This is a genomic window from Enterobacter sp. HG048 (assembly GCF_024702055.1).
Classification (GTDB): Bacteria; Pseudomonadota; Gammaproteobacteria; order Enterobacterales; family Enterobacteriaceae; genus Enterobacter; species Enterobacter dykesii.
Genome location: NZ_JANLIZ010000020.1, coordinates 1 through 57,671 on the forward strand (window position 1 = coordinate 1; position 57,671 = coordinate 57,671).

Consider the following 57,671-nt stretch of genomic DNA (forward strand, 5'->3'; position numbering starts at 1 on the left):
GGCGGGTGCTGCACCTGCTGCCGCGCCAGCACAGGCCGCTGCTCCGGCTCCGGCCGCTGCACCAGCAGCTGCTGGCGGCGCGAAAGACGTTAACGTACCGGACATCGGCGGTGACGAAGTTGAAGTCACCGAAGTGATGGTGAAAGTGGGCGACAAAGTTGCCGCTGAACAGTCACTGATCACCGTTGAAGGCGACAAGGCTTCTATGGAAGTCCCTGCGCCGTTCGCGGGTACCGTTAAAGAGATCAAAATCAGCACCGGCGACAAAGTCTCTACCGGCTCTCTGATCATGGTCTTCGAAGTGGAAGGCGCTGCGCCTGCCGCCGCTCCGGCTGCCGCGGCTGCTCCAGCCCCTGCTCCTGCACCGGCTCAGGCTGCTAAACCAGCCGCTGCCCCTGCTGCTAAAGCAGAAAAATCTGAGTTCGCTGAAAACGACGCTTACGTCCACGCTACCCCGCTGATTCGTCGCCTGGCGCGCGAATTCGGTGTGAACCTGGCGAAAGTGAAAGGGACCGGCCGTAAGGGTCGTATCCTGCGCGAAGACGTTCAGACCTACGTGAAAGACGCGGTGAAACGCGCCGAAGCTGCACCTGCTGCAGCCGCTGGCGGCGGTATCCCGGGCATGCTGCCATGGCCAAAAGTGGACTTCAGCAAGTTCGGCGAAATCGAAGAAGTGGAGCTGGGCCGCATCCAGAAAATCTCTGGTGCTAACCTGAGCCGTAACTGGGTGATGATCCCGCACGTTACGCACTTCGATAAGACCGATATCACCGATCTGGAAGCGTTCCGTAAACAGCAGAACGCCGAAGCTGAGAAGCGCAAGCTGGACGTGAAATTCACCCCAGTGGTCTTCATCATGAAAGCCGTTGCCGCTGCCCTTGAGCAGATGCCACGCTTCAACAGCTCCCTGTCCGAAGACGGTCAGAAGCTGACGCTGAAGAAATACATCAACATTGGTGTTGCGGTTGATACGCCAAATGGTCTGGTTGTTCCGGTCTTCAAAGACGTGAACAAGAAGAGCATTACCGAGCTGTCCCGTGAACTGACCACCATCTCCAAAAAAGCGCGTGATGGTAAGCTGACTGCCGGCGAAATGCAGGGCGGCTGCTTCACTATCTCCAGCATCGGCGGCCTGGGTACCACCCACTTCGCGCCGATTGTTAACGCGCCGGAAGTGGCTATCCTCGGTGTGTCCAAGTCCGCGATGGAGCCGGTGTGGAACGGCAAAGAGTTCGTGCCGCGTCTGATGATGCCAATCTCTCTGTCCTTCGACCACCGCGTGATCGACGGTGCTGATGGTGCGCGCTTCATCACCATCATCAACAACATGCTGAGCGACATTCGCCGCCTGGTGATGTAATCGAAAAGCCGGCCAGTCGGCCGGCTTTTTTCTGATAATCTCATGGTGTTTATGAGGTTATTGGCGAAAGCGACAATTCGTGAGCCGTTTGTTGTTTCAAAATTGTTAACAATTTTGTAAACTGCGGGCGGATAGAACGACCCGGTGGACGACGGGTATAAATTAAGAGGTCATGATGAGCACAGAAATCAAAACTCAGGTCGTAGTACTTGGGGCAGGCCCGGCAGGTTACTCCGCAGCATTCCGTGCAGCGGATTTAGGTCTGGAAACCGTCATCGTAGAACGTTACAGCACCCTCGGCGGTGTTTGTCTGAACGTCGGCTGTATCCCTTCTAAAGCGCTGCTGCACGTAGCGAAAGTTATCGAAGAAGCCAAAGCGCTGGCTGAACACGGTATCGTCTTCGGCGAGCCAAAAACCGATATCGACAAAATTCGTACCTGGAAAGAGAAAGTTATCACTCAGCTGACCGGCGGTCTGGCGGGTATGGCCAAAGGCCGTAAAGTGAAAGTGGTAAACGGTCTGGGTAAATTCACCGGTGCGAACACCCTGGAAGTGGAAGGCGAAAACGGCAAAACCGTGATCAACTTCGACAACGCGATCATCGCGGCAGGCTCTCGCCCAATCGAACTGCCATTCATTCCGCATGAAGATCCACGCGTGTGGGATTCCACCGATGCGCTGGAGCTGAAAACCGTTCCTAAGCGTCTGCTGGTCATGGGCGGCGGTATCATCGGTCTGGAAATGGGTACCGTGTACCATGCGCTGGGTTCAGAGATCGACGTGGTTGAAATGTTCGACCAGGTTATCCCGGCAGCCGACAAAGACATCGTTAAAGTCTTCACCAAACGCATCAGCAAGAAATTCAACCTGATGCTGGAAACCAAAGTGACTGCCGTTGAAGCGAAAGAAGACGGTATTTACGTTTCCATGGAAGGCAAAAAAGCTCCATCCGAACCACAGCGTTACGACGCCGTGCTGGTGGCTATCGGTCGTGTGCCGAACGGTAAAAACCTCGACGCGGGCAAAGCTGGCGTGGAAGTGGACGACCGTGGCTTTATCCGCGTTGACAAGCAGCTGCGCACTAACGTGCCGCACATCTTTGCTATCGGCGATATCGTCGGTCAGCCAATGCTGGCGCACAAAGGTGTTCACGAAGGTCACGTTGCCGCTGAAGTTATCGCCGGCATGAAGCACTACTTCGATCCGAAAGTGATTCCATCTATCGCGTACACCGAGCCAGAAGTGGCATGGGTGGGTCTGACCGAGAAAGAAGCGAAAGAGAAAGGCATCAGCTACGAAACCGCCACCTTCCCGTGGGCTGCTTCTGGCCGTGCTATCGCTTCCGACTGCGCTGACGGTATGACCAAACTGATCTTCGACAAAGAGACTCACCGCGTCATCGGTGGTGCGATTGTCGGTACCAACGGCGGCGAGCTGCTGGGTGAAATCGGTCTGGCTATCGAAATGGGCTGTGACGCTGAAGACATCGCGCTGACCATCCACGCTCACCCGACTCTGCACGAGTCCGTGGGCCTGGCGGCAGAAGTGTTTGAAGGCAGCATCACCGACCTGCCAAACGCGAAAGCGAAGAAGAAATAAGTTTCTTCAGATAAAAAAAAGCGGCCAATGGCCGCTTTTTTTATGCGCTGCGTTTAGGGGGCCACAGGCTGCCAGGTTTTATCCGGGCTATAGGCGGCTAGCGCCCGGGCTTTCTGCTCTGAATCGCTACCGAGATCGGACTGGTACACCTTGTCGTCCTGGTTTATCACAAAGCTCATTACGCCCGTCTGACCGTAGCTGACCGGCCAGGCCACCATCGCGAAACCGTTACTCTCCGGCAGGATGCGGAAGCGATAGCCGTGATAGCCGGTACCTGGCTCTTTCGGGCTAAATGCCGGGCCGAGCGGGCTGGGCGCTTCGCCGGGCGAGGCGGGCCAGTACAAACCGTCTTTTTTCCCTTTCGAGCTGACAATCTTCTGCGCGTATTTCTGGTTCATCGCAAAATAGCTTTGCTGCGCATCAACATAGGCATGTAAGGCTTCAATGGCGGCGAGCTCGTTACGCCCGATTTCGCGGGTCAGGATCTCTTCTGCCCCTTCTTTGATGTCGAACTGCCAGCCTGCAGAGGTTTTGATCACCGGGATGGGAAGCTGCCAGCCGCTGTCTCCGACAACCAGATGCGCTGTATCTCCTTCGACAACCGTGGTATGGCGGACGTTCCAGTCGCGCAGGAAGCGATCGACGGCATCCGGATCAACCCCCTCGGGGGGCAGAAAATCGCGCCAGTTCTCTCCGAGCAGGTTGGTCATTGCGCTCTCATTTTGCTCACGGATGGCTTTGGTCAGCGCATCGGTTGCCTGAGCGGGCGTGCTAAAGGACTGCTGCGCCATCACTGGGGCCGAAAGCATGAACAACACCAATCCACTGAGTAGTTTACTTTTCATGTCGGTTCCCTTAGCGATGTCGAATTTCACGGCGTTCAGCACGTCCACCAGACGCCTGACGCGGCTGCTGCTGGCGCGCAGCGAGCTGTCTGCTTTGCGCGCCACGCTGCTGCTGCGCCTGCCAGTTCGCCGAGCGGCTGTCGTTACCGCTCAGCGCATTGGCCCGCGGCTGGCTGTTTCGCTGCTGCAGAGTGCGTTGCTGCGCGGGCTGTGAAGCCCGCTTCTCTTGTCTCTGCGCTGTGGTCTGGCGGTTTTCTCGCTGCTGCGCGGTGCTCCGCTTCGTCGTCTGCGGTTTGGTGTCGTAGCCGCGGTAGTTATTGCGCTGCGAAATCTGCTTCAGCTGTTCGCCTGAGGCCTGACGCTGCACGTCTTTCGTTCCGGTGCGCGCCGTTTGCGGGAAGGTTTTACCTGTGGACTTCTCCATCTGGCTTAGCGCTGCCTGGCGCTGGCTATCGCGGTTAACCGGTTTTTGCTGAGTTGAACTGAGCCCTGTGGCCGCGTTGGTGGCGTGGAAGCGAGTGTTGAGCTGGTTAGTCGGATAGGGCACGCCTTCCCGATAGGCCGGGTTGTGCTGCCAGGTACGGTTAGCGTCCGTCAGGCGCTGTCCGCTGATTTTATTGAAGTTCTCAACGTTGATATTGATGTTGTTATCACCGTTGCGGTTATAGCCGCCGTGATTATCCCAGTCCCCATGGTGATGATCCCAGTCATCGTCATCATCCCAGTCGATGCTGCTGAAGATGGCATAGGTTGTGGCGACGCCCAGGCTAAAGCCTAAACCGTTTACGAAGCTGCTGCCAAACTGCTCTCCGGGCGTGGGCGGGAGATAGGTCGGAGGATAGGCGGTGTTTGGCCAGGTCCCGTAAACCGTATTGGGGTTATAGGTAGGGACGTAAACAACCTGCGGATCGGCAGATTCAATTTTGATTACCGTTGGGGCGGGGGCGGAGGTCGTGGTTGTCGTTGCCTCTGTGGCGCTGGCTTTCGCTGGCGCCGGTTTTGTCACGGTGGTGACCGTCTGCTGAGGGGTGGATTGTAGAGCGCCGGTCTTCTGCGCCAGCGCGCGCAGGCGCTGAACGGAATCCATCACGTCCTTAGGCTGCGCGAGAAACGCATCACCCAGATTTTGTACCCACGGCGGGTTTTCACCCATCAGGGACATAAGCTGAGGAAACGCGACCAGCGATTTTACGCTGGGATCCCAGGGCTGGCTGGTTACGGCCTGAATCGCGGCGTCCCCTTCCATTTTAGGGTTGTCTTTGGACCACTGCGCCGCCTGGATCACGTTGGCCGGATAGGTCGACGCCATTAAAATTTGCGACAGCAGGGCATCCGGGTAGAGCGCGATGGGAGCAACCCACTGATCGATTTGCGCGGCAGTGTAGGCTGGCGCGACAACAGGTGCGGGCTGGGCTGCGGCAGGCGCAGGTGCAGGTGCAGCCGGTTGTTGTGCGACGGGGGCCGGCGCGGCGGGCTCCGTGGCGCGGCCTTTGACAAACATGACGCCCGAGGCGGCAAACAGCCCGGCACTGCACACAAGGACGAGCAGATGTGGCTTAAAGGGCAACTTCATAAAATGACTCCAACGAGACAAGCGCTGTGCCGTGAGGCGTTACGGTTGGCGTGAGTATTATTCACCCGTCTTTTACAGTTTTGACTTTTATTGGGAAGCGTCCGGGACGTGCGGATAAAGAGTGTGAGTATTTATTACACAATTATATCTGATGAAGAAAAAACTGAAGCGTCACGGTGCAGAAGATACCGCAAAAAGATGCCCTGAATCCTCGCTACACCATGCTTAACGATTCAGCAAATTTTTTAATGTTGCTTTTTTGTAAACGGATTAACACTGTGCAGAAATCCTGCTATGCTGCCCGACGCGGTATCGGGCATTTACCCTACAAACTGCTGTCTCACAGGAGCGTGAAGAGAACGCCCGCCGCATATGACAATGAGAGCGAGGAGAACCGTCGTGCTAGAAGAATACCGTAAGCACGTAGCAGAACGTGCCGCCGAGGGAATTGTACCCAAACCTTTAGATGCAACCCAAATGGCCGCGCTCGTCGAGCTGCTGAAGAACCCGCCTAAGGGCGAAGAAGAATTCCTGTTAGATCTGCTGATCAACCGCGTACCGCCTGGCGTAGATGAAGCTGCCTACGTAAAAGCCGGATTCCTTGCTGCTATCGCCAAAGGCGAAGCCACCTCCTCACTGGTTACTCCTGAAAAAGCCATTGAACTGCTCGGCACCATGCAGGGTGGTTACAACATTCATCCGCTGATTGACGCGCTGGATAACGACAAGCTGGCACCGATTGCCGCTAAAGCGCTCTCATCAACGCTGCTGATGTTCGATAACTTCTACGACGTAGAAGAAAAAGCCAAAGCAGGCAACGTCTATGCGAAGCAGGTGATGCAGTCCTGGGCCGATGCCGAATGGTTCCTGAATCGTCCTGCGCTGGCTGAAAAAATCACCGTTACCGTCTTTAAAGTGACGGGTGAAACCAACACCGATGACCTCTCTCCGGCACCGGACGCGTGGTCTCGCCCGGATATCCCTCTGCACGCTCTGGCGATGCTGAAAAACGCCCGTGAAGGCATTGAGCCGGATCAGCCGGGCAGCGTTGGCCCGATCAAACAGATCGAAGCCCTGCAGAAAAAAGGATTCCCGCTGGCCTACGTAGGTGACGTTGTGGGTACCGGTTCTTCCCGTAAGTCCGCAACCAACTCCGTACTGTGGTTCATGGGCGACGACATTCCGCACGTGCCGAACAAGCGCGGCGGCGGCCTGTGCCTCGGCGGCAAAATTGCGCCAATCTTCTTCAACACCATGGAAGATGCGGGCGCCCTGCCGATCGAAGTGGACGTTTCTAACCTGAATATGGGCGACGTGATCGACGTTTACCCGTACAAAGGCGAAGTGCGCAACCACGAGACCAACGAGCTGCTGGCAAGCTTCGAGCTGAAAACCGACGTGCTGATCGACGAAGTGCGTGCCGGTGGTCGTATCCCGCTGATCATTGGTCGTGGTCTGACTACCAAAGCGCGTGAAGCGCTGGGTCTGCCGCACTCTGACGTTTTCCGTCAGGCGAAAGACGTGGCGGAAAGCAACCGTGGTTATTCTCTGGCACAGAAAATGGTGGGCCGCGCGTGCGGCGTAGCCGGTATTCGTCCGGGCGCGTACTGCGAGCCGAAGATGACCTCCGTGGGCTCTCAGGACACCACTGGCCCAATGACCCGTGACGAACTGAAAGACCTGGCGTGCCTGGGCTTCTCTTCTGACCTGGTGATGCAGTCCTTCTGCCATACGGCGGCCTATCCGAAGCCGGTTGACGTGACCACGCACCACACGCTGCCAGACTTCATCATGAACCGCGGCGGCGTTTCCCTGCGTCCGGGCGACGGCGTCATCCACTCCTGGCTGAACCGCATGCTGCTGCCGGATACCGTGGGTACCGGCGGTGACTCCCATACCCGTTTCCCAATCGGTATCTCTTTCCCGGCGGGCTCCGGTCTGGTGGCGTTTGCTGCTGCGACTGGCGTGATGCCGCTGGATATGCCGGAATCGGTGCTGGTGCGCTTCAAAGGTAAAATGCAGCCGGGTATCACCCTGCGCGACCTGGTTCACGCGATCCCGCTGTATGCGATTAAACAGGGCCTGCTGACCGTTGAGAAGAAAGGTAAGAAAAACATCTTCTCTGGCCGTATCCTGGAAATTGAAGGGCTGCCGGATCTGAAAGTGGAGCAGGCGTTCGAGCTGACCGATGCTTCCGCCGAGCGTTCTGCGGCGGGCTGTACCATCAAGCTGAACAAAGAGCCGATTATCGAGTATCTGACCTCCAACATCGTGCTGCTGAAGTGGATGATTGCAGAAGGCTACGGCGACCGTCGTACGCTGGAGCGTCGTATCCAGGGCATGGAAAAATGGCTGGCCGATCCGCAGCTGCTGGAAGCCGATGCTGACGCAGAGTACGCGGCGGTGATCGACATCGATCTGGCGGATATCAAAGAGCCAATCCTCTGTGCACCGAACGATCCGGACGATGCGCGTCCGCTGTCTGAGGTTCAGGGCGAGAAGATCGACGAAGTGTTTATCGGATCCTGTATGACCAACATCGGTCACTTCCGTGCTGCCGGTAAGCTGCTGGATACCCACAAAGGCCAGCTGCCAACCCGTCTGTGGGTGGCGCCGCCAACCCGTATGGACGCGGCTCAGCTGACCGAAGAGGGCTACTACAGCGTGTTTGGTAAGAGCGGTGCGCGTATCGAAATCCCTGGCTGTTCCCTGTGTATGGGCAACCAGGCGCGCGTAGCCGACGGTGCGACGGTGGTTTCCACCTCTACCCGTAACTTCCCGAACCGTTTAGGTACCGGTGCGAACGTCTTCCTGGCCTCTGCGGAGCTGGCGGCGGTTGCGGCGCTGATTGGCAAACTGCCAACGCCGGAAGAGTACCAGACCTTCGTGGCTCAGGTGGATAAGACCGCGGTGGATACCTATCGCTATCTGAACTTCGACCAGCTCTCTCAGTACACCGAGAAGGCCGACGGGGTGATCTTCCAGACGGCAGTATAAACAGCAAAACCGTCTCTACGAGACGGTTTTGAGTGTTTGCACTCTCCCACGGGAGAGGGGCGGGGTGAGGGCATCAGGCCGCAGGGTCTTGCTCTCACCTTTTTATTTTCATTCCTCCCACCTCTCCCGCTTTTTTTCTTCCTCGCTGCTGCGATAATTACCTTAATGGCTTTGCAGAGGAAAACACTATGGATTACGAATTTCTGCGCGACATCACCGGAGTGGTGAAAGTGCGTATGTCGATGGGCCACGAAGCCGTTGGACACTGGTTTAACGAAGAGGTGAAAGAAAATCTCGCCCTTCTTGATGAGGTTGAACAGGCGGCAAATACGGTGAAAGGCAGTGAACGATCCTGGCAGCGCGCCGGGCATGAATATACGCTGTGGATGGACGGTGAAGAGGTCATGGTGCGTGCCAACCAGCTCGAGTTTTCAGGTGACGAGATGGAAGAGGGGATGAGCTACTACGACGAAGAAAGCCTGTCGATGTGCGGCGTAGAGGATTTCCTTCAGGTCGTGAACGCCTACCGTGACTTCATGAAGCAGAAATAACAGCCCGGAGCATCCCTGCTCCGGCTTGCTCTTACACGGCCGGAATATTGCGGCCGTAGTAAATCTCTCGCATCTCTTTCCAGAGCAGGTCAGTAATCGCCTTACGCTCTTCTTCGCTCAAATCTTCCGGCTTCGTGTGGAACATATAGTGCTTAAGGTCAAATTCCTTAAGTAACATCTTGGTGTGGAAGATATTTTCTTGATACACGTTCACGTCCATCATGTCGTAAAGCGATTTCATGTCCTCGGACATGAAGTTCTGAATAGAGTTGATCTCGTGGTCGATGAAATGCTTCATGCCGTTGATATCGCGGGTAAAACCACGCACGCGATAATCAATGGTGACGATGTCCGATTCCAGCTGGTGGATTAAATAGTTCAGCGCGTTCAGCGGGGAAATCACGCCGCAGGTCGACACTTCAATATCGGCGCGGAACGTACACAGCCCGCCTTCCGGGTGACTCTCCGGGTAGGTGTGCACGCAGATATGGCTTTTATCCAGGTGGGCAACCACCACTTCCGGCAGCGGGCCCGGATGTTCAGTTTTGTCGATAAGCTTCGGGTCGACCGGCTCTTCGCTGACCAGAATGGTCACGCTGGCGCCCTGAGGTTCATAATCCTGTCTGGCGATGTTCAGGATGTTTGCGCCGATAATGGAACAGGTTTCTGACAGGATCTCGGTCAGACGGTTGGCGTTGTAGAGTTCGTCGATATAGGCGATGTACCCATCGCGTTCTTCCGCTGTTTTGGCATAGCAGATATCGTAAATACAAAAACTCAGGCTTTTCGTCAGGTTGTTAAAGCCATGCAGTTTAAGCTTTTTCAATTAGCTCACCCCCTTAGTGGATAATGCATCTTGCAGGTACTGCGGCAGAGCAAACGCTGCGGTATGGATAGCCGGATTGTAGTATCGGCACTGAAGACCGGCCTGATGGAAGCGGGCCTGAATAATTTCGGTGGAGAGATGGCGTAATACGTCGTTATCCGTCGCCCATGCAAAGGTCATGATCCCACCGTAATACGTCGGAATAGCGGCCTGATAGAAGCTGACATCCTTGAAATAGGTGCTGAGCTTACGATGGCTATCCAGCGCTTCATCCTGCTGCAGGAAGCAGACGCCATTTTGTGCGACAAAAATCCCGCCCGGGTTCAGGCAGCGCTTGCAGCCTTCGTAGAAGGAGGAGGTAAACAGCGACGCGCCGGGGCCGATTGGGTCGGTGCAGTCGGAGATGATCACGTCAAAGGTCTGCGAGGTCTGGTTAACAAAGTTAACGCCGTCGTCAATCACCAGGCTAAAGCGGGGATCGTCATAGCTACCGGCATTGTGGTTGGGCAGATACTGGCGGCAGAAAGAGACGACGCCCGCATCGATTTCCACCATGGTGATGGTTTCGATGGAACGATGGCGGGAAACTTCACGCAGCATTGCACCGTCGCCACCGCCGATAATCAGGACATGCTTCGCGTGACCGTGCGCCAGCAGCGGGACGTGGGTCATCATCTCATGATAGATAAACTCGTCGCGCTCGGTGGTTTGCACAACACCGTCCAGCGCCATGACGCGGCCAAAGGCGGCATTCTCGAAGATGATCAGATCCTGGTGATCGGTTTTCTCGTGATAGAGCACGTTATCAACGGCAAAGTACTGACCAAACTGGTCATGCAGTGTTTCATGCCACAACGTGTGGTCGGCCATAGCGAACTCCTCCTGTGTAAACATCCGTTACGCTCGCAAAAAATGAGCGAAACATGATAGCTAACTCTAACCGTGGTTGCACGGTCAGAGGTTCAACAGGGGCGTCGGGAAGGTTATTTCACGTAGGCGAGCAGGCTGAGCGAATCGCGAGCCAGCGCTTTGCATTTTTTGGCAGTGGGAATACCAATACCGCTTAAGTCACGGTAGCTGTCTTCACCGAGCGCCTTCATGTCGAAGCTGTCGTAGTTGCTGAGATCCCACTGGTTCTGCTGGGCAAAAAAGACCAGCGCGCGGCGAATTTGCCCGTTGGGTAAATTCTGGTAGCCACAATCATTTTTCAGGAATACAAAAACCGCCGTTAAATCGGCCATATCTTCCGCTTCATTTTCACTTAGCGCATAGCTGTTCGCACACATTGCCATCAGGCTACCGAACAAAATTGTCCTGAAAAACGTCTTCATTGCTTCTACCACTTCTTCACGGAAAATTAACGTTAGCATACTTGATGCCAGTGCGACGATCTTTATTATTGCCGCTTGACTTGACCTTCCGGTAAGGGGAGGGTTTATGCTCAAAAGATCGCCTGCTGGAAATAAGGAAATGAACATGCAACGTCGTGATTTTTTAAAATATTCCGCTGTGCTGGGGGCTGCCAGCGCATTACCACTCTGGAGCCGCGCGGTTTTTGCGGCCGACAGGCCTGCCTTACCCATCCCTGACTTACTGACCGCTGACGCCCGCAGCCGTATCCAGCTTGTGGTTCAGGCCGGTAAAACAACATTCGGTGCGCACAACGCCACGACGTGGGGCTATAACGGTAATTTGCTCGGTCCGGCGCTTCAGCTACGTAAAGGGAAAGCGGTGACGGTGGATATCCACAACACGCTCGCCGAAGAGACGACGCTGCACTGGCACGGGCTGGAAGTACCGGGCGAGGTGGACGGCGGGCCGCAGGGCATCATCAAAGCGGGCGGTACGCGCAGCGTCACCTTTACGCCCGAGCAGCGCGCGGCGACCTGCTGGTTCCATCCGCATCAGCATGGCAAAACGGGCCATCAGGTGGCGATGGGGCTGGCAGGGCTGGTGCTGATTGAAGACGACGAGAGCCGCCTGCTGCGCCTGCCGAAACAGTGGGGCATCGACGACGTACCGGTGATTGTGCAGGACAAGAAATTCAACGCTGACGGGCAAATTGACTACCAGCTGGACGTGATGAGCGCGGCGGTAGGCTGGTTTGGCGACACGCTGCTGACCAACGGCGCCATTTACCCTCAGCATGCCGCGCCGAAAGGCTGGCTGCGCCTGCGCCTGCTCAACGGCTGTAACGCTCGCTCGCTCAATTTCGCCACTAGCGATAAGCGTCCGCTGTACGTGGTCGCCAGCGATGGCGGCCTGCTGCCGGAGCCGGTGAAGGTAAGCGAGCTGCCGATGCTGATGGGCGAACGCTTTGAGGTGCTTGTGGATATCAGCGACGGCAAGCCGTTTGACCTCGTGACGCTGCCGGTGAGCCAGATGGGGATGGCGGTCGCACCGTTTGATAAGCCGCATCCGGTGCTTCGTATTCAGCCGCTGTTAGTGACCGCATCCGGCACGCTGCCTGATACGTTAACCACTCTGCCAGCCCTCCCGTCGCTTGAGGGGCTTACGCAGCGCAAGCTGCAGCTCGCCATGAACCCGATGCTCGATATGATGGGGATGCAGGCGCTGATGGCGAAATATGGCGATCAGGCGATGGCGGGGATGCACCACGGGCAGATGATGGGCCACATGAATATGGACCACGGCAAAATGGGCGGCATGGGGAACATGAATCACGGCGACCATGGCTTTGATTTCCACAACGCCAACATGATCAACGGCAAAGCGTTCGACATGAATACGCCGATGTTTGCTGCGACAAAAGGTCAGCTTGAGCGCTGGGTGATTTCTGGCGAAGGGGACATGATGCTGCACCCGTTCCATATCCACGGCACCCAGTTCCGTATTCTCACAGAGAACGGCAAAGCGCCGGATGCGCATCGCGCGGGCTGGAAAGATACGGTGAGAGTGGAAGGCGGCGTCAGCGAGGTGCTGGTGAAGTTTGACCACGAGGCGCCGAAGGAGTTTGCCTATATGGCGCACTGTCATCTGCTGGAGCATGAAGATACGGGGATGATGCTCGGCTTTACCGTATAAAAAAGCCGGGTGGCGTAGCCGCCACCCGGATTTTCAGTTACTTACTTTCATCCGGCAGTGCATACGCGACAATATAGTCGCCCATCTTCGTGCCAAACGAACCGTGACCACCCGCAGAGATGACAACGTACTGCTTGCCATTCACTTCATAGGTCATCGGGGTGGCCTGTCCACCCGCTGGCAGACGGCCCTGCCACAGTTTTTCACCGTTGGTCATGTTGTACGCGCGCAGGTAGTTATCTGCGGTTGCCGCGATGAACAGCACGTTACCGGCGGTGGAGATTGGGCCACCAAGCATCGGCATACCCATATTGAACGGCACCGGAACCGGCATCGGGAACGGCATGCTGTCCTGTGGCGTACCAATACGTTTTTTCCATACGATCTGGTTAGTCTTCAGATCCAGACCGGAGATATAACCCCAGGCAGGCTGTTTACACGGTAGACCAAACGGAGACAGGAACGGGTTCAGCGTTACGCCAAACGGTACGCCGTACTGTGGCTGAATGCCGGCTTCGGTACCGCTGCCTTTCGCGTCTTTCGGCTGCTCCATTGGGTTGCCCGGACCGCGTGGGATCAGGCGGGAAACGAACGGCAGCGCCATCGGGTTGGCAATCGCCACCTGACGGTTAGGGTCAACGGAGATCCCGCCCCACTCGAACATCCCCAGGTTACCCGGGAAGACCAGCGTGCCCTGCTCTGACGGCGGCGTGAAGATGCCTTCATAGCGCAGCTGGTGGAACATCACGCGGCACACCAGCTGGTCAAACATGGTGGCACCCCACATGTCTGCACCGCTGAGGTCTTTCTTCGGACGGAAGCTCAGGTCAGAGAACGGCTGGGTTTTGCTGACGTAATCGCCTTTCGCCGCGCCCTGCGGAACCGGTTTTTCCGGTGCAGGCACAACCAGCTTGCCGTTGCTGCGATCCAGCACGAAGATGTTGCCCGTCTTGGCCGGAGCGTAAATCACCGGAACGGTTTTGCCATCTACGGTAATGTCCGCCAGCGTCGGCTGGGACGGCATATCCATATCCCACAGATCGTGGTGAACGGTCTGGTAGCTCCATGCCAGCTTGCCGGTGGTCGCGTTCAGCGCCACGATAGCGCTCGCATAACGCTCCTGCTCTGGCGTGCGGTTACCGCCCCAGATATCTGGCGTGGTCACCCCCATTGGCAGATAGACCAGGTCCAGCTTCGCGTCATACGCCGCTGGTGCCCAGGAGTTTGGCGAGTTAAAGGTAAAGGTGTGCTCGTCCGACGGGATCGCGTTTGGATCTTTCGCGCCCGGGTCGAAGGCCCACAGCAGTTTACCGGTGTTCACGTCGAAACCACGGATAACGCCGGAGGTTTCACGCGTGGAGAAGTTATCCGTTACCGAACCGGCAATCACGATAGTTTTATCGGTGATGATTGGCGGTGAGGTTGGCTCATACAGACCCGGCGTGGTGTCCGGCATGTTGGTCTGCAGGTTCAGGATACCTTTGTTGGCAAAGGTTTCACACAGCTTGCCCGTTTCGGCGTTGATGGCGAACAGACGGCCATCGTTTACCGGCAGCATGATGCGGCGAGGACAGTCGGCAATGACTTCCGGGCTCGCATTATCGGCGCGCGCTTCGTGGTAAGAGACGCCACGGCAGGTGACATGCTGGAAGGACGGGTTAGAGTTCAGCTGCGGATCGAAGTGCCATTTTTCTTTACCGGTGGCCGCGTCGAGCGCGAACAGACGCTGGTGCGCCGTACACAGGTAGAGCATATTGCCGACTTTAATCGGCGTCACTTCGTTGGTCAGCTCGCCCGGATCGTTCGGCATCTTCAGGTCACCGGTACGGAATACCCAGGCTTCCTTCAGGTTTTTAACGTTGTCCGCGTTGATCTGCTTCAGCGGGGAGTAACGTTGACCTTCCTGGTTACGACCATATGCAGGCCAGTCGCCGTCAGCGACCTGGGAGATAGCTGCCGCAGGCGTGGATTCTGCGTTCAGCGTACCGTTGATCTCCTGCGGGTCATTAAAACCGGCCCAGGTCAGAATACCGCCGGTAATCAGCAGGGCAACAACCAGGCCCGCCACAGCACCGCTGGACGGCACAATCAGGCGACGCCACACGAACGGCAGGATCAGCCAGATGCCGAAGAAGACCAGGATGTCGCTGCGCGGCGTCAGCGCCCAGAAGTCGAACCCGACTTCCCAGACGCCCCAGATCATGGTGGCAAGAAGGAGGGCGGCATACAGCCACAGTGCAGATTGTTTTCTACGCAACAGCAGGACGGTTACGGCAACCATAACCAGACCCGCAATCGGGTAGTACCAGGAGCCGCCTAACGCGACCAGCCAGACGCCACCGATTAACAGATACAGCGCGCAGAAGGCTGCGAATGCGGCTGTTAATGTCACCAGTAGACGCGGCTGTTTAGAGTTTGTTTCAGCCATAGAAAGTGTACTCGTCAGTTTTTGTTAATAATTTGCTAGCAACTAATTATAGGTATTAACAAGTGTGATCGGAATCACAATATTTGCTTTTTATAACTCATACGCCAGGCTTATCCATTTGCTGATATAATGAGTGGCTTGCGTATCAGTGCTGGATATTAACTCATCCGTATTGAGAGATTTTCATTAAAATCATTTGGTTAGTAATATGAAACATACTGTTGAAGTGATGATCCCGGAAGCCGAGATCAAAGCGCGTATCGCCGAACTGGGTCGTCAAATCACCGAACATTACAAGGACAGCGGCAGCGAAATGGTGCTGGTCGGTCTGTTGCGCGGCTCTTTCATGTTCATGGCAGACCTGTGCCGTGAAGTGCATGTGCCCCATGAGGTCGATTTTATGACCGCCTCCAGCTACGGCAGCGGCATGTCCACTACCCGTGATGTGAAAATCCTGAAAGATCTGGATGAAGATATTCGTGGCAAAGATGTGTTGATCGTTGAGGACATCATCGACTCCGGCAACACGCTGTCAAAAGTGCGCGAGATCCTGAGCCTGCGCGAGCCAAAATCTCTGGCGATTTGTACGCTGCTGGACAAACCTGACCGTCGTGAAGTGCAGGTGCCGGTAGAGTTCGTGGGCTTCTCGATTCCTGACGAATTCGTCGTCGGTTACGGCATTGACTACGCGCAGCGCTATCGTCATCTGCCGTATGTTGGGAAAGTGGTACTGCTGGACGAGTAATGGCGGGCTAATGCCTCATCCCGGCCCTCTCCCACAGGGAGAGGGAGAACATCCCCGGCTTTATTTATGGTTTACATGCTTAAGCTGAAGGTTGGCAATCCCCGAACGGTAACGCTGCTCCAGCGTTTCGCGGTTGGTGGCGGTCACTTCCAGATTGCGCAGCAGGCCATCGTGAATACCATACGCCCAGCCGTGGATAGAGACCTTCTGCCCGCGTTTCCACGCTGATTGCATGATCGTTGAGTGGCCCAGGTTATACACCTGCTCCATCACGTTGAGTTCGCAAAGGGTATCCATACGACGCTCCTGCGGCATTTCGCCCAGCAGTGAGCTATGTTTGAACCAGATATCGCGGATGTGCAGTAGCCAGTTATCAATGAGCCCCAGTTCCGTGTTTTCCACCGCCGCCTGCACGCCGCCGCAGCCATAATGGCCGCAAATGATGATGTGCTCGACTTGCAGAACGTCCACGGCATACTGAACAACAGAAAGACAGTTGAGATCGGTGTGAATCACGAGATTGGCGACATTACGGTGAACAAACAGTTCGCCGGGTTCAAGGCCGGTCAGGCGCTCCGCCGGTACGCGGCTGTCGGAACATCCAATCCAGAGAAAGCGTGGGTTCTGAGCCTGCGCGAGTTTTCCAAAAAATCCGGGGTCTTCCTCCACCAGCATTTTTGACCATAGTGCATTGTTGCTGATGAGTGTATCTATGTTGTTCATGGAGGTTAGCGACCTGTAACCGAGTAATTGCGTTGCGCTACTATAGGGTAACCCGACTTTTAATGAAACCACACAACGTGTGTCAGAACTGAAGGTAAGTGAATTTCATGGCAATTGCACTGGAGCTTGAACAGCTTAAAAAAACCTATCCGGGCGGCATTCAGGCGCTACGCGGAATAGATCTTAAAGTAGAGGCCGGTGATTTTTACGCGCTTCTGGGGCCGAACGGGGCGGGGAAATCGACCACCATTGGGATTATCAGCTCGCTGGTCAATAAAACGTCCGGCCGGGTGAGCGTCTTTGGGTACGACCTGCAAAAAGATGTGGTGAACGCCAAGCGCCAGCTGGGGCTGGTACCGCAGGAGTTCAACTTCAACCCGTTCGAGACGGTGCAGCAAATTGTTGTTAACCAGGCGGGCTATTACGGCGTTGAGCGTAAAGAGGCCCTGGAGCGTAGCGAAAAATACCTTAAGCAGCTCGATCTGTGGGAAAAGCGTAACGAACGCGCGCGCATGTTGTCCGGCGGGATGAAGCGCCGCCTGATGATTGCCCGTGCGCTGATGCACGAGCCAAAACTGCTGATCCTCGATGAGCCGACAGCGGGTGTCGATATCGAACTTCGTCGCTCCATGTGGGGCTTCCTGAAAGATCTCAACGACAAAGGCACCACCATTATTCTTACCACCCACTACCTTGAAGAGGCTGAAATGCTGTGCCGCAACATCGGCATCATTCAGAACGGCGAGCTGGTGGAAAACACCTCGATGAAGAATCTGCTCTCCAAGCTGAAATCAGAAACCTTCATTCTCGATCTGGCGGCGAAAAGCGCGCTGCCAAAACTTGAAGGTTACAACTATCGTCTGGTGGATACCTCGACGCTGGAAGTGGAAGTGCTGCGCGAGCAGGGGATTAACAGCGTGTTCTCACAGCTGAGCGCGCAGGGGATTCAGGTTTTAAGCATGCGTAACAAAGCGAACCGACTGGAAGAGCTGTTTGTCTCTCTGGTACATGACAAACAAGGAGACAAGGCATGACGCATCTTTACTGGGTCGCGCTGAAAAGTATCTGGGCGAAAGAGATCAACCGCTTTATGCGTATCTGGGTGCAAACCCTGGTGCCGCCGGTCATCACGATGACGCTCTATTTCATCATCTTCGGTAACCTGATTGGTTCCCGGATTGGTGAGATGCACGGCTTTACCTATATGCAGTTTATTGTGCCCGGCCTGATCATGATGGCGGTGATTACTAACGCCTACGCCAACGTAGCGTCGTCGTTCTTCAGCGCCAAGTTCCAGCGCAATATTGAAGAGCTTCTGGTCGCGCCTGTGCCGACGCACGTCATCATCGCGGGCTACGTCGGCGGCGGCGTGGCGCGCGGGCTGTGCGTGGGGATCCTGGTCACGGCGATTTCGCTGTTCTTCGTGCCGTTCCAGGTCCACTCGTGGCTGTTTGTTGCGCTGACGCTGCTCCTGACGGCGATCCTGTTCTCGCTGGCCGGTCTGCTGAACGCCGTGTTCGCCAAAACGTTTGACGATATCAGCCTGATCCCGACCTTCGTGCTGACGCCGCTGACCTATCTCGGCGGGGTGTTCTACTCCCTGACGCTGCTGCCACCGTTCTGGCAGGCGCTGTCGCACCTGAACCCGATTGTCTACATGATCAGCGGCTTCCGCTTTGGTTTCCTCGGCATCACCGATGTGCCGCTGTTTACCACGGTGGCGGTGCTGGTGGTGTTTATCATCGCCTTCTACCTGCTCTGCTGGTCGCTGATCCAGCGTGGACGCGGGCTGCGCAGCTAATCTTTTGCCCGGCGACGTTCTGTTTGCCGGGCACTTTCTTTGACAGTTATCACCGTAAGCAAACCTTCACTTCGCTAAACTACTTGCCTGCTAAGGAGGGAGTTATGCTGGGATGGGTTATCACCTGCCACGATGAACAGGCGCAGGACATGCTGGATAAGCTTGAAGCCAGATTTGGCCCGCTGGTGCAATGCCGGGCGGTAAACTACTGGCGCGGGTTGAGCACCAACATGCTTAGCCGCATGATGTGCGATGCCCTGCATGAAACGGACACCGGTGATGGCGTGATTTTTCTTACCGATAAATCGGGCGCAGCGCCTTACCGCGCAGCCGCGTTGCTGAGCCATAAGCACGCGTGCTGCGAAGTGATCTCGGGTATTAACCTCTCTCTGCTGGCGTTAATGTATCCGCAGCGTGAAGCCTTAAGCAGCGCTGAGTTTCGCCAGGCCATCGTGGCGCAGGGCGTTCCGGGCGTCAGCAGCTTGTGGCATCAGCAGCAAAAAAATCCTCCTTTCGTCCTGCTCCACGATTTGTATAAGAATTAAACGTGGGTATTGATGTCTCATTTGTTACAATGGCGGCAGTTTTCCGCACCGATTAAGACACCATGCTACCGCGCATTCTTTTCCTGCTATTGATGCTCATTTCCGGCGTCAGCTCAGCCAGTTTACTCAGTCAGCAAACGCTGCCTGCCCAGTACATGCAAACCACCGAAGACGCGGCGATCTGGGCGCAGGTGGGGAACAGCGTGATCAACGTCGGTAACGTGCGCGCCGGGCAGATCCTGGCCGTTGTGCCCGCGGCGGCGGACTACTACGAATTTCGCTTCGGTTTTGGCACGGGGTTTATCGACAAGGGGCACCTCGAGCCGGTTCAGGGGAAACAGCGCGTCGAGGACAGCCTCGGGGATCTCAATAAGCCCCTGAGCAATCAGAACCTCATTACCTGGAAAGACACGCCGGTGTATAACGCGCCGTCGAGCGGCAGCGCGCCTTTCGGCACATTAAGCGCCAATCTGCGCTATCCGATACTGAATAAACTGAAAGACCGTCTGAATCAGACCTGGTTCCAGATCCGCATCGGCAATCGTCTGGCGTGGATCAGCAGCCTGGATGCGCAGGAAGATAACGGACTTCCGGTTCTGACCTACCATCATATTTTGCGTGATGAAGAAAACACGCGCTTTCGACATACGTCCACAACGACCAGCGTACGTGCGTTCAACAACCAGATGGCATGGCTACGCGATCAGGGCTATACCACCCTGACGATGTACCAGCTTGAAGGGTACGTGCGTAACAAAATGAACCTGCCTGCAAAATCGGTGGTGATTACCTTTGACGACGGCCTGAAATCGGTCAGCCGCTATGCCTATCCTGTGCTGAAAGAGTACGGCTTCAAGGCTACCGCGTTTATTATCTCTTCCCGCATAAAAGGCCATCCGCAGAAGTGGGATCCTAAATCGCTGCAGTTTATGAGCGTGCAGGAGATTAAGGGAATTCAGGATGTGTTCGATATTCAGTCTCACACCCACTTCCTGCACCGCGTGGATGGGTATAAGCACCCGATTTTACTGAGCCGCAGCTATCACGTGATTTTGTTTGATTTTGAACGCTCGCGTCGCGCGCTGGCGCAGTTTAATCCACGCGTGCTCTATCTTTCCTATCCGTTTGGCGGCTACGACAATAAAGCGATAAAGGCGGCGAATGATGCCGGTTTCCATCTGGCGGTGACGACGGTGAAAGGGAAGGTGAAGCCGGGGGATAATCCGTTCTTACTGAAACGCCTGTACATCTTAAGAACGGATTCGCTGGAGACCATGTCGCGGCTGATCAGCAATCAGCCGCAGGGATAGTGCTTAAGCAACCTGAACCGGAATCGCCTTCGCGGTACGTTTCATGTCGTTGTCGCCTTCAAAGTAGGCAACTTTCGGCTGCCAGCGGCGTGCTTCTTCATCAGACATCATCACGAAGCTGGCGATAATCACAATATCGCCCACGTCCGCGCAGTGCGCTGCCGCGCCGTTAACGGAGATGATTTTAGACCCGCGCTCGGCGGCGATGGCGTAGGTTGAGAAACGTTTGCCGTTGTTAACGTTCCAGATATCAATCGCTTCGTTTTCAAGGATGCCCGCAGCATCAAGGAAATCCTGGTCGATGGCGCAGGAGCCTTCATAGTGCAGGTCGGCCTGGGTGACTTTCACACGGTGAAGCTTACCTTGCAGCATTTTGCGAATCATTACGTTTACCTTTCATCTTCCGGGTAGAGAAACCTACGCCAGTTCAACCACTTTGTTGTCGATTAGGCGGGCCTGACCAAGCCATGCCGCCACCAGAATGACCGCACGTTTGCTGGTCTGTGTAAGCTCCAGAAGCGTGTCGGCATCGCGAATTTGAATATCATCAGCGCGGAAGCCTTTATCGTTCAGCGCCTGTTCAGCCAGAGCAATAATCTCTTCGGCAGTTAACTCTTTCGCCAGCAGCTGTTCTGCCATGGTGTTCATGACCTTGCTTAAGCCCGGCGCGATTTTACGCTGGTCCGCGGTCAGGTAGCCATTTCGCGAGCTGAGCGCCAGACCGTCTTTGGCGCGTACAATCGGTACGCCGACAATCTCGATATCGTAGCCCATATCCGCAACCATCTTGCGGATCAGCGCCAGCTGCTGGAAATCTTTCTCACCGAAGCAGGCTACGTCCGGCTGCACCAGGTTGAACAGCTTGCTGACGATGGTCGATACGCCGCGGAAATGACCCGGGCGGCTTGCGCCTTCCAGCATGGTAGAAATGCCCGGTACGTCAACGTAAGTGGCCTCATCGGTACCCTGAGGATAGACATCCGCCGGTGCCGGAGAGAAGACAATATCCGCATGGCGTTTTTTGAGCTTCTCGCAATCTTCCTGCAGGGTGCGCGGATAGCGTGCCAGATCGTCGGCGCGGTCAAACTGCATTGGGTTAACGAAGATACTGACCACCACGATATCTGCACGGGCTCTTGCTTCGTCAACCAGCTTCATATGGCCGTCATGCAGGTTGCCCATGGTCGGGACCAGTGCGATACGTTTACCTTCCTGACGCGCGCGACGGATATGCTGGCGCAGCAGCGGCAGGGTTTCAATGATTAGCACAACGAGACTCCTTAATGGAAACTGTGTTCTTCACCCGGGTAAACACCGGATTCAACGTCGGCAATATACTGCCTGACCGCAGCGCGCATGTCGCCCGCTTCGGTGAGGAAATTTTTGGCAAACTTAGGAATATGCCCGCCGGTGATGCCAAAGGCGTCGTGCATCACCAGGATCTGACCGTCGGTCACGTTGCCTGCGCCAATACCAATCACCGGAATCGACAGGGCTTCAGTAATACGCTTCGCCAGCTCAACCGGCACGCACTCCAGCACCAGCAGCTGAGCGCCTGCGGCTTCCAGCGCCAGGGCATCATCAAACAGCGTCTGGGCGGCGTCACCGCGGCCCTGCACTTTATATCCACCAAAGATGTTGACGGACTGCGGCGTCAGGCCCAAATGGCCGCACACCGGCACGGCGCGCTCGGTGAGCATCTTCACCGTATCCACCAGCCAGGCACCGCCTTCAATTTTGACCATGTTAGCGCCAGCACGCATGACCGCTGCCGCGTTTTCGAATGCCTGCTCCGGCGTGGCGTAGGCCATAAACGGAAGATCGGAAAGCAGCAGGCAGGCTGGAGCCCCGCGGCGCACCGCACGCGTGTGGTAAGCGATATCCTCAACCGTGACCGGCAGGGTGGAATCATGTCCTTGTACCGTCATCCCTAACGAATCTCCGACCAGCATGACGTTGATACCCTCTTCGGCAAAGAGTTTGGCGAAGCTGTAGTCATACGCGGTGATGGTGGCGAAGCGTTTTTTTTCCTGTTTGCATTTCTGCAGTAAGGAGATGGTGGTTGGTTTCATACTGTTTCCTGATAGCCCAAAAGCGAATCTTTGCGCATTCTAACAGTAACATTCGGGGGAACAATGATTTTAGGTAACCGATTAGCCATAATTATTTTGAGGTTAATCGGCAGGGGAACCCGATCACCAGCGGGCGGGTCTTTCCGCGTTGAGGCTGTACAGAGTGGACTTAAGTGGGGTGCCATCCGGGAAGATGAGATCGGGGGCGACTTCAAACAGCGGCCAGAGCATAAACCCGCGATTTTTCATGTCGTAATGCGGAACGGTGAGACGTTCAGTGTGAATGGTCTCGTGACCAAACAGCATAATGTCGAGGTCCAGCGTGCGCGGTCCCCAGCGCTCGGCTTTGCGTACGCGGCCCTGCTGCAGTTCGATGCGCTGGGTGTTATCCAGCAGCGTTTCGGCATCAAGGGCAGTTTCCAGCACCACGGCGGCATTGAGATAATCAGGCTGATCCTGCGGGCCCAGCGGCGGCGTGCGGTAGAAAGAGGAGACCGCCACGATCTTGCTTTGCGGGATCTCCCCCAGCGCCTGTACGGCAGCGTTCACCTGCTCCAGCGGAGAGGCTAAATTGCTGCCGATGGCGATATACGCGAGGGTCATGCTGTCCCTTCACGACGCGGCGCGCGTTTGCGCGGGCGACGATGGCGGCGACGCGGTTCCGGCTCTTCATCCAGCCCGGTGAGCATATCTTTTTGCTCCGGCGGGGCGGAAACCTGGAATTCGGCCCACCACTGCGCCAGGCGCTGCAGCTCCTGGTTGCGTTCAATTTCAGCACGCAGCGACAGCAGATCGAAAGCGGCGCGGAATTTTGGATGCTCCATCAGCTTCCAGGCGCGTTTGCCCTGACGACGGGACATGCGCAGCTGAAGCTGCCAGATATCGCGCACCAGCGTGGTAATGCGTTTTGGAATAGCGAGCGTACGGCACCCTTCGTCCAGCACGTCGTTTGCGGCGAGCGCGAAGGCGTCATAGTAGGCAAGCCCGCTCTCCTGGGTAATTCGCTGGGCCGTTTCCAGCAGCGGATACCAGAACATCGCCGCAAACAGGAACGCCGGATTGACGCGCATGTCGTTGCGAATACGGGTATCGGTATTTTTCAGCACCTGCGCAATCATCCGCTCCATTGGGCTGTCACCGCTTTCGGTGAAGTAGCGGGTAATGGTCGGGAACAGGGGCTGGAACAGATTGTATTCGCGCAGCAGGTTGTAGGTTTCAAAGCCGTGGCCGGCCTGCAGCAGCTTCAGCGCCTCTTCGAACAGGCGGGCAGGCGGCACGTCGTTAATCAGCGTCGCCAGGCGCGGAATCGGCTCAGCCGTTTCCGGGCTGATGCGCATATTGAGCTTGGCGGCGAAACGCACGGCGCGCAGCATACGGACAGGATCTTCGCGATAGCGCGTTTCCGGCGTGCCGATCAGACGGATCAGACCTTCTTTCAGGTCCTGCATGCCGCCGACGTAATCGCGCACGGTGAAATCCGCCACGCTGTAATAAAGGCTGTTAATGGTGAAGTCGCGACGCTGGGCATCTTCTTCGATAGAGCCGAAGATATTGTCACGCAGCAGCATGCCGTTCTGGCCGCGCTGTGACGTGGTGCGATCGGATGCGCCCGCTTCGTGGTGGCCGCGGAAGGTCGCCACTTCGATAATTTCCGGCCCAAACATCACGTGAGCCAGACGGAAACGGCGGCCAACGAGACGGCAGTTGCGGAATAATTTGCGCACCTGTTCAGGCGTGGCGCTGGTCGTCACGTCGAAATCTTTTGGTTTTTTGCCCAGCAGTAAATCACGCACTCCACCGCCCACGAGATAGGCCTCGTAGCCCGCTTTATTCAGACGATAGAGCACCTTGAGGGCATTTTCACTGATATCTTTGCGGGAAATAGTGTGCTGCTCACGCGGAATAACCGACATGTGTGGCTGTGCAATAGCATCGTTCGCCATGCTCTCTTCGCGGCTTAGCACTTTACGGCAAAAATTAGCGACTCGGGTAAAAATGGTACACCTCGTAGTGTGTTTTGTTATGAAAAAAGCGGCTAATCATAGCTCAGCGCAACGCATTTGAGAATGCTGGATTTTTGGCACTGCCGCGAGCGTCCAGTTGGCAACGGCCATTTTCAGCAGTTCGTCAATACGCAGATCCTGCCATTCGTTGGTTACATTCTGGTTGAGAAACCGCAGCGCGTCGATCAAAACAGGACGCGGATCGCCGTCTGGCAGGGCCGGGGCGTGGTTCTGCTTTGACAATTTAAAGCCCTGCGCATTGACCGCCAGCGGCAGATGAATGTAGTCCGGCGCCGTCCAGCCAAACTGGTGATATAGCGATATTTGTCGCACGGTCGGTTCGACCAGATCCGCCCCGCGCACAATTTCCGTCACGCCCTGAAAACGATCGTCGACGACCACGGCCAGGTTGTAGGCGAAAAGGCCGTCACGACGGTGAATAATAAAATCCTCACGCGCCAGACGTTCATCGGCATGAATCTCACCGGAGAGGAGATCGTTAAAGCGCGTCACCGGGGAGCGCAGCTTGATGCGCACGGCGGCATTTTCCGGGGGAAGGTTGAGCGTACGACAGTGGCCGTCATAAACCCCTCCTACGCTCTGGATACGGGCGCGGGTGCAGGTGCAGTTATAGGAAAGCCCCAGATCGCGAAGCCAGGCCAGACGCTCCCGATAGGCATCGTGACGTTTTGACTGCCAGAGAACCTCGTCATCCCAGTGAAGACCGTAATGTTCCAGCTGACGCAGAATAGTGTCTGCAGCACCGGGAACTTCACGCGGAGGGTCGATATCTTCAATGCGGACAAGCCATTTGCCCTGACGGGCGCGAGCCTGCAGGTAGCTGCCGAGCGCGGCAATTAATGAGCCGAAGTGTAATTCACCGGAAGGAGATGGCGCGAAGCGCCCAATATAGTGTGATTCAGACATATCAACAGTAACAAGGCGGGAGAGACTCCCGCCTTTAGAGTGTGTAAACAGCGCTGGTATTAACCGGCCATCTGTTTTTCGCGGATTTCGGCCAGCGTTTTACAGTCGATGCACAGATCGGCGGTTGGACGCGCTTCCAGGCGACGAATACCAATTTCAACACCGCAGGATTCGCAGTAGCCAAAATCTTCGTCTTCGACTTTTTTCAGCGTTTTCTCGATCTTTTTGATCAGTTTGCGTTCGCGGTCACGGTTACGCAGTTCGAGGCTGAACTCTTCTTCCTGAGCGGCACGGTCTACCGGATCCGGGAAGTTGGCAGCTTCATCCTGCATATGAGTAACGGTGCGATCGACTTCATCCCTGAGTTGATTACGCCATGCTTCAAGAATACGCTTGAAGTGCGACAGCTGGGCTTCGTTCATATACTCTTCGCCCGGCTTCTCTTGATACGGCTCCACCCCAGCGATGGCGAGAATACTCAGGGACGATGTTTTACGGTTTTGCCCTTCTTGCATGTTGCTTCTCCTTAACACGCACTATCGATCCCCGTGTTGGGGGAAAAATCAGGTCGCTATAAATAGCAGATGCTTTTCCGTATGGCAATTATCTAAACGTAACACTTGACAAGCCTGTGAGGAAAAGCGTATTTGCGCACGCGGCCAGAACACTTATTCGACAATCGTCTAATCCCTTATAAGACAATGGGAAGAGAGGATCTCAGAGTCATATTATCGGCAGAAAGTTCCGCTTTATAAGCGAAAACCTCTACCCCCTGCTTTTGTGCCTCATTCAACAATTGCGCGTATTTAGGATCAATATGGCGGGCAGGGGAGAAACGTTCAATGGCTGAATGCAACACCGCAAAAAGCAATACGGCGCGTTTGCCCGCCGCCGCAACACTCATTAGCTCTCGCAGATGCTTCTGGCCACGTAGCGTTACCGCATCCGGGAAGTAGCCATTTTCCTGTTCCGCTAACGTCACTGATTTCACTTCAATATAGCACTCAGGCCTGTCTTCCGCCTGTAACATGAAGTCAATTCTGCTGCCTTCATCGCCATATTTCACTTCACTTTTATGCGTGCCATATCCCACCAGTTCGGGAATGGCGCCAAGGGTCAGCGCTTCCTTAACAAGCTGATTTGCACGCAGGGTGTTAACGCAAATAAATGCCCCGTTTTGGGTTTCGGTCATTTCCCAGGTATGGGCATATTTGCGTTTACTATTTTCTGATGTGGAATACCAGACCCTGTCACCTGGCGTCGCACACCCCGTCATGGCGCCGGTATTGGGGCAGTGCAGGGTGAGCTGAACCCCTTCGGGGGTAATCACGTCGGCGAGGAAGCGTTTGTAGCGTTGGATAAGCGTGGCGTGCTGCAGGGGAGGACTAAACTTCATCGGAATTCCTTTCGGTGTTGCCCAGCGTCCAGCGCTGTAGCGGCGTATAGCGGGTGCGTCCCTGTGCAAAGACGGATTCATAAAGCGCGAATGCGTTGACCGGAAAGGCCCAGTGAAAACCCGGCGGCGGGATGGCAACGGCCTGACCGGCATCGCGCAGCAGCGTGATGTGCGGATGAAACGGCTGCGGGCTCTGATAACAGCCGCTGCGCGCCGCCTGGGCACGCAGCATATTTGCCAGCTGCAATAATCCGCGCGGCGGCTGGCGCGTTCCCAGCCAGACCACGCGCGAACGCAGCCACTGACCCGCGTCGTCGAGTTGCAGCGTAAATTCCGGCTGGGCAATACGCCCGGCCATGGCGGCTAACGCCCGCTGTTTTTCGGTGCTGACGTCGCCCAAAAAGGCCAGCGTCAGGTGCAGGTTGGCCGCCGCGACAGGGCGGCCTGCTTCCGGCGGGAAGTTGTCGGCACGCCAGCGAACAATTTGACGCTGTATCGCGGTGGGCAATTCAATGGCAAAAAACAGCCGTTTCGACTCAGGCATACGGAGGACTCGGTAATGATATGCGCCGATGCTACAATGTACGCCGACTAATGTTAACCCTCTGGAGCTGTTAGTGTCCTCATTGCCGGTCGCCGTCATTCTTCCTGAGCTTCTCGCTGCCTTACGCCATTCCCCGCAGGTTTTGCTGAATGCCCCTACGGGCGCGGGCAAGTCCACCTGGCTGCCGCTGCAGATTCTGAAAGACGGAAATATCAGCGGGAAAATTATCCTGCTGGAGCCGCGCAGGCTGGCCGCGCGCAACGTGGCGCAGCGTCTGGCGGAACTGCTGAATGAAAAACCGGGCGAAACGGTAGGTTACAGGATGCGTGCCGAGACCTGCGTTGGCCCAACCACGCGTCTTGAAGTGGTCACCGAGGGTATTCTCACCCGCATGCTGCAAAACGATCCGGAGCTGACCGGCGTCGGGCTGGTGATCCTCGATGAATTCCACGAGCGCAGCCTGCAGGCGGATCTGGCCCTCGCGCTGTTGCTGGACGTGCAGCAGGGGCTACGCGACGATCTCCGGCTGCTTATTATGTCGGCCACGCTGGACAACGAGCGGCTACGACAGGCATTACCCGATGCGCCAGTCATCAGCTCAGAAGGGCGGGCGTTTCCGGTTGAACGCCGCTATCAGCCGCTTCCCCCCCATCAGCGTTTTGACGAGGCCGTCGCCATTGCCACGGCTGAGCTGCTGCGCCAGGAAGCCGGTTCCCTGCTGCTGTTTTTGCCCGGCGTGGGCGAAATTCAGCGCGTGCAGGAGCAGCTTTCTACCCGCTTAGGCGGCGACGTGCTGCTTTGCCCGCTCTACGGCGCGTTGTCGCTACAGGATCAGCGTAAAGCGATTGTTCCTGCGCCGGCGGGGCAGCGCAAGGTGGTGCTGGCAACCAACATTGCTGAGACCAGTTTGACCATTGAAGGGATTCGCCTGGTGGTGGATAGCGCGCAGGAGAGGGTGGCAAGCTTTGACCCGCGCACCGGGCTGACTAAACTCCTGACGCAGCGCATCAGCCAGGCGTCGATGGTGCAGCGCGCGGGCCGCGCGGGGCGTCTTGAGTCGGGCATATGCCTGCATTTGACCAGCGCGGAGCAGGCTGAACGCGCCGTACAGCAAAGCACGCCGGAAATTTTACAAAGCGATTTGTCTGGTCTGGTGATGGATCTGCTGCAGTGGGGCTGTCCGAACCCTGAGCAGCTCACCTGGCTTAATCCTCCTCCTGTCGTAAACCTCACCGCTGCGCGCACGTTGCTGACGCAGCTTGGCGCGCTGGAAGGCGAGCGTCTGACGGCGCGCGGCCAGAAAATGGCGGCGCTGGGCAACGATCCGCGTCTGGCCGCGATGCTGGTGGCCGCGCAAGGGGATGATGAAATTGCCACGGCGGCAAAACTGGCGGCTATTCTTGAGGAGCCGCCTCGCGGTGGCAGCAGCGATCTGGGGCAGGCGTTTTCGCGCAGCCAGGGGAACTGGCAGCAGCGGGCGCAGCAGTTGTGTAAACGCCTGAATAGCCGGGGAGGTGCGCCTGACAGCGATAAGATTGCCTTCCTGCTGGCACAGGCCTTCCCGGACAGGATCGCGCGTCGGCGCGGGCTGGACGGTCGCTACCAGCTGGCAAACGGCATGGGGGCGATGCTGGACAGCGATGATGCGCTGACGCGTCACGAGTGGCTGATCGCCCCGCTGTTGCTGCAGGGCAGCCATTCTCCGGATGCGCGTATCCTGCAGGCGATTGCCGTAGAGATTGACGCTCTGACGCGAGCCTGTCCGCAGCTGCTTCAGCAATCTGATACCGTGGAATGGGATGACGCCCAGGGCACGCTGAAGGCCTTTCGTCGCAGCCAGATTGGCAAGTTGACGCTTGGGACGAAGCCGCTGGCGAAGCCGTCGGAAGACGAGCTTCATCAGGCCATGCTGAACGGAATTCGGGAAAAAGGGCTGAGCGCCCTGAACTGGACGCCGGAAGCGGAGCAGTACCGCATTCGTCTGCACTGCGCCGCGAAGTGGCTACCGGAATACGGTTGGCCTGCGGTGGATGACGAGACGCTGCTCGCTACGCTTGAGCGCTGGCTACTGCCGCAAATGAGCGGTGTACACTCTCTGCGAGCCCTTAAGGCGCTTGATGTTAAGACCGCGTTACAGAATTTACTGGACTGGTCATTACGTCAACGTCTGGATAGTGAACTGCCAGGGCATTACACTGTGCCGACCGGAAGCCGGATTGCCATCCGTTATCATGAGGATAATCCGCCGGCGCTGGCGGTTCGGATGCAGGAGATGTTTGGTGAAGCCACCACGCCGTCCATTGCGGAAGGGCGTGTGCCGTTAGTGCTTGAGCTGCTGTCGCCTGCGCATCGTCCATTACAAATCACCCGAGATTTGGGGACGTTCTGGGCGGGAAGCTACCGTGAAGTACAGAAAGAGATGAAGGGGCGATATCCCAAACATGTCTGGCCGGACGATCCGGCGAATACGGCGCCGACGCGGCGAACGAAGAAATATTCGTGAGTTAGGTGGAAGACGGGAGTGCGGCCTGATGCCCTCACCCCGACCCTCTCCCATGGGGAGAGGGAGAAAACAAATTTTGAGAGATTTCTTCTTTCACAGACCTGGGAAAGAAAAGAAAATCTGGCCTTTGCGCCTGAAAGTTGCGGAGAAAAAGCATGGCGGGGAATGACCGCGAGCCAATAGGACGTAAGGGAAAACCAACGCGTCCGGCGAAAGAAAAGGTAAGCCGTCGTCGCCTCAGAGATGAGGACTATGACGATGACTATGAAGACGATTATGAGGATGAAGAACCGATGCCGCGTAATGGAAAAGGCAAAGGGCGTAAGCCTCGGGGCAAACGCGGCTGGTTCTGGCTGCTGCTGAAGCTGTTTATTGTTTTTGTTGTCCTGATGGCGATTTACGGCGTGTATCTGGATCAGAAGATCCGCAGCCGTATCGACGGTAAAGTCTGGCAGTTACCTGCGGCAGTGTATGGCCGTATGGTGAACCTTGAGCCAGATATGTCCATCACCAAAAACGAGATGGTCAAACTGCTGGAAGCCACCCAGTATCGTCAGGTGTCTAAAATGACCCGTCCTGGCGAATTTACCGTGCAGTCCAACAGCATTGAGATGATCCGCCGTCCGTTTGATTTCCCGGACAGCAAAGAGGGGCAGGTGCGCGCGCGTCTGACCTTTGACGGCGATCGTCTGGACACCATCGAGAACATGGATAACAACCGTCAGTTCGGTTTCTTCCGCCTCGATCCGCGTCTGATCACCATGCTTTCGTCAGCAAACGGCGAGCAGCGCCTGTTCGTGGCGCGTAACGGCTTCCCGGATCTGCTGGTTGATACCCTGCTGGCAACCGAAGACCGTCACTTCTACGAGCACGATGGCATCAGCCTCTACTCGATTGGTCGTGCGGTGCTGGCTAACCTGACTGCCGGTCGTACCGTGCAGGGAGCGAGTACGCTGACCCAGCAGCTGGTGAAGAACCTGTTCCTCTCCAGCGAACGTTCTTACTGGCGTAAAGCGAACGAAGCCTACATGGCCGTGCTGATGGATGCGCGCTACAGCAAGGATCGTATCCTTGAGCTGTACATGAACGAGGTGTACCTCGGTCAGAGCGGCGATAACGAAATCCGCGGCTTCCCGCTGGCGAGTCTGTACTACTTTGGCCGTCCGGTGGAAGAGCTGAGCCTGGACCAGCAGGCGCTGCTGGTGGGCATGGTGAAAGGGGCGTCCATTTATAACCCGTGGCGCAACCCGAAACTGGCGCTGGAGCGTCGTAACCTCGTTCTGCGTCTGCTGCAACAGCAGCAGGTGATTGACCAGGAGCTGTACGACATGCTGAGCGCGCGTCCGCTCGGCGTTCAGCCGCGCGGCGGCGTGATCTCCCCGCAGCCAGCGTTTATGCAGCTGGTGCGTCAGGAGCTGCAGAGCAAGCTCGGTGATAAGGTCAAAGATCTCTCCGGCGTGAAGATCTTCACCACCTTTGACTCCGTGGCGCAGGATGCGGCCGAAAAAGCGGCTGTGGAAGGCATTCCGGCGCTGAAGAAACAGCGTAAGCTCTCCGATCTTGAAACCGCGATGGTGGTGGTTGACCGTAACACCGGCGAAGTGCGTGCGATGGTGGGCGGTGCCGAGCCGCAGTTTGCAGGCTACAACCGCGCCATGCAGGCGCGTCGCTCAATCGGCTCTCTGGCAAAACCGGCAACCTACCTCACAGCCCTGAGCCAGCCAAATCAGTATCGCCTGAATACCTGGATTGCGGATGCGCCGATCTCCCTGCGCCAGCCTAACGGCCAGGTCTGGTCACCGCAGAACGATGATAAACAGTTCAGCGGCCAGGTCATGCTGGTGGATGCGTTGACCCGTTCCATGAACGTGCCAACGGTGAACCTGGGCATGTCGCTGGGACTGCCGGCGATTGTCGACACCTGGCAAAAACTGGGCGTGGCGAAAGATCAGCTGCACCCGGTGCCGGCGATGATCCTCGGCGCGCTTAACCTGACGCCGATTGAAGTGGCGCAGGCGTTCCAGACCATTGCCAGCGGGGGCAACCGCGCGCCGCTGTCTGCCCTGCGTTCGGTGATTGCCGAAGATGGCTCCGTGCTGTATCAGAGCTTCCCGCAGGCGGAGCGTGCCGTTCCTGCTCAGGCCGCCTATATGACGCTGTGGACGATGCAGCAGGTCGTGCAGCGCGGTACCGGCCGTCAGCTGGGGGCGAAGTATCCGGGTCTGCATCTGGCGGGTAAAACCGGGACCACCAACAACAACGTCGATACCTGGTTCGCCGGTATTGATGGCCGCGAAGTGGTGATCACCTGGGTAGGCCGCGACAACAACCAGCCGACCAAGCTGTACGGCGCGAGCGGGGCGATGTCGATTTACCAGCGCTATCTGGCAAATCAGTCTCCTGTGCCGCTGAATCTGGTGGCGCCGGAAGATATCGTCGATATGGGCGTGGACAGCTCCGGTAACTTCGTCTGCGGCGGCGGGATGCGTACGCTGCCTGTCTGGACCGCAAACCCTGACTCGCTGTGTCAGCAAAGCCAGCCAGAACAGCCAACCGGTAACCCGTTTGACCAGTCTTCTCAACCACAGCAGCCGCAGCAGCAACAGCCGCAGCAGCAGAATGAGAAGAAAGATAGCGACGGTGTCGCGGGCTGGATTAAAGACATGTTCGGCGGTAACTAACCTTTTAAAGCCCTCTTCCCCGGAAGGGGGCTTTTTTTACCCGTAGACCTCATTTCGTTAACCCTCGCTTTAACACTGATTAACCCTTCGTTTTCTCTTGATGATTTCTTAAACCCTTAATTCTCATAGGGCCGCTTACTGCTTGCTATGCAACCAGCGTTTCGCATATTATTCTGGCGCTCATAATAATAATTCTCGTTTACGTTATCATTCACTTTCACATCAGAGATTCAACATGGCGCTTTCCAATACTGCTCAGCCAATGAACACGTCGCTGCGTAAGCTCGCGGTCGTCGTCGCCACAGCGGTTGCCGGCATGTCTGCTTATGCTCATGCGGCCGAAACCCCGAAAAAAGAAGAAACCATTACGGTAAACGCAGCTCCTGCGGCACAGGAAAGTGCCTGGGGGCCAGCTGCGACCATCGCCGCACGGCAATCCGCGACCGGAACCAAAACGGATACCCCTATTCAAAAGGTTCCGCAGTCTATTTCTGTCGTCACTGCCGAAGAGATGGCGCTGCATCAGCCGCGCTCGGTGAAAGAAGCCCTGAGCTATACGCCGGGCGTTGCGGTAGGCACGCGCGGCGCGTCTAACACCTATGACTATTTGATCATTCGCGGCTTCGCGGCCGATGGCCAGACGCAGAATAACTACCTCGACGGCATGAAAATGCAGGGGAACTTCTATAACGACGCGGTGATTGATCCTTACATGCTGGAGCGCGCCGAAATCATGCGCGGTCCGGTTTCCGTTCTGTACGGCAAAAGCAGCCCGGGCGGTTTGCTGAACATGGTCAGTAAGCGCCCAACAACCGAGCCGCTGAAAGAGATCCAGTTCAAAGTCGGCACGGATAGCCTGTTCCAGACCGGGTTTGACTTTAGCGATGCGATCGACGACGACGGCGTTTACTCTTATCGCTTAACGGGCGTTGCGCGTTCTAATAACGCTCAGCAGGAGCGTGCGGAAGAGCAGCGTTACGCCATCGCGCCCTCGTTCTCCTGGCGTCCGGATGATAAAACTACCTTCACGTTCCTCTCCTACTTCCAGAACGAGCCTGAAACGGGCTACTACGGCTGGCTGCCAAAAGAGGGAACGGTTGAGCCGCTGCCGAACGGCGATCGTCTGCCGACGAACTTCAACGAAGGCGCGAAGAACAATACCTATTCCCGTAACCAGAAAATGGTGGGATACAGCTTCGACCACGAGTTCAACGATACCTTTACCGTGCGTCAGAACCTGCGCTTTGCCGAGAACAAAACCTCGCAAAACAGCGTATACGGTTATGGCGTTTGTACCGACCCGGCAAACAGCGGCAACAAACAGTGTGCCGCGTTAGCGCCATCGGACAAAGGCCACTATCTGGCGCGTAAATACGTTGTCGATAACGAAAAGCTGCAGAACTTTACCGTTGATACCCAGCTGCAGAGCAAATTCGCAACCGGCGAGGTGGACCACGTCCTGCTGACCGGCGTTGACTTTATGCGCATGCGAAATGACATCAATTCCTGGTTCGGTTACGACGACTCTGTTCCGCTGCTGGATCTCTACAATCCGGTGAACAGCGATTTTGATTTCGGCTCAAAAGATCCCGCGACCTCCGGTCCATATCAGATCCTCAACCGTCAGAAACAGACGGGGCTGTACGTTCAGGATCAGGCGCAGTGGGATAAAGTGCTGGTAACCCTGGGCGGCCGTTATGACTGGGCCGATCAGGAATCCTACAACCGCGTGACGAACACCACCTCCAAACGTGATGATACCCAGTTCACCTGGCGCGGTGGCGTTAACTATCTGTTTGATAACGGCGTAACCCCGTACTTTAGCTACAGCGAATCGTTTGAACCGGCATCGCAGACCGATGCTCAGGGCAAACTGTTCTCGCCGTCTAAAGGCAAACAGTACGAAGCGGGCGTGAAATACGTGCCGAACGATCGTCCGATCGTCGTCACCGGTGCGTTGTACCAGCTGACCAAAACCAACAACCTGATGGCGGACCCGGCGGGCTCCTTCTTCTCGGTTCAGGGCGGTGAAATCCGCGCGCGTGGCGTAGAACTGGAAGCGAAAGCGGCCCTGTCTGCAAGCGTCAACCTGGTGGGTTCTTATACCTATACCGATGCGGAATACACCACGGACACCAACTACAAAGGCAACACGCCTGCTCAGGTGCCAAAACACATGGCGTCGTTGTGGGGCGATTACACCCTGTTTGACGGTGCGCTGTCTGGTCTGACGCTGGGCACTGGGGTGCGTTACACCGGCTCAAGCTATGGCGATCCTGCGAACTCCTTCAAGGTGGGCAGCTATACCGTTGTCGATGCGCTGGTCAGATACGATCTGGCACGCGTTGGCATGGCTGGCTCAAACGTGGCGCTGCACGTGAACAACCTGTTCGATCGTGAGTACGTTGCCAGCTGCTTCAATACCTACGGCTGCTTCTGGGGTGCTGAACGTCAGGTTGTTGCCACCGCGACCTTCCGCTTCTAATCTCTCTTCGGGCACGGTTCGCCGTGCCCTTTTTATTTAAGTTGGCTGATATGCAGGATATTCAAACGCAACCCGACACCACCTTTACGCTCAACCATCTCTCCTTTCGCGTACCCGGGCGCACGCTGCTGCATCCGCTCTCTCTGACGTTCCCTGCCGGTAAAGTGACGGGCCTGATTGGTCACAACGGTTCCGGTAAATCCACCCTGCTCAAGATGCTGGGGCGCCATCAGCCGCCTTCAGAAGGCGATATTCTGCTGGATGACCAACCGCTGGAGAGCTGGAGCAGTAAAGCCTTTGCCCGCAAAGTGGCCTATCTGCCGCAGCAGCTGCCGCAGGCGGAAGGGATGACGGTGCGTGAGCTGGTGGCAATTGGGCGGTATCCGTGGCACGGTGCGCTTGGGCGCTTCGGCGTCGCCGACAGAGAGAAAGTGGAAGAGGCGATTGCGCTGGTCGGGCTAAAACCGCTGGCGCACCGTCTGGTGGATAGCCTGTCCGGCGGCGAACGTCAGCGCGCGTGGATCGCGATGCTGGTGGCGCAGGACAGCCGCTGCCTGCTGCTGGATGAACCGACCTCTGCGCTGGATATCGCGCATCAGGTCGACGTCCTGGCGCTGGTGCATCGCTTGAGCCAGCAGCGTGGCCTGACGGTCATTGCGGTCCTGCACGACATCAACATGGCCGCGCGCTATTGTGACTACCTCGTCGCGCTGCGCGGCGGCGAGATGATTGCCCAGGGGACACCGGCAGAGCTGATGCGCAGCGAAACGCTGGAACATATTTACGGTATTCCGATGGGTATTCTGCCTCACCCGGCCGGGGCTGCACCGGTGAGCTTTGTCTACTGATGCTGAATAACACACGCATTAGCCGCCGTCGTCTGCTGACGGCGATGGCGCTCTCACCGCTGCTGTTCAAAATGAATACGGCGCGTGCCGCCGCCGTCGATCCGCACCGTATTGTGGCTCTGGAGTGGCTGCCGGTCGAACTGATGATGGCGCTCGGCGTCACGCCCTATGGCGTGGCGGACATTCCTAACTATAACCTCTGGGTGAACGAGCCAAAGCTGCCGGACTCGGTAATCGACGTCGGCCTGCGAACGGAGCCAAACCTCGAATTGCTCACCCAGATGAAACCCTCGTTCCTGTTCTGGTCTGCGGGCTATGGCCCGTCAGAGGAGATCATGGCGCGCATTGCGCCCGGGCGCGGATTCGCTTTCAGCGACGGTAAAAAACCGCTGGTCGTGGCGAAAAACTCGATTAACGAGATGGCGCATTTCCTCAACCGCGAAGCGGAGGCCAAAAGACATCTCGACGAATTTGATGCCCTGATCGACTCTCTGACGCCGCGCTTTGCTCTCCGGGGCGATCGTCCGCTGCTCATGGTGACGCTGCTGGATGCCCGCCATATGCTGGTCTTCGGTAAAAACTGTCTGTTCCAGGAGGTGCTGGACAGCTTCGGCATTCGCAATGCCTGGGAAGGGGAGATGACCTTCTGGGGCAGTACCGCCGTGGGTATCGACCGCCTGGCGGCGTTTCGCGATGTGGACGTGCTCTGTTTCGACCACGGTAACGAACGCGACATGCAAACCCTGATGGAGACCCCGCTCTGGCAGGCGATGCCGTTTGTGCGCGAGAGGCGCTTCCAGCGCGTTCCGGCAGTCTGGTTCTACGGCGCGACGCTCTCGGCCATGCATTTTGCCCGCGTGCTGGATAACGCCCTGGGAGGTAAAGCATGAGTACGCGTATCGCCCGCTTCCCGGCGCTGCTGTTATCCCTGCTTTTTCTTGTTGCGCTGGTATTAACCGGATTCAACCTCTCCACGGCGTTACCGCGCGAGCAGTGGGGGGCCGCTCTGGCCTCGCCGGATATCGACAATATTCAGCAGATGCTGTTCCACTACAGCCTGCTGCCGCGTCTGGCGATCTCCCTTTTGGTCGGGGCCGGCTTAGGGCTGGTGGGCGTGCTGTTCCAGCAGGTGTTGCGTAACCCGCTGGCAGAGCCAACCACCCTCGGCGTCGCGACAGGCGCGCAGCTTGGGATCACCATCACCACGCTGTGGGCGCTGCCGGGAGCGTTAACCTCGCAGTTTGCGGCACTCGCGGGAGCGTGCGTGGTGGGCGCGCTGGTCTTTGGCGTGGCCTGGGGCAAGCGCCTTTCCCCGGTGACGCTTATTCTGGCCGGGCTGGTGGTGAGCCTGTACTGCGGGGCGATTAACCAGCTGCTGGTGCTGTTCCATCACGATCGGCTGCAAAGCATGTTCTTGTGGAGTACCGGCACGCTCACCCAGACCGACTGGAGCGTTGTAGAGCACTTGTGGCCGCAGCTGGCTGGCGGCGTCGTGCTGACGCTGCTGCTCCTGCGCCCTCTGACGCTCATGGGGCTGGATGATGGCGTGGCGCGTAACCTGGGGCTGGCGCTGGCGCTGGCGCGTCTGGCGGCGCTGACGCTGGCGATTGTATTGAGTGCCCTGCTGGTCAACGCGGTTGGCATCATCGGGTTTATCGGCCTGTTTGCGCCGCTGCTTGCGAAAATGCTCGGGGCGCGTCGCCTGCTGGCGCGTCTGATGCTGGCGCCGCTGATTGGGGCGCTGATCCTCTGGCTTTCCGATCAGCTTATTCTCTGGCTGGCGCAGGTCTGGAGGGAAGTCTCCACCGGCTCTGTTACCGCGCTTATCGGGGCGCCGCTGCTGCTGTGGCTGCTCCCGCGCCTGCGCAGCATGAGCGCACCGGCGATGGACGCGGGCGATAAAGTTTACGCTGAACGTCAGTCGGTGCTGTGGTTTAGCCTTGCCGGCCTGGCGGTGCTGATGATCGCCTCGTTCGCGGCGCTCTCTTTCGGACGCGATGCGTCGGGCTGGCACTGGGCGACGGGTGATTTACTCAATGAACTGGTGCAGTGGCGCTGGCCGCGTATCTTCGCTGCGCTGATCGCAGGGGTGATGCTGGCGGTGGCGGGGTGCATTATTCAGCGTCTGACCGGCAACCCGATGGCAAGCCCTGAAGTGCTCGGGATCAGCTCTGGCGCCGCCTTTGGCGTGGTGCTGATGCTGTTCTTTGTGCCGGGCAATGCGTTTGGCTGGCTGATGCCTGCCGGCAGTATCGGCGCGGCAGTCACGCTGATGATTATCCTGATAGCCGCCGGCCGCGGTGGATTTTCACCGCACCGCATGCTGCTGGCCGGGATGGCGCTCAGCACGGCATTTACCATGCTGCTGATGATGCTGCAGGCAAGCGGCGATCCGCGTATGGCGAAGATCCTGACCTGGATTTCCGGCTCGACGTACAACGCCACCGGCAGCCAGGTGGTTTGGTCCGGGATCGCAATGCTCGTGCTGCTGGCGATGGTGCCGCTGTGCCGCCGCTGGATGACCATTCTGCCGCTTGGCGGCGAAACCGCGCGCGCGGTGGGAATGGCGCTGACGCCAGCGCGTGTGGCCCTGCTGCTGCTGGCGGCGTGCCTGACGGCTGTGGCAACCCTGACGATTGGACCGCTGAGTTTTGTCGGATTAATGGCGCCGCACATTGCCAGAATGATGGGATTCCGCCGGACGATGCCGCATATCGTCATGTCGGCCCTGACGGGCGGGGTGATGCTGGTGTTTGCGGACTGGTGCGGAAGAATGGTGCTGTTCCCGTATCAGATCCCGGCGGGTCTGCTGTCGACCTTTATCGGTGCGCCGTACTTTATTTATCTGTTGAGAAAGCAGAGTCGGTAATAAAAGTAAACGGCAATCTTTAGATTGCCGTTTTAGTGTTTGCTCCCTCTCCTCATGGGAGAGGGTTGGGGTGAGGGCATCAAGCCGCACATCTTAGAGCTTCGTAAACACCTTACGCGCGGCGTCGATGGTGTTGTTGATATCATCTTCGCTGTGCGCCACCGACATAAAGCCCGCTTCGAACGCTGACGGTGCAAGGTACACGCCTTCTTCCAGCATCAGGTGGAAGAAGCGCTTGAAGCGCTCAACGTCGCACTTCACCACGTCCTGATAGCAGGTCACGGTTTTCGCATCGGTGAAGAAAATCCCGAACATGCCGCCCACGTGGTTGACCACCAGCGGAATACCGGCTTCTTCTGCGGCTTCCAGCAGACCGTTTGCCAGCTGCGTGGTCAGGCCGGTCAGGGTTTCGTGTATGCCCGGCTGAGCCACTTCGGTCAGGCAGGCAAAGCCCGCCGCCATGGCGATGGGGTTACCGGAGAGCGTACCCGCCTGGTAAACCGGGCCGGTTGGCGCCAGGGCTTCCATGACGTCCTTACGACCACCGAATGCGCCGACGGGCATGCCGCCGCCGATGATTTTACCCAGACAGGTGAGATCCGGCTCAACGCCGTAATATGACTGGGCACCCGCCAGCGCCACGCGGAAGCCGGTCATGACTTCATCGATAATCAGCAGCGCACCGAACTCATCGCACAGGGCGCGCAGGCCCGGCAGGAAGTCAGGCTGCGGTGGGATACAGTTCATGTTGCCGGCGACCGGCTCAACGATGATGCAGGCGATCTCCTGCGGATACTGCTCGAACGCCGCGCGAACGGTAGCAAGATCGTTGTAGGTGCAGGTCAGGGTATGCTTCGCGAAATCTGCCGGTACGCCCGGGGAGTTCGGCTGGCCGAGCGTCAGCGCGCCGGAACCGGCTTTCACCAGCAGGCAGTCCGCATGACCGTGGTAACAGCCTTCAAACTTGATGATTTTATCGCGACCGGTAAAACCGCGCGCCAGGCGGATGGCGCTCATGGTCGCTTCGGTACCTGAGTTCACCATGCGCACCATGTCCATGGTAGGCACCAGTTCAGTCACCAGCTCCGCCATTTTCACTTCCATTTCGGTTGGCGCACCGAAGCTCAGGCCGCGCTGGGCGGCTTCAATCACCGCGTTACGAATGGCCGGGTGGTTGTGTCCCAGCACCATCGGTCCCCAGGAACCCACATAATCGATATAGGCCTTGCCATCGACATCATACAGATACGCGCCGTCAGCACGTTCGATAAACAGCGGCGTACCGCCCACGCCGGTGAAGGCGCGCACAGGTGAGTTCACGCCACCCGGAATAAGCTCGCGGGCTGCACTGTAGAGGTTTTCAGACTTGCTCATGGCGTCGTTCCTGGTTCGAATAAAATGGTTAAGCCCACTATTCTAAGTGATTCGGGGAAGGTTATGAAATTTTTAGCCGGGCAATGCTTTAAGATTTGTTAAGTAATTTTCAGGAGACGGTAGGGTCGTCTCTGGTAAAATCCTTACGGGTTTTTGTATGACGAATAAGAACAGAACATGAAATCAGATTCTCCATCTTTTGAAGAACAACAGTTTACGCGGGCCCAGCACCGAATCAGCATTCGGCGGCTGCTCAATCGCGATAAAACGCCGCTGGCGATCCTGCTGGCCGCTGCCGTGGTGGGCACTCTCGCGGGCCTGGTTGGCGTAGCGTTTGAAAAAGCGGTTAATGCCGTACTCAACTGGCGAGTGGGCACCGTGGCCGGTTTTGCCGACAGCGAATGGCTGGTCTGGGTGTGGGCATTCGGGCTGTCCGCGCTGTTTGCCATGGTGGGGTATTTTCTGGTGCGTAAATTTGCGCCGGAGGCGGGCGGGTCCGGCATTCCGGAAATTGAAGGCGCGCTGGAGGAGCTGCGTCCGGTGCGCTGGTGGCGCGTCATCCCGGTGAAATTTATCGGCGGCATGGGTACGCTGGGCGCAGGGATGGTTCTTGGCCGGGAAGGGCCTACGGTTCAGCTGGGCGGGAACGTCGGCCGCATGGTGGGCGATCTGTTTCGGATGCGCAGCGCCGAAGCGCGCCATACGCTGCTGGCAACCGGTGCGGCGGCGGGGCTTTCCGCCGCGTTTAACGCGCCGCTGGCGGGCATTTTGTTTATCATCGAAGAGATGCGCGCGCAGTTTCGCTACAACCTGATCTCGATTAAAGCGGTGTTTACCGGCGTCATTATGTCGAGCATCGTGTTTCGCATCTTTAATGGCGAAGGGGCGGTCATTGAGGTGGGTAAACTGACCAACGCGCCGGTTAACACCCTGTGGCTTTACCTGATCCTCGGCATGATTTTTGGCGTGGTGGGGCCGCTGTTTAACACCTTTATCCTGCGCGCCCAGGATATGTTCCAGCGCATTCACGGCGGGAATACGACCAAATGGGTGCTGATGGGCGGCCTGCTGGGTGGCATGTGTGGCGTACTCGGGTTTATCGAGCCGAATGCCGCAGGCGGCGGGTTCGGGCTGATTCCCATTGCGGCGGCGGGGAATTTCAGCGTGGGTCTGCTGCTGTTTATGTTTATTTCACGCGTCATCACAACGGTGTTGTGTTTCTCCTCCGGTGCACCCGGCGGGATTTTTGCCCCGATGCTGGCGCTGGGCACGCTGCTGGGGACTGCGTTTGGTATGGCGGCTGAAGTGGGCTTTCCCGCCTATAACCTTGAAGCCGGGACGTTTGCGGTGGCCGGAATGGGCGCGCTGCTGGCCGCGTCCCTGCGTGCGCCGTTGACTGGCATCGTGCTGGTGCTGGAGATGACGGATAATTACCAGCTCATTTTGCCAATGATCATTACCTGTCTCGGCGCGACACTATTAGCCCAGTTCCTGGGTGGAAAACCGCTATACTCCACCATCCTTGCGCGTACCCTGGCAAAACAAGAGGCGGAGCGGGCCGCCGCGCAGAATACTTGAATGAATTACCAGGGTATTAGATAATGACATAAAGAATTGGGTGAATTTTGCCCAATAGCAGTATTCATGGGAGCATAAGATGAGTGATGACGTAGTAGCTGTACCGCTCGAATTTACCGAAGCAGCAGCCAACAAAGTGAAAAACCTGATTGCCGACGAAGACAATCCGGATCTGAAACTGCGTGTTTATATTACCGGTGGCGGCTGCAGCGGCTTCCAGTATGGTTTTACCTTTGACGATCAGGTTAACGATGGCGATATGACTATCGAGAAACAGGGCGTCGCGCTGGTGGTTGACCCGATGAGCCTGCAATATCTGGTAGGCGGTTCGGTGGATTACACTGAAGGTCTGGAAGGTTCACGCTTTGTTGTGACTAACCCGAACGCAACCAGCACCTGCGGATGTGGTTCGTCGTTCAGCATCTGATGACCAAAAAACGGTAACCTGGCGGTTACCGTTTTGCTTTTACTTGCCATTATCATCCAGCGCAAACGTCGGTAGCTTCAGATGCCAGCGTATCGCCGCTAAACGTATCACCAGCGTGACCACCATCCCCAGCATCGCGGCATTTTCCAGCGGGAGGGCAAAGGTGTAGTACGCGGTAGCGTGAACAATCCCGCCCACAATGCAGGCCGTTGCGTAAATTTCAGTACGCAGGATCATCGGCACTTCACGCGCCAGAATGTCGCGTATGATCCCACCGCCCACGCCGGTTAATACGCCCATGCAGATTGCCACCATCGGACCGGTACCGGCATTAAACGCCTTATTGACGCCAATACCAACAAACACGGCCAGACCGACGGCATCCAGTACCGGCAATATCCACTTGGGTAAGCGGCGAGGCTGGCGAACCAGTACAATGGTTAACAGGCAGGTGACCATCGCGACCACCAGATCGGTAGGATCTTTCACCCAAAACACCGGGCCATTCGCCAGCGCCATATCGCGGATAGTTCCGCCGCCAACGGCGGTCACGACGCCCAGCACCAGCACGCCAAACGGATCCATGCGTAGTTTTCCGGCGAGCAGAACGCCGGAGATAGCAAAAACGGCTGTGCCAAGAATATCCAGCCAATAAACGAGCATCGTTAAATCCTCGAAAAGGGTCTTATGTTAGTGACTCTCTGCCAGGGCGGCACAGAGCTGTTTTGCGGCGAGGATAATACGCGGGCTGGCGCGTTCAAACCAGTCGCTGTTGAGTGGGATCACCGGAATTTTTAGCTGCCTTTGCCAGAATTGTTCAATTTTAGGAATCTCGCTCGCATTTCCGACCACGACGATGGCCTGCGGCCGGCGCGCCAGGACCTGCTCGCGGCTCACCTGAGGCCACGGCACCCGGCTGGCGGCAAAGATGTTTTCACCGCCGCAGACTTCCAGCACCTGGTTCTGAATCGACCCTTTTCCGGTGGTGAACAGCGGCTGGCTGCCAAACTGCAGGAAGATGCGCTTTTTAACAGGGGTATCGTATCGGGATTTCAGCGCAGCATAGTCACTGAGCATCTGTTTCGCTGCGCTCTCGGCTTTTTTGGGGGTTGGGCTATAAGGGGCGAGAGAGCGTAGCGCCTGAGCGACTTGTTCAATGCTGACGGCATCAATCCACATCACTTTTATGCCAAGCGAGGTGAGCTGGTTGACCTGCCGCTCGGCATTGCCGCCACGCCAGGCCAGCACGAGGTCAGGCTTAAGCGCCACAATGCGCTCGAGATTCATACCTTGCCAGGTCGCGACCTGCTCAATGCTGGCCGCCTGGGGGGGATAATTCGAAAAGCTACTCACGCCAACGGGCGTGATCCCGGCGGCAAACGCCAGTTCCGTGTTTGCGGGAGAGAGGGTAATCACGCGCGGTAACGCATAGAGCCACAGCGGTGCGAGAAGAAGCAGGGCGGCAAGCGCCCTGAAGGTATGTTTAGCCACGTGCCAGATTCTGCACCAGGCGCTCCACCATCACGGTGGACTGTTTTGCCGCAACGGTCAGGAACTCGTCGAAGCTGATGTGGGACTGCTGGTCTGCCACGTCAGAGATGGCGCGAACCACCACGAAGGGTACGCTGAAGTTATGGCAAACATGAGCGATCGCTGTCGCTTCCATCTCAACGGCAACCGCCTGAGGGAAGTTATGACGGATTTTCGCCAGCCCAACGGAGCCGTTGATGAAGGCATCACCGCTGACAATCAGACCGCGTACCGCGTTGAGGTTGAGTTCTGCGATGCAGGTCTCTGCCGCCGCAATCAGTTTGTCGTCAGCTTTAAAACCAGCAGGACAGCCCGGTAGCTGACCGTACTCGTAGCCAAACGCGGTGACGTCGGCATCGTGGTAACGCGCTTCGTCGGAGACAACGATATCGCCCACTTTCAGCGTCGGCGCCAGGCCGCCCGCAGAGCCGGTATTCACGATCACGTCCGGCTTGCAGCGCTCAAGCAGCAGGGTTGCACCCAGCGCAGCAGCCACTTTACCGATGCCTGATTTCAGCAGAGCCACGTCAACACCGTTCAGCTGGCCGGTGTAGATCTCACAACCCCCCAGAGAGAGGGTCTGACGGTTCTCAATTTTGTCACGCAGCAGCGTAACTTCTTCTTCCATTGCACCAATAATGCCGATTTTCATAGATTTACTCGCGATGTGCCTTGTTAAGATGCATAGTCTATCATGCGGTTAAGGGGAAACGCATTCTCACGCGGGGGAGCACATGTCACCAATCGATTTTCGCACCAAAATTAACTGGCACCGACGTTTCCGTTCGCCGCAGGGCGACAAGAGCGAACATGAGATCCTGCGTATCTTCGAAAGCGATCGCGGGCGGATCATTAACTCGCCAGCCATCCGACGTCTGCAGCAAAAAACTCAGGTGTTCCCGCTGGAGCGTAACGCCGCGGTGCGCACGCGCTTAACCCACTCCATGGAAGTGCAGCAGGTCGGGCGCTATATTGCCAAAGAGATTTTGAGCCGTCTCAAAGAGCAGCGTTTACTGGAAACCTATGGTCTGGACGAGCTGACGGGGCCCTTCGAGAGCATCGTTGAGATGGCCTGCCTGATGCATGACATCGGCAACCCGCCTTTTGGTCACTTTGGTGAGGCGGCTATCAATGACTGGTTTAAGCAGCGGCTTTTCCCTTCGGATGCGGTAAGCCAGCCCCTCAGCGACGACCGCTGTATCGTACGCGATTTACGCCTGCGTGAAGGTGAAGAGGGGCTGAACGATTTGCGCCGCAAGGTGCGCCAGGATTTATGTCACTTCGAGGGCAACGCGCAGGGGATCCGGCTGGTTCATTCCCTGATGCGCATGAACCTGACCTGGGCCCAGGTCGGCTGCATTCTGAAATACACGCGCCCCGCGTGGTGGATGGGGGATACGCCCACGTCCCACAGTTATCTCATGAAAAAACCGGGCTATTACCTTTCTGAAGAGGCCTATATTGAGCGGTTACGTAAAGAACTTTCATTGACTGCAAATGGCCGCTTTCCATTGACCTGGATTATGGAAGCCGCCGATGATATTTCCTATTGCGTTGCCGATCTGGAAGATGCCGTGGAGAAAAGAATCTTCAGCGTCGAGGAGCTTTATCAGCATCTTTATACGGCCTGGGGCACCCATGAAAAAGGCTCGCTGTTTGCGCAGGTTGTCGAAAATGCCTGGGAAAAATCGCGCTCAAATACATTAAGCCGCAGTACGGAAGACCAGTTCTTTATGTATTTGCGGGTCAATACATTAAATAAACTGGTGCCGTATGCGGCGTCGCGTTTTATTGATAATTTGCCGCTTATTTTCAGCGGGGAATTCAACCACGCGCTGCTGGAAGATGACAGCAGTTTCAGCCAGCTCCTTGAGCTTTATAAACATGTGGCGATGCGGCATGTATTCAGCCACCCGGATGTTGAACAGCTAGAGCTGCAGGGCTATCGGGTAATCAGTGGGTTACTGGAAATTTATTCCCCGCTGCTCCAGCTGTCCGTCGACGAATTCAGCGAACTGGTGGAACACGAGCGCGTGCGCAGAATACCTATCGAATCGCGGCTTTATCAAAAACTCTCTACCCGGCATCGTCTGGCGTATGTCGAAGCGATTGGCAAGCTGGAACGCCACTCTCCCCAATGGCCGGTAATGGAATATTATTATCGCTGCCGTCTTATCCAGGACTATATCAGCGGCATGACGGATTTGTATGCCTGGGATGAATACCGCAAGCTGATGGCGGTGGAATAACGCCGGAGTTTTGTAAAGACGGCCAATAAATTTTTACCTTTTCCATAAACTTATCGCCGGAACTAAGCGGTATAAAATGAATCTGAGTTACACAGCAATTTTGCGTTACCTGTAAATCGAGATTGAGAAACATGAAAAAAACCACATTAGCAATGAGTGCACTGGCTCTGAGTTTAGGTTTAGCGCTGTCCCCTCTGACTGCTACTGCAGCTGAGACCGCGTCGTCGGCAGCAACCGCGCAGCAGATGCCAAGCCTGGCACCGATGCTCGAAAAAGTGATGCCATCGGTGGTGAGTATTAACGTTGAGGGCAGCACGACCGTCAATACGCCGCGTATGCCGCGTAACTTCCAGCAGTTCTTCGGCGACAACTCGCCGTTCTGCCAGGACGGTTCGCCATTCCAGAGCTCTCCGTTCTGTCAGGGCGGCGGTGCCGGGGATGACAGCCAGGGCGGCGGCCAGCAGCAGAAATTCATGGCGCTTGGCTCGGGGGTAATTATTGATGCGGCAAAAGGCTATGTCGTCACCAACAACCACGTTGTCGATAACGCGAACAGCATTAAGGTTCAGCTGAGCGATGGCCGTAAGTTTGACGCCAAAGTGGTGGGTAAAGACCCGCGCTCCGACATCGCGCTGATCCAGATTCAGGATCCGAAAAACCTGACGGCGATTAAAATTGCCGACTCCGACGCGCTGCGCGTGGGCGACTATACCGTGGCGATCGGTAACCCGTTCGGTCTGGGTGAAACCGTGACCTCGGGTATCGTCTCTGCGTTGGGCCGTAGCGGCCTCAATGCCGAGAACTACGAAAACTTCATCCAGACGGATGCGGCGATCAACCGCGGTAACTCCGGCGGTGCGCTGGTGAACCTGAACGGTGAGCTGATCGGTATCAACACCGCGATCCTGGCTCCGGACGGCGGCAACATCGGTATCGGTTTTGCTATCCCGAGTAACATGGTGAAAAACCTGACCGCGCAGATGGTGCAGTATGGCCAGGTGAAACGCGGCGAGCTGGGTATCCTCGGTACGGAGCTGAACTCCGAACTGGCTAAGGCGATGAAGGTTGACGCCCAGCGCGGGGCATTCGTCAGCCAGGTGATGCCGAATTCATCTGCGGCGAAAGCGGGCATTAAAGCGGGGGATGTAATCACCTCCCTGAACGGTAAGCCGATCAGCAGCTTTGCCGCCCTGCGTGCCGAAGTGGGCTCGATGCCGATTGGCAGTAAAGTCACCCTCGGCCTGCTGCGCGACGGTAAGCCGGTTAACGTGAGCCTGGAGCTGCAGCAGAGCAGCCAGAATCAGGTGGATTCCAGCACTATCTTCAGCGGGATTGAAGGTGCCGAGATGAGCAATAAAGGCGCAGACAAAGGCGTGGTGGTGAACAATGTGAAAGCGAATTCACCGGCAGCCCGTATCGGTCTGAAAAAAGGCGATGTGATCATGGGCGCTAACCAGCAGCCGGTGAAAAACATCGCTGAACTGCGCAAAATTCTCGACAGCAAGCCTTCCGTGCTGGCGCTGAATATCCAGCGTGGTGATACCTCTCTTTATCTGCTGATGCAGTAATTCTCTTAAGCCCCTGTTCGCAGGGGCTTTATCGTTTCTGTGATTCTTGCCACAACTCCATACTTCTCCCTCTCTCTTTGTGCATTCGCACAATGCAGCCGTCGCTGAACTTCCCTATGCTTGAGCTCTGCTCACGGGAGGGTTACATGGCTGGCTGGCATCTTGATACCAAAATGGCGCAGGATATCGTGGCGCGCACCATGCGCATCATTGATACCAATATCAACGTAATGGATGCCCGCGGGCGCATTATTGGCAGCGGCGATCGCGAGCGTATTGGGGAATTGCACGAAGGCGCGCTGCTGGTGCTGTCTCAGGGGCGGGTCGTGGATATCGACGATGCGGTAGCGAAACACCTGCACGGCGTACGTCAGGGCATCAATTTACCGCTGCGCCTTGAAGGCGAAATTGTGGGGGTAATCGGCCTCACCGGCGAGCCTGAGTCACTGCGAAAATACGGCGAGCTGGTCTGTATGACGGCGGAGATGATGCTGGAGCAGTCGCGCCTGATGCACCTGCTTGCCCAGGACAGCCGCCTGCGTGAAGAGCTGGTGATGAACCTTATTCAGGCGGAAGAGCATACGCCTGCGCTCAGCGAATGGGCGCAGCGTCTGGGGATCGATTTAAATCAGCCGCGCGTGGTGGCGGTCATTGAGGTGGATAGCGGCCAGCTTGGCGTGGACAGCGCGATGGCCGAGCTGCAGCAGCTGCAAAATGCGCTGGCGACGCCGGAGCGCGATAACCTGGTGGCGATAGTCTCCCTGACGGAAATGGTGGTCCTCAAGCCGGCGCTCAATGCGTTCGGCCGCTGGGATGCCGACGATCATCGTCGTCGCGTGGAGCAGCTGATCTCCCGGATGGAGGAGAACGGTCAGCTGCGTTTTCGCGTTGCGCTGGGCAACTACTTTACCGGGCCGGGCAGTATCGCCCGCTCCTGGCGTACCGCGCGCACCACCATGATGGTGGGCAAGCAGCGGATGCCGGAGAGCCGCAGCTATTTCTATCAGGATCTGATGCTGCCGGTGCTGCTCGACAGCCTGCGCGGGGGCTGGCAGGCCAATGAGCTGGCGCGGCCATTAGCGCGTCTGAAAGCCATGGACAACAACGGCCTGCTGCGCCGGACGCTGCAGGCGTGGTTCCGCCATAACGTGCAGCCGCTGGCGACCTCAAAGGCGCTGTTTATTCACCGCAATACGCTTGAGTATCGGTTAAACCGGATTTCGGAGCTGACGGGGCTGGATCTGGGAAACTTTGACGACAGGCTGCTGCTGTATGTGGCGCTGCAACTTGACGAGCAAAGATGACTGAGTGCGGTCTGGTGCCCTCACCCCATCCCTCTCCCACGGGGAGAGGGCGCAAACACTAAAAACGGCAATCAAGGATTGCCGCTTTGCTTTTATTTCCGCGTTAATTTCTCAAGATCCGCTTCAATTTCGCTGATCTTATTAGTTACAACGCTTTCAAGGTGACGCAGATCGTCAAGGATCTTACGCTTGAGATCGACTTCGGTGCGGTCGCGCTGGCAGATCTGATCGAGTTCATCGATCACATAGCGCAGGTTAGGGCTGATTTCCTGTACTTCTTTGTAGCCCTGTCCTACACCGTCAGCCACAACGGTCTTACGCTGGCGTGGATATTTAAACTTCACGCTTTTGGCGAAAAACTCTCCTTTGTCCTTGTGAAAATAGATTTTCAGAATATCGTTATTGGCTTCCTGACGGAGGCTGTAACGATCAATTTCATCAGGATTGGTAATGCCCAGACTTTTCAGATTATCGTACATAGCGGTACCCTTGATCTCAACATAACCTTTGAATAATTAACGAAAAAATCTATTTTCGCCACCCTCAGATATAAAAAAAGCGGGGTTGCCCCCGCTTTTTGTTATACCCGATTAATCGATGGTGCGCAGCAATTCGTTGATGCCCACTTTACCGCGCGTTTTCGCATCCACTTTCTTCACGATAACCGCACAGTACAGGCTGTATTTGCCATCTTTTGACGGCAGGTTGCCGGAAACCACCACGGAGCCCGCCGGAACGCGACCGTAGTGAACTTCACCGGTTTCACGGTCGTAAATACGGGTGCTCTGACCGATGTAAACGCCCATGGAGATCACGGAGCCTTCTTCCACGATCACGCCTTCAACCACTTCAGAGCGCGCGCCGATGAAGCAGTTGTCTTCGATGATGGTCGGGTTAGCCTGCAGTGGCTCCAGAACACCACCGATGCCCACGCCGCCGGACAGGTGAACGTTTTTACCGATCTGCGCGCATGAACCGACGGTCGCCCAGGTATCAACCATGGTGCCTTCGTCAACGTAGGCACCGATGTTCACGTAGGATGGCATCAGCACGGTGTTGCGTGCGATGAACGCACCCTGACGAACCGCCGCAGGCGGTACCACGCGGAAGCCTTCTTTCTGGAAACGCGCTTCGTCGTAGTCAGCGAATTTCATTGGCACTTTATCGAAGTAGCGGCTTTCTGCTCCGTCGATAACCTGGTTATCGTTGATACGGAAAGAGAGCAGCACGGCTTTCTTCAGCCATTGATGAGTGACCCACTGACCGTCGATTTTTTCTGCCACGCGCAGCGCGCCGGAATCCAGAAGGGAAATCACCTGGTTTACCGCTTCACGGGTCACGGTATCCACATTTGCCGGGGTAATCTCGGCGCGACGCTCAAAAGCGGACTCAATAACGTTCTGTAACTGCTGCATTGTTTACTCTTTCCATTTCACTAAAAAACATATCACCCTTTATCGTTTGGATTGAGGGCTGCTGTCAACCGTTGTTGCACTTCAAGCTGCAGGTCATTATTAAGGGCACGCCGGTCCGCTGTGGCGATTATAAATAAATCTTCTACTCGCTCGCCAATCGTTGTAATTCGGGCCCCATGGAGCGAAATTCCCAGATCGGCAAAAACCTGGCCGACGCGGGCAAGCAGCCCTGGCTGGTCGAGCGCGATCAGCTCCAGGAACGATTTACGGTCGGTGTGGGTCGGCAGGAAGTTGACCTCGGTATCGACGGTAAAGTGGCGCAATTTCGCCGGCTGGCGACGCGGCTGCGGGGGCTGCCAGCTGCGCTGGGTAATCGCCTGTTCCAGACCAAAACGTATCCCTTCATGCCTGTCCGACGAGAGCGGGCTGCCGTCCGGCTCAAGCACGATAAAGGTATCCATCGCCATGCCGTCGCGGGTGGTGAAAATCTGCGCGTCGTGAACGCTCAGGTTACGCCTGTCCAGCTCGGCGCAGACCGCAGCAAACAGATAAGGTCGGTCCGGGCTCCAGATGAAAATCTCCGTCCCGCCGCGGGTGGCCTGCGGGCTCAGCAGGATCATCGGCTGGGATAGATCGTGCTTGAGCAGATGCCGCGCGTGCCACGCAAGCTGGTTTGGGCTATGGCGGACAAAATAGTTGGCGCGGCAGCGGGCCCAAATCTGATGCAGTGCCTCTTCATCAATGTTATCCATCCGCAGCAGCGCTAGCGCCTGGAGCTGGTGATGACGCACGCGCTCGCGCATGTCCGGGGTGTTTTGCATCCCGCGACGCAGCTGTTTTTCGGTGGCGAAGTACAGCTCGCGCAGCAGGCTCTGCTTCCAGCTGTTCCACAGGGTCTCGTTGGTGGCGCAGATATCGGCCACCGTCAGGCAGACCAGATAGCGCAGACGGTTTTCCGTCTGAACCTCTTCCGCGAACTGCTTGATCACTTCCGGATCCTGAATGTCACGACGCTGGGCTGTGACCGACATCAGCAGGTGATGGCGCACCAGCCAGGCCACCAGCTGCGTTTCACGCGAGTTCAGGCCGTGCAGTTCGGCAAATTTCAGTACGTCCTGCGCGCCCAGCACCGAATGGTCACCGCCGCGACCTTTGGCGATATCGTGGAACAGGGCGGCAATCAGGATCAGTTCCGGATGGGTCAGGCGCGGCCACAGCTCCACGCAGAGCGGATGGCGGGAGCGCGTCTCTTCTTTCGCAAAGCTTTCCAGCTTGAGCATCACGCGGATCGTATGTTCATCCACCGTGTAGGCGTGGAACAGATCGAACTGCATTTGCCCGACAATGTGGGACCACTGTGGCATATAGGCCCACAGCACGCTGTGGCGGTGCATCGGCAGCAGCCCGCGGCTGACGGCGCCCGGATGGCGGAGCATGCTCAGGAACAGCGAGCGCGCTTCCGGGATATAGCACAGCGGCTGCGTCAGATGACGGCGCGCATGGCGCAGATGACGCAGGGTGGTGGAGTAGATCCCGGTGATGGTGCTGTTGCGCACCATGGTATAGAACATCCGCAGAATCGCTTCCGGCTCGCGGATGAACAGCGTTTCGTCGCGCAGGTCGATAAGCGTGCCGCGCAGCTGGAATTCGTCATCAATCGGGCGCGGTTTTTCGTCCGCCGTTAGGGCCAGAATGGCCTCGTCGAACAGCTGCAACAGCATCTGGTTCAGCTCGGTCACCCGGCGGGTGACGCGGAAGAAATCCTTCATCATGTGCTCAACCGGCTCGTTGCCTTCGCCCTGATAATTCAGGCGCTGAGCCACGCTGAGCTGGCGGTCAAACAGCAGGCGGTTATCGTAGCGGGTGACTTCCAGATGCAGAGCAAACCGGATGCGCCACAGCAGGTGCAGGCACTCGTTCAGCTCGTTACGCTCGGCCTCGGTTAAAAAGCCGAAGCCGACCATCTCGTCCATCGAGGTGGCGCCAAAATGGCGGCGGGCGACCCACTGCAGGGTGTGGATGTCGCGCAGGCCGCCGGGGCTGCTTTTAATATCGGGTTCAAGATTATAGCTGGTGCCGTGGTAGCGCTGGTGGCGCTGATTTTGCTCCTCGACCTTCGCGGCGAAGAACTTTTCTGACGGCCAGAAGCCATCGCTGAAGATGTGTTTTTGCAGCTCCAGGAACAGAGCGACGTCACCGATCAGCAGGCGCGTTTCAATCAGGTTGGTGGCGACGGTCAGGTCCGATAACCCTTCCAGCAGACACTCTTCCAGGGTACGCACGCTGTGGCCGACTTCCAGCTTTACGTCCCAGAGCAGCGTCAGCAGTTCGCCAATTTTTTGCGCCTGTTCGTCCGGCAGCTTTTTGCGGCTTAGGATCAGGAGATCGATATCGGAAAGAGGATGCAGCTCACCGCGGCCATAGCCCCCGACGGCAACCAGCGCAACGTCGTTGATTTGCCCAAACCCGTAATCGATCCACAGGCGCTGCAGGAGCTGGTCGATAAATTCGGTGCGCGCTTCAATGAGCTGCTCGGCCGACACGCCTGCGTCGAAGGCGCTGCCCAGCCAGCGATGGAAAACATCCATATGGGCTTTAATATGCGCGCAGGTCAGCTCGTGCGACGGCCAGACGCCCGGGTTATCGGGCTGGTCGGGGAGGGTGGGAAGTGCTGTGTTAGCATACTGTTCGGGTAAAAGATTACTCATCGTGCGCCACCCATAAGAAAAAGCTATAGCCATTAAAAAAGCCGGCATTTGCCGGCTTTTTTATCATTCATCGTGCGTCAGTATCGCCGGGATGGTGTCATCCTTGCGCAACGTCATAATTTCGCAGCCGTTGTCTGTTACCACAATAGTATGCTCGTACTGCGCAGACAAGCTTCTGTCTTTGGTTTTCACCGTCCAGCCGTCTTTCATGGTACGGATGCGATAGTCACCCGCGTTGACCATCGGCTCAATGGTAAAGGTCATGCCTTTTTGCAGCACCACGCCGCCGTCATCTGCATCATAGTGCAGGACCTGCGGTTCTTCATGGAAGACGCGACCAATGCCGTGACCGCAGTACTCGCGCACCACGGAGAAACCTTCTGCTTCGACAAACTTCTGGATCGCCGCACCGATGGTACGCAGGCGAATACCCGGCTTCACCATTTTCAGTGCCAGGTAGAGGCTCTCTTGCGTCACTTTGCACAGACGTTCGCCAAGAATCGTCGGCTTGCCAACGATGAACATTTTTGAGGTGTCACCGTGGTACTCGTCTTTAATAACGGTCACGTCAATGTTGACGATGTCGCCGTCTTTCAGCAGTTTTTCATCGTCCGGGATGCCGTGGCACACCACTTCATTAATAGAGATGCAGACGGATTTCGGGAAACCGTGGTAGCCGAGGCAGGCGGAAATCGCGTGCTGCTCGTTCACGATATAGTCGTTACAGATACGGTCCAGTTCACCGGTGCTGACGCCCGGCTTCACGAACGGCTCGATCATTTCCAGCACTTCCGCGGCCAGACGACCGGCGACGCGCATCTTTTCAATTTCTTCAGGTGTCTTAATAGAGATAGCCATGTAATCTGTCCATCGGTGTCGATTTTTTCGACAATACTAGTCTAAGTGTCGTCAATGGTATCAGTCAGGCACGCTCCGTGCCAAATTGAGAATCATTAACAGCACACTACGCCAACAACAGTTGGTTTCTGGTCGTGTTTTGTGGTATAAAGCGCGCCGGACTTCCGATTCATCTCAGATACACAGGCTGGACGGGAGCGACAAATCTCACTTTGTGTAACAACACACACGTATCGGCACATATTCCGGGGTGCCCTTCGGGGTCGGTAATATGGGATACGTGGAGGCATAACCCCAACTTTCAATATAGAGGTTTTAAACATGGCAACTGTTTCCATGCGCGACATGCTCAAGGCTGGTGTTCACTTTGGTCACCAGACCCGTTACTGGAACCCGAAAATGAAGCCTTTCATCTTCGGCGCACGTAACAAAGTTCACATCATCAACCTTGAGAAAACTGTACCAATGTTCAACGAAGCCCTGGCTGAGCTGAACAAGATCTCTTCCCGTAAAGGTAAGATTCTGTTCGTTGGTACTAAGCGCGCTGCAAGCGAAGCTGTGAAAGATGCTGCTAACAGCTGCGACCAGTTCTTCGTGAACCATCGCTGGTTGGGCGGCATGCTGACCAACTGGAAAACTGTTCGTCAGTCCATCAAACGCCTGAAAGATCTGGAAACCCAGTCTCAGGACGGTACTTTCGACAAGCTGACTAAGAAAGAAGCGCTGATGCGCACTCGTGAACTGGACAAGCTGGAAAACAGCCTGGGCGGTATCAAAGATATGGGCGGCCTGCCAGACGCGCTGTTCGTAATCGATGCAGACCACGAGCACATCGCAATCAAAGAAGCTAACAACCTGGGTATCCCGGTGTTCGCTATCGTTGATACCAACTCCGATCCGGACGGTGTTGACTTCGTTATCCCGGGTAACGACGACGCAATCCGTGCTGTTAGCCTGTACCTGAGCGCTGTAGCTGCTACCGTTCGTGAAGGCCGTTCCCAGGATCTGGCTTCTCAGGCGGAAGAAAGCTTCGTAGAAGCTGAATAATAAGGTTTTACCCCTTATTAGTACCGTGTATGAATAGGGGCCCATTACCGGCCCCTTTTTTCAATTTACACTGTTTGGCCCCCGGCCGGGCAGTTCACATCTCCCGAGGATTTAAGAATGGCTGAAATTACCGCATCCCTGGTAAAAGAGCTGCGCGAGCGTACTGGCGCAGGCATGATGGATTGCAAAAAAGCGCTGACTGAAGCGAACGGCGACATAGAGCTGGCAATCGAAAACATGCGTAAATCCGGTGCGATCAAAGCAGCTAAAAAAGCAGGCAACGTTGCTGCTGACGGCGTGATCATCACTAAGATCGACGGCAACTACGGCATCATTCTGGAAGTTAACTGCCAGACTGACTTCGTTGCTAAAGATGGTGGTTTCCAGGCATTTGCTAACAAAGTTCTGGACGCAGCTGTTGCTGGTAAAATCACTGACGTTGAAGTTCTGAAAGCACAGTTCGAAGAAGAACGTGTTGCGCTGGTTGCTAAAATCGGTGAGAACATCAACATCCGTCGCGTATCTTCTCTGGAAGGCGACGTTCTGGGCTCTTACCAGCACGGTGCACGTATCGGTGTTCTGGTTGCGGCTAAAGGTGCAGACGAAGAGCTGGTTAAACAGCTGGCTATGCACATCGCTGCAAGCAAACCAGAATTCGTTAAGCCAGAAGACGTGTCTGCTGAAGTGGTAGAGAAAGAGTACCAGGTTCAGCTGGACATCGCGATGCAGTCTGGTAAGCCAAAAGAAATCGCAGAGAAAATGGTTGAAGGCCGCATGAAGAAATTCACCGGCGAAGTTTCTCTGACTGGCCAGCCATTCGTAATGGACCCAAGCAAGTCTGTTGCTCAGCTGCTGAAAGAGCACAACGCTGACGTAACTGGCTTCATCCGCTTCGAAGTGGGCGAAGGCATCGAGAAAGTTGAGACTGACTTCGCAGCAGAAGTTGCTGCAATGTCCAAGCAGTCTTAATGATTGAAAAGGAGCCGCCTGAGGGCGGCTTCTTTTTGTCACCCGTCACAGGAAATCAGACAGGCTCCAGTATCGCTGTGCTGATTTGCGGCATATCATGTCGCCAGAATTAACCCCATCTTAATCGTTGACAGTCTCAGGAAAGAAACATGGCTACCAATGCAAAACCCGTGTACAAACGCATTCTGCTTAAGCTGAGTGGCGAAGCGCTGCAGGGATCGGAAGGCTTCGGTATTGACGCAAGCATCCTTGATCGCATGGCACAGGAAATCAAAGAACTGGTCGAACTGGGCATCCAGGTTGGCGTGGTCATTGGCGGTGGCAACCTTTTCCGTGGTGCTGGTCTGGCGAAAGCAGGGATGAACCGCGTTGTGGGCGACCACATGGGTATGCTGGCAACCGTGATGAATGGCCTGGCAATGCGTGACGCGCTGCATCGCGCTTATGTGAACGCCCGCCTGATGTCCGCGATTCCCCTGAATGGCGTATGCGATAATTACAGCTGGGCGGAAGCCATCAGCCTGCTGCGCAACAACCGCGTGGTGATCCTCTCCGCCGGTACGGGTAACCCGTTCTTTACGACCGATTCCGCTGCCTGCCTGCGCGGTATCGAGATCGAAGCCGATGTGGTGCTGAAAGCGACCAAAGTAGACGGCGTGTTTACTGCCGACCCGGCAAAAGATCCTTCTGCCACCATGTACGATCAGCTGAGCTACAGCGAAGTGCTGGATAAAGAGCTGAAAGTGATGGATCTTGCCGCCTTCACGCTGGCTCGCGACCACAAACTGCCGATCCGTGTCTTCAACATGAACAAACCTGGCGCACTGCGTCGCGTGGTCATGGGCGAAAAAGAAGGCACTTTGATCACGGAATAATTTCCGTTAACGATAAATACAGGTAAGATTCCGCTTTATTTTGTAGTGGTATCTTACCCGGGCGCGCCTTTGGCGTTGTCATGAATTAAACGCGACTATACTTAGCACACCTGTAGCGCTGTGCTGGCGGATAGTCTGCCTGAGACAAGTTTTCAAGGATTCGTAACGTGATTAACGACATCAGAAAAGATGCTGAAGTACGCATGGACAAATGCGTAGAAGCGTTCAAAAACCAAATCAGCAAAATCCGTACTGGCCGTGCGTCCCCGAGCCTGCTGGATGGCATCATTGTAGAATACTACGGTACGCCAACGCCTCTGCGTCAGCTGGCGAGCGTCACGGTGGAAGATACCCGTACGCTGAAAATCAACGTGTTCGACCGCTCTATGAGCCCGGCCGTTGAGAAAGCGATTATGGCCTCTGACCTCGGACTGAACCCAAGCTCTGCGGGCGCAGACATCCGCGTTCCACTGCCTCCGCTGACGGAAGAACGTCGTAAAGACCTGATCAAAGTGGTTCGTGGCGAAGCTGAGCAGGGTCGTGTATCCGTGCGTAACGTACGTCGCGACGCGAACGATAAAGTGAAAGCGCTGCTGAAAGAAAAAGAGATCAGCGAAGATGACGATCGTCGTTCTCAGGACGACATTCAGAAAATGACCGACGCGGCCATCAAGAAAATTGATGCGGCGCTGGCAGAAAAAGAAGCGGAACTGATGCAGTTCTGATTTCTGTCGTACACTGATAAACGCCGTTCAGAGGGACTTCGGGTCTTGCTGGCGGCGTTTTGCTTTTATCTGGTCTAACTTTTTTCGGGCATCTCATGAAGCATTTAACACTCCTCGGCTCAACCGGCTCTATCGGTTGCAGCACTCTCGACGTCGTTCGCCATAATCCTGAACTTTACACCGTGACAGCGCTGGTCGCCGGTAAGAATGTGCAGCGAATGGTCGAGCAGTGCCTGGAGTTTGCGCCCCGCTATGCGGTGATGGATGACGAAGAGAGCGCGCGTCTGCTGAAAGCACAGCTGCGTGAAAAGGGCAGTCGAACCGAGGTGCTGAGCGGCCAGCAGGCGGCCTGCGAGATGGCGGCGCT

The 57,671-nt window shown here is 56.5% G+C and carries 50 protein-coding genes (1 of these 50 running past the window's edge); 26 read left to right on the forward strand and 24 right to left on the reverse strand.

What is annotated here, in order from left to right; genetic code table 11:
- Positions 1-1,360: pyruvate dehydrogenase complex dihydrolipoyllysine-residue acetyltransferase (gene aceF, locus NUX24_RS18950; RefSeq protein WP_257833410.1), on the forward strand; the 1,360-nt coding region annotated here is incomplete at its 5' end.
- A gap of 175 nt (positions 1,361-1,535) precedes the next feature.
- Complete coding sequence (gene lpdA / locus NUX24_RS18955) at positions 1,536-2,960, forward strand: dihydrolipoyl dehydrogenase (protein ID WP_003856313.1); 1,425 nt, start codon at positions 1,536-1,538, stop codon at positions 2,958-2,960.
- A gap of 53 nt (positions 2,961-3,013) precedes the next feature.
- Here lpdA and NUX24_RS18960 read toward each other — a convergent pair whose 3' ends face one another.
- Both NUX24_RS18960 and NUX24_RS18965 read right to left on the reverse strand, forming a co-directional pair.
- Positions 3,014-3,805, reverse strand: coding sequence for a DUF2950 domain-containing protein (locus tag NUX24_RS18960; RefSeq protein WP_257833505.1), 792 nt, complete (start codon positions 3,803-3,805; stop codon positions 3,014-3,016).
- A 10-nt stretch (positions 3,806-3,815) separates the two neighbouring features.
- On the reverse strand, positions 3,816-5,378 hold the full coding sequence (locus tag NUX24_RS18965; protein WP_257833425.1) for a DUF3300 domain-containing protein: 1,563 nt from the start codon (positions 5,376-5,378) through the stop codon (positions 3,816-3,818).
- Between the two features lie 399 nt (positions 5,379-5,777).
- Between NUX24_RS18965 and acnB the strand changes: the two genes are divergently transcribed.
- The gene (gene acnB / locus NUX24_RS18970) at positions 5,778-8,375 is read left to right on the forward strand and encodes a bifunctional aconitate hydratase 2/2-methylisocitrate dehydratase (RefSeq protein ID WP_257833427.1); all 2,598 of its coding nucleotides are present in this window, start codon (positions 5,778-5,780) and stop codon (positions 8,373-8,375) included.
- Positions 8,376-8,563: 188 nt separating this feature from the next.
- A complete protein-coding gene (gene yacL / locus NUX24_RS18975; protein WP_023310423.1) occupies positions 8,564-8,926 on the forward strand; it encodes a protein YacL in 363 nt (120 codons plus the stop codon).
- Between the two features lie 31 nt (positions 8,927-8,957).
- Here the strand turns inward: yacL and speD are convergent, their stop codons facing one another.
- The 3 genes from speD to NUX24_RS18990 form a co-directional block, all read right to left on the reverse strand.
- On the reverse strand, positions 8,958-9,752 hold the full coding sequence (gene speD, locus NUX24_RS18980) for an adenosylmethionine decarboxylase (RefSeq protein WP_032649781.1): 795 nt from the start codon (positions 9,750-9,752) through the stop codon (positions 8,958-8,960).
- Positions 9,753-10,622, reverse strand: coding sequence for a polyamine aminopropyltransferase (gene speE, locus NUX24_RS18985; protein WP_257833430.1), 870 nt, complete (start codon positions 10,620-10,622; stop codon positions 9,753-9,755).
- Between the two features lie 113 nt (positions 10,623-10,735).
- The gene (locus NUX24_RS18990) at positions 10,736-11,083 is read right to left on the reverse strand and encodes a YacC family pilotin-like protein (protein ID WP_014882582.1); all 348 of its coding nucleotides are present in this window, start codon (positions 11,081-11,083) and stop codon (positions 10,736-10,738) included.
- Positions 11,084-11,228: 145 nt separating this feature from the next.
- Here NUX24_RS18990 and cueO point away from each other — a divergent pair, with 145 nt between their 5' ends.
- Positions 11,229-12,797 (forward strand): multicopper oxidase CueO, encoded by a 1,569-nt coding sequence (cueO, locus tag NUX24_RS18995; RefSeq protein ID WP_047651507.1) that lies wholly within the window; start codon positions 11,229-11,231, stop codon positions 12,795-12,797.
- Positions 12,798-12,834: 37 nt separating this feature from the next.
- Here the strand turns inward: cueO and NUX24_RS19000 are convergent, their stop codons facing one another.
- The gene (locus tag NUX24_RS19000) at positions 12,835-15,225 is read right to left on the reverse strand and encodes a glucose/quinate/shikimate family membrane-bound PQQ-dependent dehydrogenase (protein ID WP_194400724.1); all 2,391 of its coding nucleotides are present in this window, start codon (positions 15,223-15,225) and stop codon (positions 12,835-12,837) included.
- Between the two features lie 208 nt (positions 15,226-15,433).
- On the opposite strand from NUX24_RS19000, the gene hpt reads away from it, so the two are divergent.
- A complete protein-coding gene (gene hpt / locus NUX24_RS19005) occupies positions 15,434-15,970 on the forward strand; it encodes a hypoxanthine phosphoribosyltransferase (RefSeq protein ID WP_008501948.1) in 537 nt (178 codons plus the stop codon).
- A 60-nt stretch (positions 15,971-16,030) separates the two neighbouring features.
- Here hpt and can read toward each other — a convergent pair whose 3' ends face one another.
- Positions 16,031-16,693 (reverse strand): carbonate dehydratase, encoded by a 663-nt coding sequence (can, locus tag NUX24_RS19010; protein WP_008501947.1) that lies wholly within the window; start codon positions 16,691-16,693, stop codon positions 16,031-16,033.
- A 107-nt stretch (positions 16,694-16,800) separates the two neighbouring features.
- Here can and NUX24_RS19015 point away from each other — a divergent pair, with 107 nt between their 5' ends.
- The 4 genes from NUX24_RS19015 to NUX24_RS19030 all read left to right on the forward strand — a co-directional run bounded on the left by NUX24_RS19015 (position 16,801) and on the right by NUX24_RS19030 (position 20,349).
- The gene (locus NUX24_RS19015; protein ID WP_257833435.1) at positions 16,801-17,727 is read left to right on the forward strand and encodes an ABC transporter ATP-binding protein; all 927 of its coding nucleotides are present in this window, start codon (positions 16,801-16,803) and stop codon (positions 17,725-17,727) included.
- Positions 17,724-18,494 carry an ABC transporter permease gene (locus NUX24_RS19020; RefSeq protein WP_023310428.1) on the forward strand — a complete coding sequence of 257 codons (771 nt, stop codon included), beginning with the start codon at positions 17,724-17,726 and terminating at the stop codon, positions 18,492-18,494. The genes NUX24_RS19015 and NUX24_RS19020 overlap by 4 nt, the downstream gene beginning before the upstream one ends.
- Before the next feature lie 104 nt (positions 18,495-18,598).
- Positions 18,599-19,039, forward strand: a complete 441-nt coding sequence (locus NUX24_RS19025; protein ID WP_047651505.1) for a PTS sugar transporter subunit IIA — start codon at positions 18,599-18,601, stop codon at positions 19,037-19,039.
- A gap of 62 nt (positions 19,040-19,101) precedes the next feature.
- Positions 19,102-20,349, forward strand: a complete 1,248-nt coding sequence (locus NUX24_RS19030) for a polysaccharide deacetylase family protein (RefSeq protein ID WP_115876423.1) — start codon at positions 19,102-19,104, stop codon at positions 20,347-20,349.
- 3 nt (positions 20,350-20,352) lie between these two features.
- Here NUX24_RS19030 and panD read toward each other — a convergent pair whose 3' ends face one another.
- The 9 genes from panD to thpR all read right to left on the reverse strand — a co-directional run bounded on the left by panD (position 20,353) and on the right by thpR (position 27,291).
- A complete protein-coding gene (gene panD, locus NUX24_RS19035; protein ID WP_006810068.1) occupies positions 20,353-20,733 on the reverse strand; it encodes an aspartate 1-decarboxylase in 381 nt (126 codons plus the stop codon).
- Positions 20,734-20,766: 33 nt separating this feature from the next.
- Positions 20,767-21,618 carry a pantoate--beta-alanine ligase gene (gene panC, locus NUX24_RS19040; protein ID WP_023310431.1) on the reverse strand — a complete coding sequence of 284 codons (852 nt, stop codon included), beginning with the start codon at positions 21,616-21,618 and terminating at the stop codon, positions 20,767-20,769.
- A gap of 11 nt (positions 21,619-21,629) precedes the next feature.
- Positions 21,630-22,421, reverse strand: a complete 792-nt coding sequence (gene panB / locus NUX24_RS19045; protein WP_014882600.1) for a 3-methyl-2-oxobutanoate hydroxymethyltransferase — start codon at positions 22,419-22,421, stop codon at positions 21,630-21,632.
- Positions 22,422-22,544: 123 nt separating this feature from the next.
- Positions 22,545-23,024 (reverse strand): 2-amino-4-hydroxy-6-hydroxymethyldihydropteridine diphosphokinase, encoded by a 480-nt coding sequence (gene folK, locus NUX24_RS19050; protein WP_257833444.1) that lies wholly within the window; start codon positions 23,022-23,024, stop codon positions 22,545-22,547.
- Entirely contained in the window at positions 23,021-24,418 is a 1,398-nt protein-coding gene (gene pcnB, locus NUX24_RS19055) for a polynucleotide adenylyltransferase PcnB (RefSeq protein WP_072162357.1), read from the reverse strand. Before pcnB ends, folK begins: the two co-directional genes overlap by 4 nt.
- A gap of 42 nt (positions 24,419-24,460) precedes the next feature.
- Positions 24,461-25,351, reverse strand: coding sequence for a tRNA glutamyl-Q(34) synthetase GluQRS (gene gluQRS, locus NUX24_RS19060; RefSeq protein ID WP_257833445.1), 891 nt, complete (start codon positions 25,349-25,351; stop codon positions 24,461-24,463).
- A gap of 59 nt (positions 25,352-25,410) precedes the next feature.
- Positions 25,411-25,866: an RNA polymerase-binding protein DksA gene (gene dksA / locus NUX24_RS19065; RefSeq protein WP_001155232.1), complete on the reverse strand. Its 456-nt coding sequence runs from the start codon at positions 25,864-25,866 to the stop codon at positions 25,411-25,413.
- A 176-nt stretch (positions 25,867-26,042) separates the two neighbouring features.
- The gene (gene sfsA / locus NUX24_RS19070; RefSeq protein ID WP_047646650.1) at positions 26,043-26,747 is read right to left on the reverse strand and encodes a DNA/RNA nuclease SfsA; all 705 of its coding nucleotides are present in this window, start codon (positions 26,745-26,747) and stop codon (positions 26,043-26,045) included.
- A complete protein-coding gene (thpR, locus tag NUX24_RS19075) occupies positions 26,737-27,291 on the reverse strand; it encodes an RNA 2',3'-cyclic phosphodiesterase (RefSeq protein ID WP_126328833.1) in 555 nt (184 codons plus the stop codon). The genes sfsA and thpR overlap by 11 nt, the downstream gene beginning before the upstream one ends.
- 73 nt (positions 27,292-27,364) lie before the next feature.
- On the opposite strand from thpR, the gene hrpB reads away from it, so the two are divergent.
- The 6 genes from hrpB to fhuB all read left to right on the forward strand — a co-directional run bounded on the left by hrpB (position 27,365) and on the right by fhuB (position 38,677).
- Positions 27,365-29,794 (forward strand): ATP-dependent helicase HrpB, encoded by a 2,430-nt coding sequence (hrpB, locus tag NUX24_RS19080; RefSeq protein ID WP_257833448.1) that lies wholly within the window; start codon positions 27,365-27,367, stop codon positions 29,792-29,794.
- 155 nt (positions 29,795-29,949) lie between these two features.
- Positions 29,950-32,475: a bifunctional glycosyl transferase/transpeptidase gene (gene mrcB, locus NUX24_RS19085; protein WP_033144661.1), complete on the forward strand. Its 2,526-nt coding sequence runs from the start codon at positions 29,950-29,952 to the stop codon at positions 32,473-32,475.
- A gap of 235 nt (positions 32,476-32,710) precedes the next feature.
- Entirely contained in the window at positions 32,711-34,960 is a 2,250-nt protein-coding gene (fhuA, locus tag NUX24_RS19090; RefSeq protein WP_257833450.1) for a ferrichrome porin FhuA, read from the forward strand.
- A gap of 50 nt (positions 34,961-35,010) precedes the next feature.
- Positions 35,011-35,808, forward strand: a complete 798-nt coding sequence (gene fhuC / locus NUX24_RS19095) for a Fe3+-hydroxamate ABC transporter ATP-binding protein FhuC (protein WP_033144663.1) — start codon at positions 35,011-35,013, stop codon at positions 35,806-35,808.
- Positions 35,808-36,698, forward strand: coding sequence for a Fe(3+)-hydroxamate ABC transporter substrate-binding protein FhuD (fhuD, locus tag NUX24_RS19100; RefSeq protein WP_257833453.1), 891 nt, complete (start codon positions 35,808-35,810; stop codon positions 36,696-36,698). Before fhuC ends, fhuD begins: the two co-directional genes overlap by 1 nt.
- Complete coding sequence (gene fhuB, locus NUX24_RS19105; protein ID WP_257833455.1) at positions 36,695-38,677, forward strand: Fe(3+)-hydroxamate ABC transporter permease FhuB; 1,983 nt, start codon at positions 36,695-36,697, stop codon at positions 38,675-38,677. The genes fhuD and fhuB overlap by 4 nt, the downstream gene beginning before the upstream one ends.
- 93 nt (positions 38,678-38,770) lie before the next feature.
- Here fhuB and hemL read toward each other — a convergent pair whose 3' ends face one another.
- Positions 38,771-40,051 carry a glutamate-1-semialdehyde 2,1-aminomutase gene (hemL, locus tag NUX24_RS19110; RefSeq protein ID WP_257833457.1) on the reverse strand — a complete coding sequence of 427 codons (1,281 nt, stop codon included), beginning with the start codon at positions 40,049-40,051 and terminating at the stop codon, positions 38,771-38,773.
- 177 nt (positions 40,052-40,228) lie between these two features.
- Here hemL and clcA point away from each other — a divergent pair, with 177 nt between their 5' ends.
- Positions 40,229-41,629 carry a H(+)/Cl(-) exchange transporter ClcA gene (clcA, locus tag NUX24_RS19115; protein ID WP_257833458.1) on the forward strand — a complete coding sequence of 467 codons (1,401 nt, stop codon included), beginning with the start codon at positions 40,229-40,231 and terminating at the stop codon, positions 41,627-41,629.
- A gap of 79 nt (positions 41,630-41,708) precedes the next feature.
- Positions 41,709-42,056, forward strand: a complete 348-nt coding sequence (gene erpA, locus NUX24_RS19120; RefSeq protein WP_047651481.1) for an iron-sulfur cluster insertion protein ErpA — start codon at positions 41,709-41,711, stop codon at positions 42,054-42,056.
- 39 nt (positions 42,057-42,095) lie between these two features.
- Here the strand turns inward: erpA and NUX24_RS19125 are convergent, their stop codons facing one another.
- Genes NUX24_RS19125 through mtnN form a run of 3 tightly spaced genes read right to left on the reverse strand, consistent with a single transcriptional unit; the run spans position 42,096 to position 44,238 of the window.
- A complete protein-coding gene (locus NUX24_RS19125) occupies positions 42,096-42,719 on the reverse strand; it encodes a TRIC cation channel family protein (RefSeq protein WP_257833461.1) in 624 nt (207 codons plus the stop codon).
- A gap of 27 nt (positions 42,720-42,746) precedes the next feature.
- Positions 42,747-43,547 (reverse strand): vitamin B12 ABC transporter substrate-binding protein BtuF, encoded by an 801-nt coding sequence (gene btuF / locus NUX24_RS19130; protein ID WP_257833463.1) that lies wholly within the window; start codon positions 43,545-43,547, stop codon positions 42,747-42,749.
- The gene (gene mtnN, locus NUX24_RS19135) at positions 43,540-44,238 is read right to left on the reverse strand and encodes a 5'-methylthioadenosine/S-adenosylhomocysteine nucleosidase (protein WP_014882620.1); all 699 of its coding nucleotides are present in this window, start codon (positions 44,236-44,238) and stop codon (positions 43,540-43,542) included. Before mtnN ends, btuF begins: the two co-directional genes overlap by 8 nt.
- An 82-nt stretch (positions 44,239-44,320) precedes the next feature.
- Between mtnN and dgt the strand changes: the two genes are divergently transcribed.
- From dgt to cdaR, 3 genes are all read left to right on the forward strand, one after another.
- The gene (gene dgt / locus NUX24_RS19140; RefSeq protein WP_257833466.1) at positions 44,321-45,835 is read left to right on the forward strand and encodes a dGTPase; all 1,515 of its coding nucleotides are present in this window, start codon (positions 44,321-44,323) and stop codon (positions 45,833-45,835) included.
- A 131-nt stretch (positions 45,836-45,966) separates the two neighbouring features.
- Positions 45,967-47,403 (forward strand): serine endoprotease DegP, encoded by a 1,437-nt coding sequence (degP, locus tag NUX24_RS19145; RefSeq protein ID WP_024907518.1) that lies wholly within the window; start codon positions 45,967-45,969, stop codon positions 47,401-47,403.
- Positions 47,404-47,549: 146 nt separating this feature from the next.
- On the forward strand, positions 47,550-48,707 hold the full coding sequence (gene cdaR / locus NUX24_RS19150; protein WP_023310452.1) for a DNA-binding transcriptional regulator CdaR: 1,158 nt from the start codon (positions 47,550-47,552) through the stop codon (positions 48,705-48,707).
- Positions 48,708-48,799: 92 nt separating this feature from the next.
- Here cdaR and NUX24_RS19155 read toward each other — a convergent pair whose 3' ends face one another.
- From NUX24_RS19155 to map, 4 genes are all read right to left on the reverse strand, one after another.
- A complete protein-coding gene (locus NUX24_RS19155) occupies positions 48,800-49,186 on the reverse strand; it encodes a DUF3461 family protein (RefSeq protein ID WP_014168696.1) in 387 nt (128 codons plus the stop codon).
- A gap of 111 nt (positions 49,187-49,297) precedes the next feature.
- Positions 49,298-50,122, reverse strand: coding sequence for a 2,3,4,5-tetrahydropyridine-2,6-dicarboxylate N-succinyltransferase (gene dapD / locus NUX24_RS19160; protein ID WP_008501915.1), 825 nt, complete (start codon positions 50,120-50,122; stop codon positions 49,298-49,300).
- A 32-nt stretch (positions 50,123-50,154) separates the two neighbouring features.
- A complete protein-coding gene (glnD, locus tag NUX24_RS19165; protein ID WP_257833469.1) occupies positions 50,155-52,830 on the reverse strand; it encodes a bifunctional uridylyltransferase/uridylyl-removing protein GlnD in 2,676 nt (891 codons plus the stop codon).
- Positions 52,831-52,893: 63 nt separating this feature from the next.
- A complete protein-coding gene (gene map, locus NUX24_RS19170) occupies positions 52,894-53,688 on the reverse strand; it encodes a type I methionyl aminopeptidase (RefSeq protein WP_257833471.1) in 795 nt (264 codons plus the stop codon).
- 321 nt (positions 53,689-54,009) lie between these two features.
- Here map and rpsB point away from each other — a divergent pair, with 321 nt between their 5' ends.
- The 5 genes from rpsB to ispC form a co-directional block, all read left to right on the forward strand.
- A complete protein-coding gene (gene rpsB / locus NUX24_RS19175) occupies positions 54,010-54,735 on the forward strand; it encodes a 30S ribosomal protein S2 (RefSeq protein WP_003856207.1) in 726 nt (241 codons plus the stop codon).
- A 117-nt stretch (positions 54,736-54,852) separates the two neighbouring features.
- The gene (gene tsf / locus NUX24_RS19180; RefSeq protein ID WP_014882627.1) at positions 54,853-55,704 is read left to right on the forward strand and encodes a translation elongation factor Ts; all 852 of its coding nucleotides are present in this window, start codon (positions 54,853-54,855) and stop codon (positions 55,702-55,704) included.
- Positions 55,705-55,853: 149 nt separating this feature from the next.
- A complete protein-coding gene (pyrH, locus tag NUX24_RS19185) occupies positions 55,854-56,579 on the forward strand; it encodes a UMP kinase (protein ID WP_008501910.1) in 726 nt (241 codons plus the stop codon).
- A 167-nt stretch (positions 56,580-56,746) separates the two neighbouring features.
- Complete coding sequence (gene frr, locus NUX24_RS19190; RefSeq protein ID WP_003856180.1) at positions 56,747-57,304, forward strand: ribosome recycling factor; 558 nt, start codon at positions 56,747-56,749, stop codon at positions 57,302-57,304.
- A gap of 95 nt (positions 57,305-57,399) precedes the next feature.
- Positions 57,400-57,671 carry the 5' portion of a 1-deoxy-D-xylulose-5-phosphate reductoisomerase gene (gene ispC, locus NUX24_RS19195; RefSeq protein WP_047651477.1) on the forward strand. 928 nt of this gene lie beyond the right edge of the window, so the window shows 272 of its 1,200 coding nt (coding positions 1-272); the start codon lies at positions 57,400-57,402; its stop codon lies beyond the right edge, outside the window.

Coding starts and splice junctions, on each gene's coding strand:
- hemL (WP_257833457.1), bottom strand. CDS start 40,051: ATGAGCAAGTCTGAAAACCTCTACAGTGCAGCCCGCGAGCTTATTCCG.
- fhuD (WP_257833453.1), top strand. CDS start 35,808: ATGCTGAATAACACACGCATTAGCCGCCGTCGTCTGCTGACGGCGATG.
- panD (WP_006810068.1), bottom strand. CDS start 20,733: ATGATTCGCAAAATGCTGCAAGGTAAGCTTCACCGTGTGAAAGTCACC.
- dksA (WP_001155232.1), bottom strand. CDS start 25,866: ATGCAAGAAGGGCAAAACCGTAAAACATCGTCCCTGAGTATTCTCGCC.
- NUX24_RS19015 (WP_257833435.1), top strand. CDS start 16,801: ATGGCAATTGCACTGGAGCTTGAACAGCTTAAAAAAACCTATCCGGGC.
- fhuA (WP_257833450.1), top strand. CDS start 32,711: ATGGCGCTTTCCAATACTGCTCAGCCAATGAACACGTCGCTGCGTAAG.
- folK (WP_257833444.1), bottom strand. CDS start 23,024: ATGACCCTCGCGTATATCGCCATCGGCAGCAATTTAGCCTCTCCGCTG.
- mrcB (WP_033144661.1), top strand. CDS start 29,950: ATGGCGGGGAATGACCGCGAGCCAATAGGACGTAAGGGAAAACCAACG.
- fhuC (WP_033144663.1), top strand. CDS start 35,011: ATGCAGGATATTCAAACGCAACCCGACACCACCTTTACGCTCAACCAT.
- panB (WP_014882600.1), bottom strand. CDS start 22,421: ATGAAACCAACCACCATCTCCTTACTGCAGAAATGCAAACAGGAAAAA.
- sfsA (WP_047646650.1), bottom strand. CDS start 26,747: ATGAAGTTTAGTCCTCCCCTGCAGCACGCCACGCTTATCCAACGCTAC.
- speE (WP_257833430.1), bottom strand. CDS start 10,622: ATGGCCGACCACACGTTGTGGCATGAAACACTGCATGACCAGTTTGGT.
- hpt (WP_008501948.1), top strand. CDS start 15,434: ATGAAACATACTGTTGAAGTGATGATCCCGGAAGCCGAGATCAAAGCG.
- dapD (WP_008501915.1), bottom strand. CDS start 50,122: ATGCAGCAGTTACAGAACGTTATTGAGTCCGCTTTTGAGCGTCGCGCC.
- NUX24_RS18960 (WP_257833505.1), bottom strand. CDS start 3,805: ATGAAAAGTAAACTACTCAGTGGATTGGTGTTGTTCATGCTTTCGGCC.
- gluQRS (WP_257833445.1), bottom strand. CDS start 25,351: ATGTCTGAATCACACTATATTGGGCGCTTCGCGCCATCTCCTTCCGGT.
- yacL (WP_023310423.1), top strand. CDS start 8,564: ATGGATTACGAATTTCTGCGCGACATCACCGGAGTGGTGAAAGTGCGT.
- pyrH (WP_008501910.1), top strand. CDS start 55,854: ATGGCTACCAATGCAAAACCCGTGTACAAACGCATTCTGCTTAAGCTG.
- cueO (WP_047651507.1), top strand. CDS start 11,229: ATGCAACGTCGTGATTTTTTAAAATATTCCGCTGTGCTGGGGGCTGCC.
- NUX24_RS19020 (WP_023310428.1), top strand. CDS start 17,724: ATGACGCATCTTTACTGGGTCGCGCTGAAAAGTATCTGGGCGAAAGAG.
- cdaR (WP_023310452.1), top strand. CDS start 47,550: ATGGCTGGCTGGCATCTTGATACCAAAATGGCGCAGGATATCGTGGCG.
- NUX24_RS18990 (WP_014882582.1), bottom strand. CDS start 11,083: ATGAAGACGTTTTTCAGGACAATTTTGTTCGGTAGCCTGATGGCAATG.
- NUX24_RS19155 (WP_014168696.1), bottom strand. CDS start 49,186: ATGTACGATAATCTGAAAAGTCTGGGCATTACCAATCCTGATGAAATT.
- tsf (WP_014882627.1), top strand. CDS start 54,853: ATGGCTGAAATTACCGCATCCCTGGTAAAAGAGCTGCGCGAGCGTACT.
- fhuB (WP_257833455.1), top strand. CDS start 36,695: ATGAGTACGCGTATCGCCCGCTTCCCGGCGCTGCTGTTATCCCTGCTT.
- mtnN (WP_014882620.1), bottom strand. CDS start 44,238: ATGAAAATCGGCATTATTGGTGCAATGGAAGAAGAAGTTACGCTGCTG.
- dgt (WP_257833466.1), top strand. CDS start 44,321: ATGTCACCAATCGATTTTCGCACCAAAATTAACTGGCACCGACGTTTC.
- thpR (WP_126328833.1), bottom strand. CDS start 27,291: ATGCCTGAGTCGAAACGGCTGTTTTTTGCCATTGAATTGCCCACCGCG.
- erpA (WP_047651481.1), top strand. CDS start 41,709: ATGAGTGATGACGTAGTAGCTGTACCGCTCGAATTTACCGAAGCAGCA.
- NUX24_RS19000 (WP_194400724.1), bottom strand. CDS start 15,225: ATGGCTGAAACAAACTCTAAACAGCCGCGTCTACTGGTGACATTAACA.
- rpsB (WP_003856207.1), top strand. CDS start 54,010: ATGGCAACTGTTTCCATGCGCGACATGCTCAAGGCTGGTGTTCACTTT.
- glnD (WP_257833469.1), bottom strand. CDS start 52,830: ATGAGTAATCTTTTACCCGAACAGTATGCTAACACAGCACTTCCCACC.
- NUX24_RS19125 (WP_257833461.1), bottom strand. CDS start 42,719: ATGCTCGTTTATTGGCTGGATATTCTTGGCACAGCCGTTTTTGCTATC.
- lpdA (WP_003856313.1), top strand. CDS start 1,536: ATGAGCACAGAAATCAAAACTCAGGTCGTAGTACTTGGGGCAGGCCCG.
- degP (WP_024907518.1), top strand. CDS start 45,967: ATGAAAAAAACCACATTAGCAATGAGTGCACTGGCTCTGAGTTTAGGT.
- NUX24_RS19030 (WP_115876423.1), top strand. CDS start 19,102: ATGCTACCGCGCATTCTTTTCCTGCTATTGATGCTCATTTCCGGCGTC.
- NUX24_RS19025 (WP_047651505.1), top strand. CDS start 18,599: ATGCTGGGATGGGTTATCACCTGCCACGATGAACAGGCGCAGGACATG.
- clcA (WP_257833458.1), top strand. CDS start 40,229: ATGAAATCAGATTCTCCATCTTTTGAAGAACAACAGTTTACGCGGGCC.
- NUX24_RS18965 (WP_257833425.1), bottom strand. CDS start 5,378: ATGAAGTTGCCCTTTAAGCCACATCTGCTCGTCCTTGTGTGCAGTGCC.
- can (WP_008501947.1), bottom strand. CDS start 16,693: ATGAACAACATAGATACACTCATCAGCAACAATGCACTATGGTCAAAA.
- map (WP_257833471.1), bottom strand. CDS start 53,688: ATGGCTATCTCTATTAAGACACCTGAAGAAATTGAAAAGATGCGCGTC.